Annotated in this window: 36 protein-coding genes and 5 pseudogenes (1 of these 41 only partly in view); 18 read left to right on the forward strand and 23 right to left on the reverse strand. The window is 71.3% G+C overall.

Annotation, left to right across the window (positions count from 1 at the left end; all coding sequences use genetic code 11):
• From ACFWUZ_RS18260 to ACFWUZ_RS18270, 3 genes are all read right to left on the reverse strand, one after another.
• A protein-coding gene (locus tag ACFWUZ_RS18260; RefSeq protein ID WP_384373274.1) for an SDR family NAD(P)-dependent oxidoreductase crosses the window boundary here: on the reverse strand, positions 1–160 show its 5' portion. It extends 620 nt beyond the left edge of the window; the window shows 160 of its 780 coding nt (coding positions 1–160); it begins with the start codon at positions 158–160; its stop codon lies off the left edge, out of view.
• A 147-nt stretch (positions 161–307) separates the two neighbouring features.
• Entirely contained in the window at positions 308–1,531 is a 1,224-nt protein-coding gene (locus ACFWUZ_RS18265) for a phosphatidylserine/phosphatidylglycerophosphate/cardiolipin synthase family protein (RefSeq protein ID WP_384373276.1), read from the reverse strand.
• A gap of 154 nt (positions 1,532–1,685) precedes the next feature.
• Positions 1,686–2,570, reverse strand: coding sequence for a SigB/SigF/SigG family RNA polymerase sigma factor (locus ACFWUZ_RS18270; protein WP_384373278.1), 885 nt, complete (start codon positions 2,568–2,570; stop codon positions 1,686–1,688).
• Between the two features lie 1,050 nt (positions 2,571–3,620).
• Here ACFWUZ_RS18270 and ACFWUZ_RS18275 point away from each other — a divergent pair.
• Both ACFWUZ_RS18275 and ACFWUZ_RS18280 read left to right on the forward strand, forming a co-directional pair.
• Positions 3,621–4,859 carry a globin domain-containing protein gene (locus ACFWUZ_RS18275; protein WP_384373280.1) on the forward strand — a complete coding sequence of 413 codons (1,239 nt, stop codon included), beginning with the start codon at positions 3,621–3,623 and terminating at the stop codon, positions 4,857–4,859.
• 33 nt (positions 4,860–4,892) lie between these two features.
• Positions 4,893–5,543, forward strand: a complete 651-nt coding sequence (locus ACFWUZ_RS18280) for a pyridoxamine 5'-phosphate oxidase family protein (protein WP_384373282.1) — start codon at positions 4,893–4,895, stop codon at positions 5,541–5,543.
• A gap of 582 nt (positions 5,544–6,125) precedes the next feature.
• Here the strand turns inward: ACFWUZ_RS18280 and ACFWUZ_RS18285 are convergent.
• The 4 genes from ACFWUZ_RS18285 to ACFWUZ_RS18300 form a co-directional block, all read right to left on the reverse strand.
• Positions 6,126–6,482 carry a hypothetical protein gene (locus ACFWUZ_RS18285; protein WP_384373284.1) on the reverse strand — a complete coding sequence of 119 codons (357 nt, stop codon included), beginning with the start codon at positions 6,480–6,482 and terminating at the stop codon, positions 6,126–6,128.
• Between the two features lie 479 nt (positions 6,483–6,961).
• On the reverse strand, positions 6,962–7,309 hold the full coding sequence (locus tag ACFWUZ_RS18290; protein ID WP_384373286.1) for an STAS domain-containing protein: 348 nt from the start codon (positions 7,307–7,309) through the stop codon (positions 6,962–6,964).
• A gap of 212 nt (positions 7,310–7,521) precedes the next feature.
• Positions 7,522–7,974, reverse strand: a complete 453-nt coding sequence (locus ACFWUZ_RS18295; RefSeq protein ID WP_384373288.1) for a DUF2267 domain-containing protein — start codon at positions 7,972–7,974, stop codon at positions 7,522–7,524.
• Between the two features lie 288 nt (positions 7,975–8,262).
• Positions 8,263–8,697 (reverse strand): Hsp20/alpha crystallin family protein, encoded by a 435-nt coding sequence (locus ACFWUZ_RS18300; RefSeq protein WP_384373290.1) that lies wholly within the window; start codon positions 8,695–8,697, stop codon positions 8,263–8,265.
• A gap of 154 nt (positions 8,698–8,851) precedes the next feature.
• On the opposite strand from ACFWUZ_RS18300, the pseudogene ACFWUZ_RS18305 reads away from it, so the two are divergent.
• Positions 8,852–9,181, forward strand: a pseudogene (locus ACFWUZ_RS18305) (HSP18 transcriptional regulator); the annotation flags it as partial.
• A 170-nt stretch (positions 9,182–9,351) separates the two neighbouring features.
• Here ACFWUZ_RS18305 and ACFWUZ_RS18310 read toward each other — a convergent pair.
• The 3 genes from ACFWUZ_RS18310 to ACFWUZ_RS18320 are packed head-to-tail and all read right to left on the reverse strand — an operon-like array spanning position 9,352 to position 10,302.
• Positions 9,352–9,564, reverse strand: coding sequence for a hypothetical protein (locus tag ACFWUZ_RS18310; protein WP_384373362.1), 213 nt, complete (start codon positions 9,562–9,564; stop codon positions 9,352–9,354).
• Positions 9,565–9,606: 42 nt separating this feature from the next.
• Complete coding sequence (locus tag ACFWUZ_RS18315; RefSeq protein WP_384373292.1) at positions 9,607–9,834, reverse strand: DUF6480 family protein; 228 nt, start codon at positions 9,832–9,834, stop codon at positions 9,607–9,609.
• A 45-nt stretch (positions 9,835–9,879) separates the two neighbouring features.
• The gene (locus ACFWUZ_RS18320) at positions 9,880–10,302 is read right to left on the reverse strand and encodes a CBS domain-containing protein (protein WP_384373294.1); all 423 of its coding nucleotides are present in this window, start codon (positions 10,300–10,302) and stop codon (positions 9,880–9,882) included.
• Positions 10,303–11,208: 906 nt separating this feature from the next.
• Here ACFWUZ_RS18320 and ACFWUZ_RS18325 point away from each other — a divergent pair.
• Positions 11,209–11,589, forward strand: coding sequence for a hypothetical protein (locus ACFWUZ_RS18325; RefSeq protein ID WP_384373296.1), 381 nt, complete (start codon positions 11,209–11,211; stop codon positions 11,587–11,589).
• A 271-nt stretch (positions 11,590–11,860) separates the two neighbouring features.
• Positions 11,861–12,076 carry a DUF6243 family protein gene (locus tag ACFWUZ_RS18330; protein ID WP_384373298.1) on the forward strand — a complete coding sequence of 72 codons (216 nt, stop codon included), beginning with the start codon at positions 11,861–11,863 and terminating at the stop codon, positions 12,074–12,076.
• Between the two features lie 168 nt (positions 12,077–12,244).
• Here the strand turns inward: ACFWUZ_RS18330 and ACFWUZ_RS18335 are convergent, their stop codons facing one another.
• Complete coding sequence (locus ACFWUZ_RS18335; protein ID WP_384373300.1) at positions 12,245–13,222, reverse strand: AraC family transcriptional regulator; 978 nt, start codon at positions 13,220–13,222, stop codon at positions 12,245–12,247.
• 248 nt (positions 13,223–13,470) lie between these two features.
• On the opposite strand from ACFWUZ_RS18335, the gene ACFWUZ_RS18340 reads away from it, so the two are divergent.
• Positions 13,471–13,905 carry an SgcJ/EcaC family oxidoreductase gene (locus ACFWUZ_RS18340; protein ID WP_384373303.1) on the forward strand — a complete coding sequence of 145 codons (435 nt, stop codon included), beginning with the start codon at positions 13,471–13,473 and terminating at the stop codon, positions 13,903–13,905.
• A 311-nt stretch (positions 13,906–14,216) separates the two neighbouring features.
• Here ACFWUZ_RS18340 and ACFWUZ_RS18345 read toward each other — a convergent pair whose 3' ends face one another.
• The gene (locus ACFWUZ_RS18345; RefSeq protein ID WP_384373359.1) at positions 14,217–14,960 is read right to left on the reverse strand and encodes a class I SAM-dependent methyltransferase; all 744 of its coding nucleotides are present in this window, start codon (positions 14,958–14,960) and stop codon (positions 14,217–14,219) included.
• Between the two features lie 300 nt (positions 14,961–15,260).
• On the opposite strand from ACFWUZ_RS18345, the gene ACFWUZ_RS18350 reads away from it, so the two are divergent.
• Positions 15,261–16,742, forward strand: a complete 1,482-nt coding sequence (locus tag ACFWUZ_RS18350; protein ID WP_384373305.1) for a hypothetical protein — start codon at positions 15,261–15,263, stop codon at positions 16,740–16,742.
• A 70-nt stretch (positions 16,743–16,812) separates the two neighbouring features.
• Here the strand turns inward: ACFWUZ_RS18350 and ACFWUZ_RS18355 are convergent.
• Positions 16,813–17,417 (reverse strand): annotated as a pseudogene (locus ACFWUZ_RS18355) (carotenoid oxygenase family protein).
• Positions 17,418–17,538: 121 nt separating this feature from the next.
• Positions 17,539–17,604 (reverse strand): annotated as a pseudogene (locus ACFWUZ_RS18360) (hypothetical protein); the annotation flags it as partial.
• 258 nt (positions 17,605–17,862) lie between these two features.
• Here ACFWUZ_RS18360 and cutA point away from each other — a divergent pair.
• Positions 17,863–18,192 carry a divalent-cation tolerance protein CutA gene (gene cutA / locus ACFWUZ_RS18365; protein WP_384373307.1) on the forward strand — a complete coding sequence of 110 codons (330 nt, stop codon included), beginning with the start codon at positions 17,863–17,865 and terminating at the stop codon, positions 18,190–18,192.
• 81 nt (positions 18,193–18,273) lie between these two features.
• Here cutA and ACFWUZ_RS18370 read toward each other — a convergent pair whose 3' ends face one another.
• Positions 18,274–18,927, reverse strand: a complete 654-nt coding sequence (locus ACFWUZ_RS18370) for a hypothetical protein (RefSeq protein WP_384373309.1) — start codon at positions 18,925–18,927, stop codon at positions 18,274–18,276.
• 371 nt (positions 18,928–19,298) lie between these two features.
• Between ACFWUZ_RS18370 and ACFWUZ_RS18375 the strand changes: the two genes are divergently transcribed.
• Together ACFWUZ_RS18375 and ACFWUZ_RS18380 are read left to right on the forward strand one after the other, a co-directional pair.
• Entirely contained in the window at positions 19,299–19,682 is a 384-nt protein-coding gene (locus ACFWUZ_RS18375; protein WP_384373311.1) for a VOC family protein, read from the forward strand.
• A 242-nt stretch (positions 19,683–19,924) separates the two neighbouring features.
• A complete protein-coding gene (locus tag ACFWUZ_RS18380) occupies positions 19,925–20,989 on the forward strand; it encodes a glycoside hydrolase family 26 protein (RefSeq protein WP_384373313.1) in 1,065 nt (354 codons plus the stop codon).
• A 313-nt stretch (positions 20,990–21,302) separates the two neighbouring features.
• On the opposite strand, the gene ACFWUZ_RS18385 is transcribed toward ACFWUZ_RS18380, so the two are convergent.
• The gene (locus ACFWUZ_RS18385; protein ID WP_384373315.1) at positions 21,303–21,620 is read right to left on the reverse strand and encodes an NHLP-related RiPP peptide; all 318 of its coding nucleotides are present in this window, start codon (positions 21,618–21,620) and stop codon (positions 21,303–21,305) included.
• Positions 21,621–21,666: 46 nt separating this feature from the next.
• Positions 21,667–21,999 carry an NHLP-related RiPP peptide gene (locus tag ACFWUZ_RS18390; protein ID WP_384373317.1) on the reverse strand — a complete coding sequence of 111 codons (333 nt, stop codon included), beginning with the start codon at positions 21,997–21,999 and terminating at the stop codon, positions 21,667–21,669.
• Between the two features lie 103 nt (positions 22,000–22,102).
• Between ACFWUZ_RS18390 and ACFWUZ_RS18395 the strand changes: the two genes are divergently transcribed.
• Positions 22,103–23,293, forward strand: a complete 1,191-nt coding sequence (locus ACFWUZ_RS18395) for a putative peptide maturation dehydrogenase (protein ID WP_384373319.1) — start codon at positions 22,103–22,105, stop codon at positions 23,291–23,293.
• Between the two features lie 102 nt (positions 23,294–23,395).
• Positions 23,396–23,734: pseudogene (locus tag ACFWUZ_RS18400) on the forward strand (methyltransferase domain-containing protein); the annotation flags it as partial.
• Between the two features lie 105 nt (positions 23,735–23,839).
• On the opposite strand, the gene ACFWUZ_RS18405 reads toward ACFWUZ_RS18400, so the two are convergent.
• Positions 23,840–24,232 (reverse strand): YciI family protein, encoded by a 393-nt coding sequence (locus tag ACFWUZ_RS18405; RefSeq protein ID WP_384373321.1) that lies wholly within the window; start codon positions 24,230–24,232, stop codon positions 23,840–23,842.
• Positions 24,233–24,524: 292 nt separating this feature from the next.
• Here ACFWUZ_RS18405 and ACFWUZ_RS18410 point away from each other — a divergent pair, with 292 nt between their 5' ends.
• The 3 genes from ACFWUZ_RS18410 (at position 24,525) to ACFWUZ_RS18420 (ending at position 32,576) form a co-directional block, all read left to right on the forward strand.
• Positions 24,525–24,893, forward strand: coding sequence for a hypothetical protein (locus ACFWUZ_RS18410; RefSeq protein ID WP_384373323.1), 369 nt, complete (start codon positions 24,525–24,527; stop codon positions 24,891–24,893).
• 317 nt (positions 24,894–25,210) lie between these two features.
• On the forward strand, positions 25,211–27,625 hold the full coding sequence (locus ACFWUZ_RS18415; protein ID WP_384373325.1) for an MMPL family transporter: 2,415 nt from the start codon (positions 25,211–25,213) through the stop codon (positions 27,623–27,625).
• 94 nt (positions 27,626–27,719) lie between these two features.
• Positions 27,720–32,576 (forward strand): aminotransferase class I/II-fold pyridoxal phosphate-dependent enzyme, encoded by a 4,857-nt coding sequence (locus ACFWUZ_RS18420; RefSeq protein WP_384373327.1) that lies wholly within the window; start codon positions 27,720–27,722, stop codon positions 32,574–32,576.
• Positions 32,577–32,670: 94 nt separating this feature from the next.
• Here the strand turns inward: ACFWUZ_RS18420 and ACFWUZ_RS18425 are convergent, their stop codons facing one another.
• Entirely contained in the window at positions 32,671–33,219 is a 549-nt protein-coding gene (locus ACFWUZ_RS18425; protein ID WP_384373329.1) for a GNAT family N-acetyltransferase, read from the reverse strand.
• Between the two features lie 115 nt (positions 33,220–33,334).
• On the opposite strand from ACFWUZ_RS18425, the gene ACFWUZ_RS18430 reads away from it, so the two are divergent.
• Positions 33,335–33,982 (forward strand): CatB-related O-acetyltransferase, encoded by a 648-nt coding sequence (locus ACFWUZ_RS18430; protein ID WP_384373331.1) that lies wholly within the window; start codon positions 33,335–33,337, stop codon positions 33,980–33,982.
• A gap of 90 nt (positions 33,983–34,072) precedes the next feature.
• Positions 34,073–34,207: a hypothetical protein gene (locus ACFWUZ_RS18435; RefSeq protein ID WP_384373333.1), complete on the forward strand. Its 135-nt coding sequence runs from the start codon at positions 34,073–34,075 to the stop codon at positions 34,205–34,207.
• Between the two features lie 19 nt (positions 34,208–34,226).
• On the opposite strand, the gene ACFWUZ_RS18440 is transcribed toward ACFWUZ_RS18435, so the two are convergent.
• Complete coding sequence (locus ACFWUZ_RS18440) at positions 34,227–34,916, reverse strand: TetR/AcrR family transcriptional regulator (RefSeq protein ID WP_384373335.1); 690 nt, start codon at positions 34,914–34,916, stop codon at positions 34,227–34,229.
• A gap of 123 nt (positions 34,917–35,039) precedes the next feature.
• Here ACFWUZ_RS18440 and ACFWUZ_RS18445 point away from each other — a divergent pair, with 123 nt between their 5' ends.
• A complete protein-coding gene (locus ACFWUZ_RS18445; RefSeq protein WP_384373337.1) occupies positions 35,040–35,831 on the forward strand; it encodes an alpha/beta fold hydrolase in 792 nt (263 codons plus the stop codon).
• A 69-nt stretch (positions 35,832–35,900) separates the two neighbouring features.
• Here ACFWUZ_RS18445 and ACFWUZ_RS18450 read toward each other — a convergent pair whose 3' ends face one another.
• From ACFWUZ_RS18450 to ACFWUZ_RS18460, 3 genes and pseudogenes are all read right to left on the reverse strand, one after another.
• Positions 35,901–36,776: a hypothetical protein gene (locus ACFWUZ_RS18450; RefSeq protein ID WP_384373339.1), complete on the reverse strand. Its 876-nt coding sequence runs from the start codon at positions 36,774–36,776 to the stop codon at positions 35,901–35,903.
• Positions 36,773–41,968: a caspase family protein gene (locus ACFWUZ_RS18455; RefSeq protein ID WP_384373341.1), complete on the reverse strand. Its 5,196-nt coding sequence runs from the start codon at positions 41,966–41,968 to the stop codon at positions 36,773–36,775. The genes ACFWUZ_RS18450 and ACFWUZ_RS18455 overlap by 4 nt, the downstream gene beginning before the upstream one ends.
• Positions 41,969–42,206: 238 nt before the next feature.
• Positions 42,207–42,298: pseudogene (locus tag ACFWUZ_RS18460) on the reverse strand (lytic transglycosylase domain-containing protein); the annotation flags it as partial.

The following is a 42,298-nucleotide window of genomic DNA, read 5'->3' on the forward strand; positions in this document are numbered from 1 at the left end:
TGGTCAGCGCCGATTCCTTGCGCGCCACGATCACCACGCTCGCCCCCGCTCGTGCAAGAGCCCCGGCGACGGCTCGGCCGATCCCCGAACTGCCGCCCGTCACGATGGCAACCCGGCCGTCCGACGAGAAGAGTTCCGAGAGGTAGTTGTTCGAGATCATGAACGCACCCTAGAGGGCACCTCCTCGGCTACGGTGTCCGGTCTCACGGTCCGGCGAGCCTGCCCGGGGAGGGCTTGTGCATGTGCAGGCGCGAGGCGGAGGAGCCGCAGGCCCGTCGGGCGCGACTGATGCGCAGCACTGCGCCGGTCACAGGAAGCGGCGGATGGGCTGGACGGCCGCTTCGCGGGTCCGCTGCACGAGGGAGCGCCTCTTCCACCGGCCCGCCCGGATCCGTTCACTGGCCGCCATGTCCGCATCGAAGTGCTCGTTCAGCGTGGCCGTGAACTCCTGGTCCAGGACGGCGAGCATGACCTCCTCGTCGTGGTCGAGGGAGCGGCGGTTGAAGTTGGTCGAGCCTATGAGGGCGGCGACGTGGTCGACGGTGATGACCTTGGCGTGCATCATCGTCGTCTGGTACTGGTAGATCTTCACCCCGCAGTCGGTCAGGTCCTGGTAGTAGTGCTGGCCGGCCAACTGGCAGACGCGCTTGTCGGTGTGCGGCCCGGGCAGCACGATCTCCACTTCGACACCGCGCCGCGCGGTGGCGCAGAGCAGGTCGATGAAGTACGCGTCCGGTGAGAAGTAGGCGGTGGCCAGCCGGAAGCGTTCTTCGGCAGACTCCAGCATCACCCGGATCAGGGTCTGCATGTCCTGCCAGCCGAAGCTGGCCGAACCGCGCACCACCTGCACGATGGCGTCGCCCTGCGGACGGTGCTCGATGAAACGGTCGCGCTCGTCGAAGAGCTCGTCGTGGCACTCGGCCCAGTTCTGCGCGAACGCGGCTGCGATCCCGTCCACCGCCGGTCCGCGGACCTCTACGTGGGTGTCGCGCCACTCGTCCGCGTTGCGGGCGTCGCCGCACCACTCCTCGGCGATCCCGACCCCGCCGGTGAAAGCGGTCTCCTCGTCGACGACCAGTACTTTGCGGTGGCAGCGGTGGTTCTGTTTGAGCGGCGACAGATACATGGGCCTGCGGAACCACGCCACCTGCACCCCGGCCCGCTCCATCGCCCGGAGCTGCTCCTTCTCGATCAGGCGGCTGCCGAACCCGTCCAGCAGCAGCCGCACCCGCACTCCGGCGAGGGCCCGGTCCGCGAGCGCCTCGGCGAACTGGCGGGCGATGTCGCCTTTCCAGTACACGAAGGTCATCATGTCCACCGTGTGCTCCGCGCGGCCGATCGCGGCCAGCATCGCGGCGAAGATCTCGTCCCCGTTGCGCAAGGGGACCACCTTGTTCCCCTCGGTTGCCGCGATCCCGATCAGCCTCTCCAGGCGCCGCCGTATCCGCGCGATGCGGACGTCGACGGACGGCGGACCCGACTGTCCGGGGGCATCCGGAGTCAGCTCGAGCGGTTCCTGCGTACTGGTCATGACATCCTTCGGGCGGAACTCGACGAATCGACGGCAACCTGAGGCCACGGTGGCGGCCCCTTCGATGCCCCGTCCGGCACGCCGCAGCGGATCTGTCGGCGGGCAGCGGCAGCCGCAGGGCAACCGTCACCGGACGCGGTCGGCGCGGGCGGCATCAGTTGGCGAGCATGCCCTCACGGAGCCGGGCGAGGGTGCGGGTGAGGATCCGGGAGATCTGCATCTGGGACAGACCCAGACGGGCCCCGATCTGCGCCTGCGTCATCTCTTGGCCGAAGCGCATCTGCAGGATGAGCTTCTCGCGCCCTTCGAGCTGATCGAGCAGGGGGGCGAGGCTGTGGATGTCCTCGAAGAGCTCCATGCTCGGGTCCTCGCTCCCGAGGACGTCGGCCAGGGGACGCGGGGCGCCCTCGGAGGATTCGTCCTGGTCGCTGTCGAGGGACTGGCTGGAGTGGCCGTTGGCGGCGACCAGGCCCTCGATCACCTCTTCGTCACTGAGCCCCATGTGGGCTGCCAGTTCACGGACCGTCGGCGCGCGGTCGAGCACCGCACTGAGCTCGTCCTTGCCCCGAGCCAGCTCGATGCGCAGTTCCTGCAAGCGGCGCGGAACGCGGACGGCCCACGTGGTGTCGCGGAAGTGCCGCTTGATCTCCCCGGTGATGTAGGGGAGGGCCAGGGTCGTGAACTCGTTGCCGAGGGTGGGGTCGAAGCGGTCGATGGCCTTGATGAGGCCGATGGTGCCGACCTGGATGATGTCCTCGATGTCCGTACCGTCGGTGCGGTTGCGGAAGCGGCGCGCCGCGAACTGGACCAGGGACAGGTTCATCTCGATCAGCGTGTTGCGGACGTACTGGCGCTCGCGGGTGCCCTCGTCCAGAGTGCGGAGCCGATCGAAGAAGACCTTGGAAAGCTCCCGGGCGTCAGCGGGGGCGACCTCCCGGGGATCCGCGATGTAGGGAAGCTGCTGCTCGGGGACCTCTGTGGTGGCCTGCGCCACGACCTCGGCCATATCGGTCACGGCCTGCGCGATGTGGGTCTTCATATCCGCTCCCCCAGGTACTTGACTCCGTAGCCGAGGGATCCCCCGGACACAGCCGCCCGTGCGGCTGCCCCATGAGCATGCCGCGTTCGACCCACACCCGTCAAGGAATACGCGAAATGAGTTTCGTGAGTTCTGTTGCTGCAAACCCGGGCCGGGCGGCGAGGGCGATGCGGCGGCCGTCCCGACGGCGACCCGCGCACCGGTGAGCGCGGACATGCGATGACGGGGGACCCGTTCCCCTGGAGGATGGCCACGCCTCTCGCCGCGCGGCCCCCGCGGGTGACCGGCCCGCCGCGGGCGGAGGTGGTGAAGCGCTGCGCGACCACGGCCGGATGAACAACCCCAGGGCCCGGCCCTGGAGGTACTGCTGCGCGCCGGGCCAGGCGTCCTATGTGCCGAGGGTCTCCCGGAACAGGTGTCGGGAGGGGCGCGAGCCGCAGTGGTGGGCGGCCGATGCGTTCGAGACCCTGTGGTCGGGCGCTCGACGGGGTCTTCGACTGCGCGAGACCTGAGGAGACGGGACAGGCCCGCTCCGGGGGTCTACGAAGTGGGGCTCCGGGAGCGCCTTCCGCCTCGGCGGCACATCCCCCTCGCCGCGACCGACCGCCGCCGCGTACCGACCACCGCCGCGTATCGACCCCCGCCGCGCACCGTTCCCGGCCTCCGGCGTCCGCCGCCGTCACGCCGGCGCGGGCGGCAAGGGCGTCCGGCCGGAGACGGCAGACCGCATTCGAACCTCACAAAGCGCCGCCAAGCGGAATTACCGACCTGATTCAGAATGGGTTAATCCCGGGCATTTCTCGTTGTTACTTCTGAGTTACGCGCGCGATCATGTAGCGTCCGGACCCGCCTGATCCGTTTCAGGATCCCCGCCCCGAACTGAGGACTCATGCTCGACACCTCCGGTGCCCCGGTCACCGCGCTCCCGCAGTTCAGTGCAGGCGTCGCCGCTCCCGTCGCGCTTCTGGAGCGTGACCTCGCGAGCTGTGCCGCCTCCCGGTCCGACGTAGGAAAGCCACCGCCATGTGTGGGTGGAGGAGCGCTGGTCCCTTGAAATTCCGTATCAACCGCTCACCCCGTACATCAACACTTCCGGCACCCGATCCCGCGCCCGCCCCTGCTGCCCACCCCGTTGAGCCCGAGGCCGTCGAAGCGCCGCTGTCGGCCCACGAGATCGATCTGATACGCGCCTCCGTCTCGGTGGTCGAGCCGCAAGCCGCCGATATGACGGTCTATTTCTACGCAATCCTCTTCGCCCGCTATCCCGAAGTCCGTCCCCTGTTTCCGCCGGGGATGGACGCCCAGCGCGGTCGCCTGCTGCGCGCGCTGCTCCGTATCGTCGACCTGGTCGACGACCCCGAGAGCCTGGTCCGCTTCTGCGGGCACCTCGGCCGCGATCACCGCAAATTCGGCACCCTCGCCGCGCACTTCCCCGCCGTGGGCGAGTGTCTCCTCGCCTCCCTGGCCCGCTACGCCGGCTCCGCCTGGACCGCGGACATCGCCGCTGCCTGGACCAAGGCGTACGGCGTGGTCGCCGACGTCATGATCAGCGCTGCCGAGGCGGACGAGGCGGTACGGCCCGCCGTGTGGCCCGCCACCATCGTGCACCGGGTGTCGCGCGGCCACGGCATCGCCGAGATCACCGTCCGTCCCCACATGCCCTACGCGTACGCGGCCGGACAGTACGTCAGCATCGAGACCCCGTGGTGGCCGAAGCACTGGCGCTACTACTCCCCCGCCAACGCGCCCCGCGAGGACGGCACTCTCACCCTTCACGTGCGGGCCGTCGCCGGCGGCTCGGTCAGCAGTGCGCTGGTGCACCGGGCGGCCGTGGGTGACGTGGTCCATCTGGGCCCGCCGCTGGGTGACATGGTGCTGGACGCCGCCGTGCACACCGACCTGCTCTGTGTGGCGGGCGGTACCGGGCTCGCCCCGATCCGCGCGCTCGTCGAGGAGGTCGCCCGGCGCGGCGGCCGCCACCAGGTGGACCTGTTCCTCGGCGCCCGCACCGGCGCCGAGCTGTACGGGGTCGACGACATGCTCCGGATGGCGCAGCGCCACCACTGGCTGAGCATCAGGGGGGCGGTCTCCCACGAATACATCCCCGGAATCCGGGGCTCCCTGCCGGAGGTCCTGGCCGAATACGGGCCCTGGTATCAGCACGACGTCTACCTCAGTGGCCCGGCTCCGATGGTCGTCTCCGCCAGCGAGACGCTCACGCTCGGCGGCACCCTGCCCGAACGAATCCATCACGATCCGTTCGAGACCCCCGTCCTTTCCATCCCCTGATCCAAGCGCTTGCCTTCCTGCCAGGAGTACGCCGTGACCTTGTCCCCGCCGCCCTTCGGATCAGCAGGTGAACACCAGCTGCAGCAGCAACTGGGCACCGCCGAGCGCGCTGCCCGGTTCTACGACCAGCAGGTACGGCCCTGCCTCACGCCCGAGATGCGGGAGTTCATCGCACGCCAGGCCATGGTCTTCCTGGCCACGGCGGACTCCCACGGCGAGTGCGACGCCAGCTTCCGCGCCGGGCCGCCGGGGTTCGTCCACGTGATCGACGACCACTCGCTCGCCTATCCCGAGTTCCGGGGGAACGGTGTGCTCGCCAGCGCCGGCAACATGACGGAGAACCCCCACCTCGGCATGCTGTTCGTGGACTTCACCCACCACCACGTGGGCCTTCACGTCAACGGCACGGCCCGGCTCCACACCGACACGAGCCTGCGTTCGCTCCATCCGGGCCTGCCCACCGATGTGGCGCCCGGCCGCAGCCCTGAGATGTGGGTCCACCTGAGCATCGAGGAGGCTTACATCCACTGCTCCAAGTACATACCCCATCTCGAACCGGCCCCTCGCCCCACCAGCCATGACTCCACCCGCCCGAAGGACTCGAACTACTTCACCGGACTCGGTAGGGGTATGGGCAGTCCCGCCTTGCCGGGGGGGCGCGTTGCCCCGACCTCGGTGACGTGACTCACTGCTCAACCGGTTCGCGCCGCGGCCGGTTCGGCCGGCGGCGGCCGCGAAGTCCGGTTCGGACCGAGGGGATCCGCGTTGTCGCGGCAGCCCGACGTCCCGATCCGCGCCGGTCTCCCTGTCGGCGGTGTGCGCCGATGGGGGCACGACGGTTGACGTGCGCCGCAGGGAGCACGAGGTTGCCTTCGCCACGTCGGTGTACTCGTACGACCCCGCGGCGCCCGACCGCGTGACCTCGGTGCGGTCGAGCCACGAGCGCACCGTCCGGAACCTCCACAGGCTCGTCGATCGCGGAGTGGCCGCCCGTACCGCGGTGATCGCCAGCGGCCAGGGCCGCGAGGACATCGACCGCACGAAGGCCTTCCTGCACGCCACGGGCGTCGACTCCGTGCGCGTTGGCGGCATCCGGGACTTCGGTCACGCGCAGGACGTCAGGGCGCCCTCCGCCACGTGTCCGGCACGGCCGAAGCCCCTGCGGCCCCGGTCGGGTCCCGCAGGGGCTGGACACATCGCACCGAAGGGCTACGCGGGCCTCAGTGCCGGGCTCTGCTCCTCGGAACCCGGAGCAGCATGCTCCTCCTACGGGGCCGGGGCGGGCTTCTCCGGGGCCGGCGCGGGCTTGTCGGGCTTGTGCTCGCAGTAGACCTTGCCCTGGTAGAACTTGCAGCCCGGCATGTTCTCCACGTCCCGGACCTTGTTCTTCTTGCCGTGCTTCTTGTCCTTCTTGCCGTGGTGCTTCTTGCCCTTGTCCTTATGGTGGTCCTTCTTGCCCTTGTTCTGGTGCTTGTGCTTGTCGTGACCGCTCTGCGCCTGCTCGACGGTCTGCGGCGCGGACTGGGCGGCAAATGCACTGGTGGGGAGCAGGACACCTCCGCCGACTATCGCGGCCGAAACGGCGACCATCGCGAAACGCTGCTTCCGAGAAGTGCGGACCATGAGAAGGACTCCAGTCAAGAGACAACAGGGGAGGTAATTTCAGAGGGTCTGGGATGTGATGTCCGTTTTGCCCTCTGGTTAAGAGACTGACCTCCGAGCTTCACGAGACCGTCCGTCGACTGTCACAGCCGCGTGACAGGGCCCCGCCACGGGCACGGTCCGATGCCGAGCCGTGGTCCTCGACAAGGTGCTGCCGCAGCCACGAAACGGGGGGGAAGCCCGCGCCCAGCCTTGCGTGTACTGGACGGCTTCGCGCACGGCGGCGTCGCCCGGAGGGCCGGGCCATGAGCGCGCCGAGCGTGAACAGGGACCCCTCGCGGACGTACCCGGGCATCGAAACATCTGCCCAGGGCCTGCTCGTCTCCTGGAGGCACGGCCCGGTCGGCACGGGACTGCGCCTTCGGCGTGCCCATGCCGACGTTCGCGGCCTGCGCCGGCGGCGCGGACGGAACGGGGATCACATGCTCATCAGGACACGATCACGTGAGGCAGGAGCGAGTTCCGGTGAGTTCGAAGAGCCGATCGACGGTGCGGCTGGCGATGGTGACGCGCAGGGACCGGTGGGCGCGGTCGGCGGCGTTGCGTGCCGCCAGAAGAGCGTTGAGCCCCGCGCAGTCACAGAAGGTGACCTGGCACAGGTCAACGGTGAGCGCGCCCCGATAGGTGGTGAGTGCGGTCACCAGGGCTTCGCGCACATCAGCCGCGTTGTGCAGGTCGACCTCACCGCAGAGCGTGACCTCTGCCGAACCGCACGGTCCGGGCATGACACAGACCTCCAGGCCGTCGGTGTCGACGGTGATGCGGCAGCGGTCCATGGCCTGTGCCATCTGCGCCTCCCCTGCTTCGACTACCCGGGGCGTATCCCACTCTTCCGTTGTGCCGGGTCCTACCAGTGATGGTCGGCACCCGGCACGGCATACGTCAACAATTACATGAAAAGCAGGACATGCATGACGGCGGACATGAAGGCCGATACCTACCCCACGCGGGTACGTGGGGGACGGGACCTCTTCGGGATCCTCTTCGTGACCGGGGCGGGTCAGGCGGCCACGGGCTGGGGCCTGGGCCGGGACAGCTGGGCTCGGCCGAAAAGGAGTGCGTAGCCGTCGGGGAGCTGCCCGAGGATGCGGGTGAGGAGGTCGGGACCGGCCAGGGCGGCGACGGCGGCGAGGACGGCGCCCGTGTCCCAGCGGGTGGTGGCCGGTGTGGCCCCGGTCCGTGCCGCGAGGTCCTTGATGAAGCCCCAGCCGGTGAGCTGTCCGGTGGCGGGGGCCGACGCCGTCAGCGTGAGGGCCGCTTCGACGGGCAGACAGCGCGCCAGGTCGACGCGTTCGTCGCCGGTGACCTGGCAGCCCAGTGCGCCCAGGACGGCGCGGACCGCCTGCTCGGCGCGTTCTCGGGTGGGGTAGGCGCCCTCGTACCGGACGCGTTCGAGCATCTGCTCGTACGTCATGGCCGCGAGGGACCGTTCCGGTCGGGTCTGGTCGTACATGACGGTGCGCTGGCCTTTCTCTGCGGGTGTGGCGGGGACTCGGGGTGCGTGGGGTGGTCAGGTGGGCTGCGGGGGCGACAGAACTGCGCCGATCCCCCGGAGGGCCGTCGTCCCGGTGGCTGCCTCCATCCGGGCCGCGGTCGCACGGACGAAGCGCTCGGGTGTGAGGGGGCCCGGGCCGTCGACAGGATCAGGGCATACGTCTCGAGGGCGGCGGCGGGGACCAGGGCGCCGGGGCGGTGCCTCTGGCCCTCCGCCGCGGGTCGGGGCGGGCTCAGCAGGGTCGGCTCAGCCGGAGATCTGCTTGCGGCCGGACTCGCTGCCGATGCTGATCTTGCGGGGCTTGGCGCGTTCGGCGATCGGGATGCGCAGGGTCAGGACACCCGCGTCGTAGTCGGCCTGGATGTGCTCGGTGTCGAGGGTGTCGGCCAGCATGATCTGGCGGGAGAAGACACCCAGGGGCCGCTCGGAGAGCTCCATCTGCACGCCGTCGGACTTCCCCGAGGGCCGGCGCTCGGCCTTCACGGTCAGCATGTTCCGCTCGACGTCGATGTCGATCGCGTCGCTGCTCACTCCGGGGAGGTCGAAGGCGATCACGTACTCGTCGCCCTGACGGTAGGCGTCCATCGGCATCACGGACGGCTTCGACCAGGTACCCGACGCACCCGAGAGCTGCTGGACGATCCGGTCCATCTCACGGAAGGGGTCGGTGCGCATCAACATCGTGAAACACCTCCAGTCGGTTCAGGCAGAAACTGCCAATGCGCTTCAACGTGCTCCCGTTGTAGCATGTCATCGAAACGATGACAAGCAGGACGTCATCTTGAGGATGACGTCCCCATTGTCATTGACTGGACGACGCAACGGAGAGCGCCCTGCGAGCCGGGCTGACCTCGCCGGCCCGCTGGGTGTCGCCAGCCGTCAGGCGGCCGAGCGCCGCTACCTGCGGCTGCGCACAGGAGCGGCCGGAAGCACCGGCGAGCTGGGCGTCGCGGCCACGCGCAACTCCCGGGCGGCGGATCGCACGGTCGCGGCCTGGGCCCGTGACCATGCGGCGGACCTGCGGCGTCTGGCCGGCCAGGTGAGCTTGCTGAGCGATCTGCCGCCCGGTGCCGCGACGTCCAAGTCGCAGCTGGACCAGGCCCTCGCCGGACTACGACGCCGCGACGCCATGACACAGCACACCGACCGACTGCGCCAGGACAGCATCACCAGCGCAATTCCCGAACTGAGCGCTACGGCCCCACCCGCCAGCCTTGCCCGTCCCGGAGACCGGTGGCCTCCCGCAGCCTGGGGGCCAGTCGCACCGGGCCGGCCCCGCGCCGCAGGCCGCAGTCGCAGCGAGCAGTTCGACGACCCCTTCCTTCGTCGCCCCGGTCAGAACTCGTCTTCGCGCATCTCGTCCTCGCCCCGCTCCCGGCGCATCTGCTCCCGACGGCGCTGCGCGAGCTCCTCGGGGTTCACCGACCGCTCCGCGCGCGTACCGGGGTGGACGGGGTCCTGCCCCGCAGGACGCTGGCGCTCCTTCTCCTCGCGGCTCCGCTCCGGCTCGTGGTCCGGCTCCTGGCACTGGTCCTGCGTACGGTCCATGAAAACGACTCCTCCACGAGGTGACGGTAGAGCTCCGGCGGCTCAGAGGTTCAGAGTGACGGCGTAGGCGAGGAAGAACAGGGCGAAGACGAAGGCCAGCAAGCAGATCAGTACGAGAGGCCCCTTGCCCCAGCCCCGCGTCAGGGGCCGGTACGGGCCGGCGCCGGAACCGGTGCTCGACTCCCCCGGCGGTGTCTCCCCCGGTGGGACGCCACCCTCGGGGGGTCCCGTAGGGGTACGCCGATCCGGGTCTGGGATGGGTGCGGACATGGTGCTCTACCTCCTCAGGGCCCCGCCCCTGCTCCTTGGCGGGTCTCAGGTGTCGGGCTCGGCGGCCGCGATGGCGGCCAGAGCCGAGGCCGGGTCCCGTTCGACTGCGAGGTCACCCAGCGTGACGATGCCGACGAGTTCACCGTCCTCGTTCTGCACGGGCAGTCGGCGCAGCGCGTGCCGCCGCATGAGGTCGTTGGCCTGGTCGACGTCGTCATCGGGCCCGACGGTGACCGGATCCGTGCTGCAGATGGCCTGCACCGTGGTGTCGGCGGGATCCCGGTTCTCGGCCATGGCGCGTATGACGAGGTCCCGGTCGGTGAGGATGCCGCGAAGGCGGCCCCCGTCGACGACCAGGACGTCCCCGACGCTGGCGTCCCGCATCACTCGCGCGGCTTCTGCCAGTGAGGTCAGCTTTTCGACGGTCACCGGATTGCCGGCCATCACCTCGTGGACTCGTCGGACCATGGCTGCTCCTCCCGGGCCGAAGCGGTTCCTGCCGGGCACCTGCCCACGGTCGGGCCGGGTAAGCGCCGGTCCGCCTCGCAGAGACGGCCACGGTGCGCTCCCACCTCGGTACGAGGAGCTACGGGGTCCTGGAGCGGGGGCCAGTACCGTTCGAACCCCCGGCGCACAAGGAAGGCGGGAGCCATCCGCAACGAGGCCCGCCGGTACACCCGTGGGGGGTGGATCGAGCCGAGGGCCGCGCCAGGCGGGCCCCGCGCTCCCGTACGCGTACAACGTCCGGCGCAGCACCCTCGATCCGTTGATCAGGTCCCTTGCCGCGCAGACCCCTGGTGTCGATGTGCTCCTCGGTCACCGGGTGACCGGCCTGGTCCGGGCAGCCGGGCGTGCCTGGAGGTGCGTGCGTCGACGCCGCAGGGCGAGCGCGAGATCAGGGCCTGTCTGGTGGTCGGTGCCGAGGGCAAGGGCTCAGCCGTGGCGAAGTTCGCCGGGGTGCCCGCCCGGGCGTACGCGAACGCACAAGAAGCGGCTGCCGGCCTGCGGAGGCGGTCGCCCCGGCCGCAAAGTCGGGGGGACCTCGACAGGGCGCTCATGGCCTACGCCCGCAGACACCGGCGCCGACTGCGCGGTCACCAGTACCCGGCCGCCGACTTCGCGCTGGCGCGGCACGTGCAGCTGTTCGCATCCCGTCTGATCGGGCCGCTGCGCTGGGGCGGCTGCACCCGCTGCGCACCTGTCGCACACCGAGTCCTGACGACCCCTTTCACTCCACGCTCGCTCGCGGAAGCTCCCGCAGAGGCAGAGGGGAACTCCGAGCAGCTGGAAGGCTGTTTCGTTTTCCGGATCGTCGCTGCGGATCTCTTCGCGCAGCGGCTTTCGTCGGCGCTGCCGGGTCGCTGAAGTAGGTACATGGCACCCACACCGGCCGCACCGACCGCCGAGCCTTCCGGGGACGGAACCGGCGACGACTGCGAGCGGGTTCGCTGCGTCCTGACGCGGGCCGGTTTCGACGCGACCTCCGAGGAGGGCGACGGCCTGCGCGTGTGGGCGGACCCGGAGGGGGTCATGGTGGGGTGGGTCGCCCGTGAGGTGCTGCGGCCCACCTTCCAGGTCCACGGGCACAAGGAGGACCTCTCCCGGTTCACGTCCCTGTCCGGCCTGCACAAGGCGTTCCAGACGGCCCTCGCGGTGATCCTGCGCGAGGCGGGCCTGGACGTCGCCACCTGCGGGAGCGATCTGTTGCTCGTCCGGTCCGGGGCGGCGCGGTCGGGCGCCGAGGCGGAGGCCTGAAGGTCGTCCCGTCGCAGCGCACGCCCCTCTGGACCCGCCCGGCAGGAAACTGCTGGCCGCGGGCTCGCTCGCCGGAGGCCCGGCCGACACCGGGGCAGCGAGGAGCTTGGCTCGCGGGGCCCACGGAACCGGGTAACGTCTTTGTCATGTTCTTCCAGCCGCCGATTCACGAGTGAGAGCGTGACGGGCCCCTGCTCACGTCCTTCGACGTCGCCGCCCGTGCCCCACCGATGAATCCGTAGATCAGTTCACATCACCACCGGGAGAACCCGTGACCGACAGCAAGAACATCAACAACCCCGTGGGCCAGGGCGGCGGCCATCGCAAGAAGCTGTCCCGCGCCGAACGGCAGAACAACGGTCCGCACCGCAACCTCGACCGCCAGGGTGCAGCCGACCAGAAGGCGGAGCTGGTGCGCAAGATGCGCGAGAAGGCAGCCGCAGCCGAGGGCTCCGTGCAGGCGGGCGACGACACCGCACAGAGCTGACGCACCGCCGTCGCAGGGCGGCACCGCACAGGCAGGGCCCGGACCGCGACGCGCGGTCCGGGCCCTGCTCGTCTGTGGGACGGGAGCGGGGTGCGGTCCGAGCTGGTGGGGACGGGCCTGAGCACCACCCGGGTAAGGGCGGCTGCTGCCGGGCTTGAGTGGTGCGGGTCAGGACTCGGCCAGGGTGCTTCGGGGAGGAGCACCGTAGGCGGCACGGTAGGCGGCGGAGAAACGTCCCTGATGAGGGAAGCCCCACCGGTTGGCGATGGCCGTCACCGTGTCCCGCGAGGGGTCCGCCGCGACCAGGTCGGCATGGGCCAGAGCCAGCCGTACGCGGCGCAGATAGGCCGTCGGGGTCGTCCCGAGGTGGCGGCGGAAGGCGTACTGGAGGGCCCTCGGCGTGACACCGGCGGCCGCGGCCATCTCGCCCAGGCCGATTTCGGCATCCGGCTCCGACTCGATGAAGGCGACCGCCCGGCGGACGGTCTCCGGCGTCGCGTCCCGGGTGTCCGCGAGCACGGGCTCGGGGCGGGCGTTGCTGGGGAAGGCGGCGAGGACGGTCGCGGCGAGCATCCTGGCGGCGGCGTCGATCACCAGGGGTGCACTCCCGGCCGGCAGGGCCAGCACGCTCTCCTCGACGTAGTCGACGGTCCTCTTCCACTGGGTGGCCAAGGCCGGGGACGCCGGAGTGAAGCGGGTGAAGTGCAGTGGACGGGCGGTCCGCCCGGGCGTGCGGCCCGCCAGCTGTTCCAGCAGGGCGAGGGGTACCGTCACGGCGCGCAGCTCGGCCGCGTACACGCGGCCCGCGTAGGGGAGGTGGGGTTGCGAGATCGCCAGGACGTCGCCCGGCCCGGCTTCGGTGACGTCGTCCGCGCACTCCCGGCCCATGCGGCCGCTGACCACGTGCGTGATGGCCACCGCCCCCAGGGCCTCGGTGGTGTAGGCGTAGTCCGTGGGTAAGGACAGCGTGCTGAGCGACACGGGCCCGGCGGCGGTGCGGGTGTACCGGAAGGAGCTGTGCGGGGCGGGTGTCGTCATGCGCAGGCTCGTGCCGTACGCCGCCTTCAGCCAGTCGCGGGCGGCGTCCACGTCGGTGGTCCGGAAGCTCTCCGCGCCAGGCGGCTTCGCATGCGGCTGCTGGGGCATGGCGGTGGGCGTCCTCTTCGGCGGCGGGCGAGCGCGGCACGGTGAGCAGCGCGGCCCCAGCGTACGTCGGGAAGCGGATGCCGGAGGGTGCGTGCGGCAACTCCGGAGACGGCCGGGAGCCGATCACGGTCCTTGACCTCAACGGGGCTTGAGGACGTTGAGTAGTCGACGACGGCGAAGACGTCGGCCGGAGGGATCCGGTGGGGAACATCCGGTCGGTCCGACCGGGAACGGAAAGAGGTGCGGCCATGACGAACGACATCCTGGTGGTGGGGGCCATCTCGGCGGAAGTCCGGGCGGCGGTGACAGGTGTGGTGAAGGACCTGGAGGAGGCGTTCAACGCGCATGACGCCATCGCCTTGAGTGAACAGTTCGCCCTGGAGGCGTCCTGGACGAACGCCGTGGGCAGGCGTCTGGACAGCCGCGAGGCGATCGCCGAGTTCAGCGGGCCCGCGCTGAAGGGGTTCCTGCGCGATGCGTACGCCCGCTACGACGTCGTCAAGCTCCTGGAAGTGGTGCCCGGAGTCATCGCTGTGAACGTCCGTCAGATACCTACGGACAGCTCGGGCACCCCCGTCGAAGGCCCTCGGGGTGTCACCAGCTATGTGATCGCGCAGCAGCGGGACGGCTGGAAGATCGTGGTCGGCCAGAACTCCGCCGTCGACGCCCTGCCCGCCGACTGATCTATGCGGGCAGCCGCGAGACCGGCGGCTGACGGGGAGGCGGGCTCCCCGTCAGCCGAGCCGGTGAACGAGGCCCCAAGTGGACTTCATCCAGCGGCCCTTGATGATCGGCGGATGCTGAGCACCGGGGCGTCGGCGGCGCCGAGTCGGCCGGGGTCAGCGGCTCGATCCGGGCCGCCCTCGCATCAGGCGCGCCCCGCAGACGACCGAGGTGGCCGGTCGCGCCCTGGGGATGCGGTGGTGACCGGCGACGCCCCGACCCCGTCGGGGCCGCTCGCAGAGGTCGGGGCGCCGGCAGGTCCGGTGGGGCGTCAGGCGCGGCAGCGCAGCATCTCCAGCGGGGGGTTGGCGTGGAAGTCCGCCCAGTGGTCCGTACCGAACGCGCGGATGCCGGCCTCCGACACCGTCACGGGCACCCAGGTCGCGTCGCTGAAGCCGGCTGCACGCAGGCACTTCTCGTAGACCTCGCGGCGCGGCCGGTTGGCGACGAACGAGACCGGCGGGTCGAGCAGAGCCGTGGTCCGCACCTGCGGTCCGGTCTCGACCTCCTCGCCGGTGAGCACGCTGAGGAAGCCGTACTTCTCCGGGGTGGGCCCGTCGAAGCGGAAGTCGGGCGACTGGTTGAGCCCGAAGAACTCGCCGCCGGGCTTCAGGCTCTCGTACGCGTTGCGGCACATGCGCTCCGTGGTGGCGATGTCCTCCGCGTAGTTGAGCAGCTGGACCGCGAGGACGATGTCGAAACGCCGGTCGAGGGGACGCAGGTCGGTCACGTCACCGACCTCGTAGCCCACGCCCAGCGGATCGCGCTCCTCCAGCTGCTGTGCCACCGAGACCATTTCCCCGGAGACGTCGATTCCGCGGACCTCCGCGGCGCCGCGGCGCTTGAACTCCCTGCTGTAGAAGCCGGTCCCGCAGGCCAGGTCGAGTACCGACTTGCCGCGCACGTCCCCGACCATGCCCAGGAAGCTGGGCACCACCGCGTACTGCTCCAGCGGCAGGGCCTTGAACCCCTCGTACGCCTCACCGATTTCGTCGTACTGCTGCTGCGCGCTCATCGTGGTGTTCTCCCCGTTCGGTATGCCGTTGACCACGGACGCCCCGTCCCGGAGCACGCCGCGACCTCTGCCTGGCAGTCTCTACGGGCTTCTCCGGACTGTCGTACTGGCAGAACCCACAAAGATCCGGACCTCATCCCGGCATGGCGTACCGCGGGCGGGGGCATGCGAGCGGCGCGCGGACCCCGCTCGACCAGGTGCTTTGCCCTGCCATTAACCTGACGATGCTCAGAACGACACTGACCTGCCCCGCGGGGGATGCGCGCCGCGCGCCTGGGGCTTCGAGGGGGATCCGCCGAAGTGAAGATCAAGTTCCAGCGCATGGCCGTCGTGGCCGCCGCCGCCGTGGTCGGACCGACCGTCCTCATGGCGACTCCCGCCATGGCCGAAGAGGTGCAGCACCCGGCCGTCACCGTGCCGGACGCCGAGCCGAAGGACGATGCGGCCCCGGGGAGCGGCGAGCCCTCCGGTCAGCAGGCGCCGGAGGCGAAGTCTCAGGACCCGAAGCAGGACCCGAAGGCCCGGGAGGCGAAGGCTCAGGACCCGAAGGGACAGGCCGAGCCGAACGCCGCCGCCAAGGACGAGAAGGCCGCGAAGGCACCGGGGATGACGCTGACCGGGTTCCCCGGTGAGTTCAAGGCGGGCAGCGAGTGGCGGGAGTTCTCCCTCCACGTCGACAACTCGGGCCGGCCGGCGGCCGACGACTACTCGCTCGAGCTGGCCATGATGGCCCGCGACACGACGGCGTGGGAGTCGGGCGACATCCAGCTCGAGGTCCACGCCCCCGGCGCCGCCGGGACCTGGGGCTGGCACAAGATCGAGGCGTACGGCTCGGAGGAGGCGTACAGCTTCAGCCTCGCCGACGTCGACATCGAGGCGAACGAGGTCTTCGACCTCAAGCTCCGCATGAAGTTCGGCAAGGATTCCGCGGCCAGTCGCTTCTCCCTGAGCACGACCGCCCAGGGCGGATCCGTGGACCGGGTCCGGTACGAGTCCAAGGTGACCGCCAAGGACCCGCAGGCGGGCCACCAGGGCCCCAAGGTGGCACTGAAGGGGCTGCCGGACAGCGGCCTCGAGGCCGACGGCGAGTGGAAGCCGCTCACCCTGAGCGTCGACAACACGGGCAAGGGCGCGTTCGAGCGGTACGGCTTCAGGGTCCTCATCGCCAACAACGATCGCACCCTGGCGGCGAAGCACCTGCAGGTCGAGGTCTGGGACGGCAAGAACTGGGTCACGGGCGACGAGGAGCTCGACCCCTGGGCGGCCGGCCTCGTCTTCGACCGCGCCATCGGCAAGGACGCCAGGCTCGACATCCAGCTGCGGGTCAAGGTCGCGCCGGACGCCCCGCTGGGCGACAAGGCCTTCATCGTGGTCGACGCGAGCTACGACGACGACATCATGTCGCCCCTGATCTTCACCTACTTCTCCGTTTCCGCCCCGGGCGGCGACGCCGGCGACGGCGGCCAGACCGGTGGTGACCAGACCGGCGGCAACACCGGCGGCGGTAACACCGGGAACCAGCCCAAGCCCGACGGCGGCGGCGTCACGCCCGTGGTCGACCAGGGCAACGGCTCCACCACCGGCACCACCATCGGCACCGGCACCGGCACCGGCACCGGCACCGGCACTACGACCGGTTCCACCACCGCCACCGGCGGCCAGCTCGCCACCACCGGCTCCGACCCGGCCACGAGCTGGGCCCTCGGCGGCGCCGGTGCGGCCCTCGCCCTGGGCGCCGCGCTCGTCGCCGGCACGGGAAGGCGCCGGCGCACGACCGCGTGAGGCAGGCCCGTCGCGGGGAGGTCCGTACGTCACGTCGTACGGGCCTCCCCGCGCGCAGGGCTCCGGTGGGTCAGGTGCGGCTGCCGTCCAGGGCGGCATCGGGGATCCAGGAGCCGTGGATACCGGCGGTGACGCGGCGGGGCAGGTGGACGGCGGCGATCCGGTCGAGGCCGGAGGCGTCCAGGACCAGGAGCTGCGAAGGTCCTGCTTGAGGTCGGAGACGACGGTGAGCGGGTAGCCGTCGTCCTCGCGGGTGGCGCCGGCGGCGGGGACGAAGACGGCCTCGCTGGGCAGCCGGGCGTCGCCGCCCTCGTGGATGCGGCGGGCGCCCGTCGTGCGGTCGTACTTGACGACGCCGTAGCCTCCGAAGCCGTTCTGGTCGGGGAAGGAGACGGGGCACTGGTAGCGGTGCTCCGCCCCGAGCTGGTCGTCGTTGAATGTCGGGACCTCCACCACGAGGTCGTCGATGATCTGCTCGTCCACGGCGCCGGCCGTCGTGTCGATGACCCAGCGGCGGGTGGTGGAGCGGGTGTTGGGCGCGCTGCCACGGCCGGGTGCGCCGACCCACCGGTTCCAGGCGCGGGGCATCACGCCGATGCGGGCGGGCTGGTCGTCGTTCCAGCCGTAGGGGATGCCGGAGTGCTCGCTCGGGTCGAAGGTGACGGTGCCTTCGATGAGGACGACGTAGCGGCGGGTGACGGCGAAGTCGTGCTTGAGGGAGGCCTGGCCCTGGGGACCTCGCGCTGTGGGTGATCTCGCCCTGGGCGTCGGCGACGTAGTACCTCAGGTGGGGCGGGAAGGGCCAGGAGCCGAAGAAGTGCAGCTCTCCGGTGACCGGGTCGGCTTTGGGGTGGGCGGTCATCGCGCTGCGGAGCTTGCCGCCGAAGTCATGGGCGCCGACGGTGTCGAGATCCGGGGTGAGTACGAAAGGGAAGGCTTCATGTGAGTACGAACCGCTCACACTTTCCCGGGTCAAGCCCCCGCCCTGCCTCCCACTCGGTGTCCCCCGTGCCGGATGCGTCGGGTCGGGGGACGGGGGACGGATCCACTACGCCAAGTCGGCGGGCCGGTCGCCGGTGGTGGGTAGGGTCGTACGGAAACCGGTCAAGGAAGGTGGGGAATGGCGGACAACGGCATCGTGATTGCTCAGACGACGTCGGACGACGAGGACAGGGCGTACGCGCTCGCCCGTGGTGCGGTCGAGGCCCGGCTGGCGGCGGGTGCGCACGTGGATGCGCGGATGACTGCCTTCTACTGGTGGAAGGAGAAGGTGCAGCACGAACGCGAGTACCGGATCTCCTTCAAGACCACCGCGAGCCGGGTGGCGGAGCTGGAGGCGTGGGTGCACGCGAACCACACCTACGAGGTGCCGCAGTGGATCGTGCTGCCGACCGCGGGGACATCGGCGGAGTACCTCGCGTGGGCGGTGAAGGAGACCGGCGGCACGTAGTCGCCGGACACCACCCCCGACGGGACCCGCTGCCCGGGCCCTGCACCCCGGGGCCCGAACTCCCCCTCCGCCGCTCCCCGTTCAGCGCAGCAACGCGCCCCGCAGGGTGATGCCGTGCCGCGTGCGCAGTCGCCGCAACTCCCACATCGCCACGGCTGTCACGGACAGCGGCGCCCCCAGCACGAATGCCAGCTGGACCATGAACGGCACGTCCTCGTAGGCACCCCGGAACAGGTCGAAGAGGGCGACTTCCCAGACGAGGAGCGTCGCGAGCAGAGGCGGAACGGTCTCGTGGAGGTCTGCCGTCCGGAAGACGTGGACGAGTGACTGCCCGATGCCGTAGAAGGCGAAGGGAGTGAGCCACAAGAGGAAGGCGCCCATGGCGAACAGCAGCACCACCCGCCCTGCGGAAGCCGTCCAGTCCGTCTGCTCGTCCACGTAGCCGAGCCCCGTGATCAGTCTCGGCACGGCGAGTGTGACGACCAGTGCGAGCAGCGCCCCGGCGGGCTTGCCCACGCGGTGCAGGAACACGCGCCGGTTGGGCGGGCGAGCCGCAGCGATGAAGACGGCAACCGCGACGGGGAAGGTCACGGCGAGCACGATGAGGGTGGTACGGATCTGGGCGAAGCGGTCGTCCACCACGGCGTCGGCGTCCGCCGCCAGCCCGTAGGACAGCAGCATCCACGTCATGGCGACCAGTCCGATGACGGTCCGGATGACCTGGACCCTCTTCACCGCCGGATCGTGCACACGGTCCGGTCGGGACGGAGTGAACACCGCGCGCCCCACGGCGATCGGGTTGAAGAGACGCTTGAAGGTCAGCCGGCGCGCGGGAGCCGGTGGCCATGGGCCTGGCGGCGGGCCCGGTGGCCAGCCCGGAACGGGCGTCGCTTGTCCTGCTCCGTACGGATTCCACGGCGCTCCGCCACCGCCACCGCCGCCGCCCCCGGTTCCGCTCATCCCCGCGTCCTTCGTGTCGCCCTGCCGATGGTCACGACGAGAATAGGCCGGTCCCGGCGCGCCTGACAGCGTCTCAAGTCCGCGGTAGCCGTGACCGGGCGAGGGGGAAGAGGGGGGAGCAGGCTCCGCGCGCCTATCCTCGCGGTATGGCATGCCGAATCAGCGAAATCGTCATCGACGCGGAAGAACCGGACCGGCTGGCCGCCTTCTGGTGCGATGTTCTGGGCTACGTCGAGCTGGGTCGAGAAGCGGACGGCAGCATCCAGATCGGCCCGCCCGGCGTCGGATCCGGCGGAGCACAACCGACCCTCGTCCTGAACGCGGGCCGCGAACCCCGGCGCGGGAAACTCCCGCTGCACATCGATGTCAACGCAACGGACCGTGACCAGGAGGCCGAGCTGGCGAGGCTGCTCGCACTGGGCGCCGTACGTGCCGATGTCGGCCAGAGCGGCGAGGAAAGCTGGCACGTCCTCGCAGACCCCGAGGGCAACGAGTTCTGCCTCTTGCGCACCCAGCTGAAGCCCGTCTGACGCACCGACTCCCTGCCCGACCTCCACTCCTGGTCGAGGACGATGCTGAACTCCCGCGCCAAAGGCCGATCAGAGGGACGCAGTCGGCATGCGGAGGCAGGCCCCGGCTTTCACCCGGTCGGAGCAAACGGGGACCGTCGGCTGCCGCGAACGGCTCAGCATCGGGACACCGAACAGGCCGCACACCGGAGGAGGTGTCTACCGTCGCTGGACACATCGTTCGCGGAGCATGTGGAGGCGTCATGTCCCATCGAGGCCGCCGGCTGGCGGGCGCCTGCGCAAGCACGCTCGCCCTCGGCCTGCTCGTCGCCGGGTGCGGGCTCGGCCCACCACCGCGCAAAGGTGCCGCCAGTGGCGCCGGCAGCAGCGCCGGGACCGAGGTCGCCGTAGGGGCCTATCTCCACTACGGCTCCCCCGGCGTCGAGAGGATGCAGGATCTCTCGCGCTGGCTCGGAGGTACGGAGCTGCGTGCCGGGCACACCTACCTGCCCGGCGACACCTGGTCGAACATCGAGGGGGCGCCCGATTCCTTGCGTACCTGGGCACGGTGGCGCAAGGCGAAAGCGGATCGGCTGTTCGTCCTGAACGTGCCCATGCTGGAGCGCAACGAGGGCGGTGTCCCCGACGGCCGGGTCGCCGAGCTGATCCGCTCCGGCGCGAAGGGCACGTACGACCACCACTTCCAGCGGCTGGGCAAGCGACTGGTCACCCTCGGAGTGCCGGACACGGTGATCGTGCTCGGCTGGGAGATGAACGGCTTCAACTACACCCACCGATGCCGGCCCGATCCCGAGAACTGGAAGAAGTACTGGCGGCGCATCGTGGCTGCCATGCGTTCCGTGAAGGGGCAGCGGTTCCGCTACGACTTCGCCCCCAACCGCGGCAGCGACGCGATCGCCTGGACCAAGTGCTATCCCGGCGACGACGTGGTCGACGTCATCGGCATGGACAGCTACGACCAGCCACCGGGCGATACCTTCGACGAACAGGTCACCCAGCCGTACGGACTCCAGCAGCAGGTCGACTTCGCGAAGGCGCACGGCAAGCGCATCTCGTATCCCGAGTGGGGACTGTTCCGGAACGGCGACAACCCCGAGTACGTGCGGCGCATGGTGGCGTGGATCGCGAAGAACAAGCCGCTGTACCACAGCATCACCGACTACTGCCCCCACGGTGTGTGGCAGTGCAGCGAGAACCCGCGCTCCACGCGGGTGTTCCGGGAGCTCCTGTCCACCCGACAGGGCCGCGGTCGGCCGTTCGGCTCGGACGGGGCGGCCTCCACGGACCGGCCGCCGGACGCGGGGTGAGGGAGACGTCCGGCGTTCCGGTTGCGCCTGTGCGTCGAGGGGTGCGCGATGGCGTTGCTGCCGGGGTGGCTGCCCGCGAGCGGCTGGAGGTCCCGCGGGAGGAGGCGACCCGTGCGGCCGCGGCCTTGACAACAGGGCCTCCCGGCACTGCTCGGTAGGGATGCTCGTCCCCGAGCTACCAGAAGGCCCTGCCTCCATGCACCGACCGGCCGACCGGCCAACCGGCCGGAGACCACTCGCGCGGGAGACCTCTTCGGCCTGCACGCTCAACTATCGGTTGAGATACGGCTTCTCACGCGAGGTGTGGATCCGGTCAGCTGGTGCGCAGCACCGTGGGGATCGAGTCGGCGGCCAGCATGAATACGATGGTGTGCGCCCCATCGGCCAACAAGTAACCGCGCAGTTGGTCGCGGGCGTCGGCGATGGCCTCCTTGGCGGCCAGTCGATCCACCATCAGGCAGCTGAACGGCGAGCCCGCGCGCAACTCCTCTTCGGACAGCTCGTATCCGGCCTGGACCAGGGCGGCGTGGCGGTTCTGCTGGAACAGCTCGCGGAAGGCGTCGTCGGTGGCGAGCAGATCGAGAAGTCGATCGACGACCTTCGGCGGGATCCGCAACTTGGTGGCGTGCACGGTTGATGGCATGGTGTTCCCCCTCTTCAACAGGTGAGCGTGAGCGTCAGTTGTGGCGCAGCACCGCGTCCGTCACCCCCGCCTCCGGGGCGTGCGGATTGTTGTACGCCGCGTCGGCCAGTAGGTGCGCGCGCAGTTCTTTGCGAGCACCAGCGATGGCTGCCTTTCCGGCCAGCCGTTCCACGGTCAAGCAGCTGAATGGCACGGCCGCGCGCAACTCCTCTTCGGACAGCTCGTATCCGGCCTGGACCAGGGCGGCGTGGCGGTTCTGCGTGACCAGCCGGCGGCAGCGGTCGTCAGTGCACAGCAGATCAAGCAAACGATCGACGACGCCGGCCGTAAGGTGCAGCTTCTCGTTCCCCAGTGCCTGAGCCTGCATGATAAGAACCATAGCTGCCCACCGGGTGACACGGGAGCCTTTCCGTGGCGCCGCCGATACCGGATCCCGCACTCCGGATCCGCCATCCGCCGAACGGATCCCGATGCGTATTCGCCGTTGTGCCGTGCTGTTTCTGGAGCCTCGCGAGGATGTGGACTTCGACTTGGACTCGCTGCTGACCGGCGGTGCCGGCTTGAGTCGCACCCGGCGCTGGCTGGCCTTGGCCGCGCATCTCGACGCGGAGGTCGAGGTCGACGCCCCGCACCGCGAGTTGCTCGGCCGGCTGAGCCCCGGCGAATGGCATGAGACCGATTCACTGGACGCCGAAGAATCAGCGCTGGTGGCCGAGTTGATCGACAGTGGACTGGTGATCGCCGACGACGAACGCCATACCGCTCATCGTGAACGCGACGACGTACTGCGCGCCGGTCATTGGTGGCCGCCCGCAGCGATGATGCACCGGCTCGCGCGGTGGGAGGGTCTGGACAGCGTCAGCAGCATGGCAGCCGGCGAGATGACCACCGCCGCCGATCTGCGGAGCAAGCTCGGCCCGCCGCCCGCGCATGCACTCGAGCGCAGGGACGCACCGGACCGGGTGCCGTTGCCGCGCATCGACGGCAACGAGTTCGATGCGATGCTGGCGCGGCGTGCGACCTGCCGCAACTTCGACGGCGAGCGGGCGTTGCCGCTGGGGTTGTGCGCGCACATGCTGCAACGCGTGTTCGCCGCACAGTCGCAGGTACGAGTCGACGACGACACCGTGTTCCTCAAGAAGCACACGCCTTCCGGAGGCGGTCTGCATCCGACCGAGGCCTACCTGATCGTGCAGAACGTCGATGGTCTCGCGCCCGGGCTGTACCACTACCACGCGGTCGATCACGCCTTGGAGCGCTTGCCCGCCCCGGACGAGCCACTGGAGCAGTTCGCCCGCCGCGCCCTGGCCGGTCAGCACTGGTTCTCCAACGCACCCGTGCTGGCGGTCCTGGCGCCGCGTTACGCGCGCAGCTTCTGGAAGTACCGTCAGCATGCCAAGGCCTACCGTGCCCTGGTGCTCGACAGCGGGCACCTGTCCCAGACCTTGTACCTGAGTGCGACCGAACTCGGTCTCGGCGCCTTCGTGACCTCGGCGATCAACGAGATCGACATCGAGCACGGCTTCGGCCTGGACCCGCTGGCCGAAGGCCCGCTGGCGATCTGCGGCTTCGGCTGGCGCGCACACGAGATGACCACCAGCGAATTCGATCCAGCCGAGGAGGTCTGGCTGCGCACCGCGGACGCAGCCGAAGAGAGCTGAGTCCACCTGACCACAGGCCGGCCCGCCGGCCCGGCCCGGAGTTCGGCCCGGAGTACGAGGCGCTCACGGAGGTAGGCTGCGCCGAGGGACCGAGTAACCGACGTGCCCGAGGGCTTCGCCCCGTCGGCAGGACCGGCGCGGGTGAACGACCACGACAGTTTCGCCGAGGCGTACGCGGCGGAGAACGAGAACAACCTCGTGAACGCGTACTACGAGCGGCCGGCGATGATGGCCCTGGTCGGAGACGTGGCCGACCGTCGGATCCTGGACGCCGGCTGCGGCTCGGACCCCCTGTCCGCTGCGCTGCGCGACCGCGGTGCGGTCGTCACGGGCGTCGACGCGAGCGCCGGGATGCCGGCGTTGGCCAGGCGTCGGCTCGGGGACGACATGGCCCTGCACGGGGTCGACCTGCGCGACCCTCTGCCCTTCGCAGGCCAGGCAGGTGCCTGACGTCGGGGGACGCGCGTCGGCGAGCCACACAGGCCCCTGCCACCTTGCCGGGAGGCCGGGGCCTGCCCGCGTACGCGCGGGCCGTGGGCGGTCGGCTCAGGCAGCCGAGGGGTCCTCGGGGATCGGGTGCACTTCTACCGGGTCATTGCCGGGCGCCCCGCCCGGGCCGGGGCACGCGGACGCCTGTGCGGCGATCTCCAGGGCCCGGTCCTCGCTCTTGACGTCGACCACCCAGTAGCCGGCCAGGATGTGTCCCGACTGTGCGGGCCCGTCCGTCACCTGTGGCCGTCCGTCGGTTCCGGCACGCACCGTCTTGACCAGTGAGGGACCGCCGAGGCCCTGCCCGTCCACCCATTCGCCGGCGGACACGAGCTCTTCGTTGAGGGTGTTCATGTGGGCGAACATGGCCTCCGTGTCGTCCTTGGAGAACGACGACATGATGGCGTCCCACTCATCGGCAGGCACGTTCATCTGGATCATGTACTTCATGTTCCTCACCCTTCCCGGGCAGCTGCTGGGCGTCTCAAGCTTACGAAAAGGTAGACAGCCGGACCCGGGGAAACTCATCGGTGTCCTGCCCGGAAGTCTCATCGCCGCCCTGGTCGCACCGTAGGCATACGCCGGCCGGTCCACGGGAGACTGCCGCGAGGCCGAGTCCGCATCGAATGTCAAGACCCGAATTCCCGTCGCTTGGCCGATTCCCCCCAGAAGGCAGCATGGTCTCAGGAACGGACTACTTCGTTCCGGGTAACCGGGATCATTCCCTGGAGAGGAATTCATCATGGCGAGAACCATCTCGAAGCGCATATCTCGCGTCGCCGGCATTTCTTTCGCCGCCGCGGTACTTACCGGTGCGGTAGGTGCGGCAAGCGCTGAAGCGGCTCCGCAGGCACCGAAGGCTGCGACAGAATCCCTCACAGGCGGAGGGAAGCAATGTTATGCGATCAAGGATCCTGCCACGGGGAAGCTGATCGGTTTTCCGAGTGATTGCACGAGTTCCTCCATCATCGTGCTGGATGAACACGGGTACTACCCCGTCACGCCGAACACGCCAAACACCCCCAACACCCCCAACACCCCCCGCACTCCGAGCACTCCCCTGACCCCCGGTGGCGGCAACACCCCGAACACCCCCAACACACCCAATTGAGCAACCCACGCGCCCTGAAGTGGGCAGGGCAAGGATGACAGCGCCGCACGGTGAAAGCACCGCGTCGGCGCTGTCGCGTGGTGCGGGTGCGGTCCCATGCCCCCGGCTCCGTCTTCCCGAATCCGGTGAGCAGGCGCGGCCGGAGCGCCTCTGCGCGGCCGCGGACCGTACCCTTCCGGCCCTGTCAAGTGACGAATAACCGGGTCTACGGCCTTTCCCCTCCTCCCGGCACGGTGGAAACGAGCGTCCTGCGCAAGAGCAGGACCCGAACGCCATCCGGATCGGAGGCATCCGTGTCTCGTCCCACAGGGGTCTTCGTGACCCGTCGCCCCCGACTCGTCCTGCTCGCCGCGCTCGCGTTCCTGCTGCTGTCCGTCGTGTTCGGCGCGGAGGCGACCGGCCGGCTGAAGACGCAGGGATACGACGATCCGCGATCCGAGTCCAGCCGCGCCGCCGTCATGGCGGCGGCGGGCCCGGGCTCCTCCCCCAACCTGGTCGTCGTCGCACAGGCCCACAGCGGTTCCGTCGACGACCCGGCCGCCCGGGACGCGGGCGAGATCCTGACCCGGCGACTCGCCGTGAATCCACTGCTGCGCGATGTGTCCTCGTACTGGACCGGCGGCGCGGCGGAGCTGCGCAGTCGGGACGGGCACGCCGCCATGATCGTCGCGCACGTGGACGGCGAGGGGGAACGGCTCGCGGCGCGGGTCAAGCAGCTGCGGCAGGAGCTGACCGCCCCGACCGGTTCCCACACGTCGGCCCTGACAGTGCACGTGGGAGGGGCTGCGCTCGTCGACGCCGAGCTCCAGGACATCTCGGAGTCCGATCTGATGCGGGCCGAGTCCGTCGTCCTGCCGGGAACCCTGATCCTGCTGGTCTTCGTGTTCGGCAGTGTCGTGGCCGCTGCCCTGCCCCTGCTGATCGGGGTGCTGGCCATCGCCGGGACGATGCTGGTCCTGAGCGCTCTCGGCGCCGTCACCGACGTGTCCGTGTTCGCGCTGAACCTCACGACGGCGCTCGGCCTGGGGCTGGGCATCGACTACGGGCTGCTGATCGTGCAGCGGTTCCGCGAAGAACTCTCGAAGGGATGCAAGCCGCGCACCGCGGCCATCCGCACCGTGCGCACCGCGGGCCACACGATCGTCTTCAGCGCCGCGACGGTCTCCGCCGCGCTCGCGACACTGCTGGTCTTCCCCCCGTACTTCCTGCGGTCGTTCGCCTACGCGGGCATCGCCGTGGTGGCGATCGCCGCGATCAGCGCCCTGACCGTGCTGCCGGCCCTGCTCACGCTGCTCGGTGAGCGGGTGAACGCCTGGGCCGTGCCGTGGCGCCGCCACGTCCGGGCCGGCTCGCGGTCCCGCTTCTGGGAGCGGCTGGCGAGGGTCGTCGTACGCCGCCCCCTGGTCGCGGCGCTGCCGGTGATCGGCCTGCTGGTGGTACTCGCCGCGCCCTTCGCGAAGGCCGGTTTCGCCACGCCCGACGACCGGGCGCTGCCGGTGAGCACGTCCAGCCGACAGACCGGGGACCTGGTGCGCGGTGCCTTCGACATGAAGGGCTCCGGCGCGCTCACCGTCGTCCTCACGGGGGCGGCGTCCCCGTCGGCGCAGGAGGAGTACGCGCGCCGGCTGTCCGCGCTCCCGCAGGTCGCCCAGGTCACGGGGCCCACCGGCAGCTTCCGGCACGGTGACAAGGCGGCGGAGGCAGCGGAAGCCACAGACGCGGCGGCAGGAACGGGTTCCGGCTCCGCAGGGACCGCCACCGGATACGCCGCCGGAACCACCGCCGGAACGACTGCTGAAGGCGGCGGCGGAATCGCGGCCGGAACCACTGCGGAAGCCGCAGCCGGATCCACTCCCGGATCCACTCCCGGTTCCGCCCCCGACGCGACCGCCGGCACCGGCCCGGTCCGGCTTTCCGTGGTGCCGCTGGTCGACCCTCAGTCGCACGCCGCCCAGCAGCTCGTGCACGACATCCGAGCCCTCACCGCTCCGCGGGGCACGGACGCCCTCGTCGGCGGGCCGAGCGCCGTACTCGTCGACGCGAAGGACACCGTGGCGGACCGGATCCCGCTGGCGCTCGCCGTCATCACCCTCACCACGTTCGTGCTGCTGCTCGGCTTCACGCGCAGCCTGCTCCTGCCGGTCAAGGCGATCGCGTTGAACGCCCTGAGCCTCGCGGCCGTCCTCGGCTCAATGGTGTGGATCTTCCAGATGGGGCATCTGCACGACCTGCTCGACTTCACGCCAGGACCGCTCAGTACGACCATGCCGGTGCTGCTGTTCTGCATCGTCTTCGGGCTCTCGGTGGACTACGAGGTGTTCGTCCTGGCGCGCATCAAGGAGGCGCACGACGCCGGACAGGGCAACGCCGACTCGATCGTGACGGGCATCGCCCACACGGGCGGCATCGTCACGACCGCCGGCGCCCTGCTCGCGTTCACCCTGCTGAGCTTCGGAACCTCCCAGGTCTCCCTGCTGCAGTTCTTCGGGATCGGCGCAGGCTTCGGTGTCCTCCTCGACGCCACGCTCGTCCGGGGCGTCCTCGTACCGGCGCTCATGCGCCTGGCGGGCGGCCTGAACTGGTGGGCCCCGAAGCTGCCGGGGCGCAGGGTGGCGCGCCCGGCGTCGCGCCCGCCCCCGGCCGCCGCCCGGCCGTGCCCGCCGGGCCGGTGCCCCCCGAACCGGCCCGTCGGCCGTACGCCGGTCCGCCACCACGCCCCCGCGCGGCGCTGACACCGACCGCGCACACCCCGCTCCCCACCCTGTACCCCGCCCGTCACCGCCGCCCCGGGACCCGCCCGAGGTGCTACGACAAGGAACGCCTCCCATGACTGACATCGCCATCACCGGACTCGGCTGCCGCTTCCCCGGTGCCCCCGACATCCACGCCTACTGGAAGCTCCTGAGGAGCGGGGAAAGGCAGTTCTCCGCGGTCCCGGCGGAACGCTGGAACCACGGGACCTTCCACGAGCCGGACGACCGGTCCGCGCCCAATGCCACGTACACCGACCAGGTCGCCTTCCTGGAGGACGTGGACCGCTTCGCCCCCCTGCACTACGGGGTGCCGCCCGCGCGAGCCCGGTCCATGGACCCGCAGCACCGGCTGATGCTCGACGTGGCCCGCGAGGCCCTCGACGACGCGGGGCTGGGACGCGGCGACTTCGACCGGGAGAACACCGGGGTGTTCGTCGGAATGTCGGTGTCCGACTACAAGGACCTCATGGCCGCGCCCCTGCGCGCGATCGCCCTGGCGGAGCAGTCGCAGGCGGCGGACCACCCCGGCGACCGCGACGCCGTCAGGGAGCAGGCGCGACAGCTCGGCACCATCCACGCCTTCACCCTCCCGGGGAGCCTCCTCAACATGGCCTCCGGCACGATCAGCCGGCAGTTCGACCTCGGCGGCCCCAGCTTCGTCGTCGACTCCGCCTGTTCCGGATCCCTGGTAGCCCTCGACCAGGCGATCGCCCACCTGCGCCAGGGCACCTGCCGGATCGCGCTCGTCGGCGGCGTCTACCTCAACCTCACCCCCGACAGCCTGGTCGGCTTCTCCCGGCTCCGCGCGCTGTCCGCCACCGGGGTGTGCCGCCCGTTCGACGAGAGGGCTGACGGCTTCGTGCTCGGCGAAGGCGCCGGCACCGTCGTCGTACGGCCGCTCGCCGACGCGCTGGCCGACGGCGACCGCGTGTACGCGGTGATCAGGGGCATCGGCTCGGCCAACGACGGAGCGTCTCCCGGTCCGCTGGTTCCCACCGCCGAAGGCCAGCTGCGCGCCATGCTCCGGGCCTATGAGGACGCGGATGTTCCGCCCTCTTCGGTGGGCTTCATCGAGGCCCACGGGACCGGCACCGCCGCCGGCGACGGTGCCGAACTGGAGGCGCTGCGCCGGCTGCGCACCGAGTACCCCGACGACGACCCCGCCCTGTGCTACCTCGGTTCGGGGAAGGCCATGATCGGGCACTCCCTGTCGGCGGCCGGCATCGCGGGCCTGATCAAGACGGCCCTGGTCCTCCACCACCGCACGATCGTGCCGCAGCCGCAGACCACCCCTCACCCGGAGCGGGACGTCTCCGCCGCCGGCCTGCGCTTCGCCGACACGGCGCGGCCCTGGCCGGGCGGGGGCGCGCCGCGGCGCGCCGCCGTCAGCTCGTTCGGTTTCGGCGGCACGAACGTCCACGTGGTGCTGGAAGAACAGCCCCGGCCGGCCCTCAGCCGCCTGTCGGTGCGTGCCGAGGGTGCCGAACCTCAGCTCGTCCTGCTCTCCGCCGGCAGTCCCGAGCTGCTGGGCCGGCACATCGAGGACGTGCTCGACACCGTGGGCCACGCATCGCACGCGCCGATCGCGGCACTGGCCCACACCCTGGGTGCGCGTGCACCGCTCGGTGCCCGGCTCGCGATCGTCGCCGCGGACACGGAAGAGTTCCTCCAGCGGCTGCGCCGTGCCCGCCGGCAGCTCGCCGACGGCGCCCGGGGCGACCTCGGCGACAGTGCTTTCGCCGCCGACGCCCCTCTGCCGGAGGCCCAGCGCCGCATCGCCTTCCTCTTCCCCGGTCAGGGCAGTCAGCGGCCGGGCATGCTGGAGGACCTCTACGAGCGGTTCACCGCGTTCCGGACGAACATCGACATCCTCAGCGCCGTGGCCCGGCGGGACACCGGATTCGACCTCGCGGACCTGCTGTACGGCGGGACCTCGCACGGTCAGGGGGACGCGGAAGGGCTCCGCCGGCGGCTCACCGGCACCGACGTGTGCCAGCCGCTGCTGGGTGCCGTCCAGATCGCCGCCACACACCTCCTCGCCCAGTGCGGTGTCGCTCCCGACCTGGCCCTCGGCCACAGCGTCGGGGAGTTCGCCGCGGCTGCGGCAGCCGGAGCACTCTCCGACGAGGAGACCGTACGGCTGCTGGTCCACCGGGGCGCGGCGCTCCGGCGTGCCGGGGCCGCCGTCCCGGGCGGGATGCTCGTCGTGCAGACCGACAAGGAGACCTGCCGCCGGCTCGTCGCCGGCATCGACGACGTGTGGCTCGCCTGCTTCAACCAGCCGCGGCAGGTCGTGGTCAGCGGCACGCCGGACGGGCTCGCCGCCACGCGGCAGGCCTGTGCGGAGGCCGGGATCGTCACGGCACCGCTCGAGGTGTCCGACGCCTTCCACTCGCCGCGGTTCGCCTCCGCGGAGGAGACCATGCGCTCGGACCTCGCCCGCCGACGCATCAGGGGGTCCGCCCTGCCGTTCGTCTCGACCGTGAACGGGGCCGTCTGCACCGACCCCGGTGTCCTGCGCGAGCTGTGGGCCCGGCACGCGTCCACGCCGGTCCACTTCGGGGATGCCGTCGGCACCGCCTACGACCAGGGGGCCCGCGTCTTCCTCCAGGTGACGGGCGGCAGCTCGCTCCTCGCTTCGGTCCGCGGCAACCTCGACGGCCGCGGCGACGTTCACGTCGTGCCCGCCGGAGCGCAGTCACCGGACGGCGGGCGCGCCTTCGTACGGGCCCTCGCCCGGCTCGCGGTCCTGGGCGTCCCGGTCGACCCGCGCGCCCTGGTCGCCGAGGAGGACCGCCGGCTGCTGGACCTGCCGGTGGCGAAGCTCGCCACCGAGTCGTACTGGGTGCCGGGACGGCGCCCCGCGGCGCAGGCCGAACCCGCCGCCGTCCCGCCCCGGCCCGCAGCACACGAGGAGATCTCGATGAACGTCCTGACGCATCCCCCGGCGAACGAACCGGCCGGCGACCCGATGGACCGGGTGCTCCAGCTGGTCCGGCTCGTTCAGGAGCAGGTGGCACTGGTCGTTCGCCTCACGGAGACGCTCCCCGGGCAGAACTCCGCCGCGCCGGAGGCCACCACGCCGTCGACGGCCGGGCCCGCGCCGGAGGCCGCCATCCCGGCCGTCCCGGTCGCCCCCGTCACCCCTGATGCACCCCCTGCCCCGGCCGATCCGCCCGAGTCCAGGGCAGTGGCCGACGTGGAGCCCGCGCCCGCCGGGGACCTCGACGCGGCCACCGAGGCCGTGCTCGCGCACGTGGCCCGGATCAGCGCGTTCCCCGTAGGTCATCTGCGGAGCGATCAGGCGCTGATCGACGACCTGGGATTCGACTCGCTGATGCTGACGGACCTGTTCGCCTCCCTGTCGCGGCAGTGCCCGCAGTGGACGTTCGACGAGGGAGCCGCTCTCCGGCCGACTGTGGGGAGCATCGCGGCGATGATCGCGAGCAGCGGCGGGGAGGCCGCGCCCGCTGGAGCTGCGCCCGACCGTGCCCGCCGGGTTGGCGCCGCCGTACCCGGACAGCGCGCCGAGCGGGGTGACGCGGACCGCGGGAATGCCGACCGGGGTGACGCGGCCCCGCCGTCGCCGCCCGCGGTCCTGACCACGGTTCCCGCATCCGTCGATCCGTCCCCTGAGCGGCCCGAGCCGGCGGCGCCGGCCGCCTCCGTCGCCCCTCCGGTCGTGCCTCCGGTCGCCGCTGCGCTGCCCGAGGAGCACACGCGGATCGAATGCTTCCCGGAGGTGGCCGCCCACGGCGAACGCCTTGCCACGCTCGCCGGGATGGGCCTGCCCAACCCGTACTTCCTCGTCCACGAGGGCGGCATGACGGACACGACCGTCATCGACGGCCGTGAACTCCTCTCCTTCTCCAGCTACAACTACCTCGGCATGGCGACGCACCCCCAGGTCACGGACGCGGCCAAGCAGGCCGTCGAACGCTGTGGCACATCGGTGTCCGCCAGCCGACTGCTGTCCGGCAGCCGCCCGCTGCACCTGGAACTCGAGGCGGAACTCGCCGACCTGCTCGGCTGTGAAGCCGCGATGACTCTGACCAACGGGCACGCCACCAACGTCACCGTGATCGGTCACCTCGTCGGACCGGGAGACCTGGTCGTCCACGATTCCCTCGCCCACGACAGCATCCTGCAGGGATGCCGGCTCTCCGGGGCGACCCGGCGCCCGTTCCCGCACAACGACGCTGCTGCCCTCGACACCGTCCTCGGGCAGATCCGCCACCAGTACCGGCGGGTGCTCATCGTCATCGAGGGCGTGTACAGCATGGACGGCGACATCGCCGACCTGCCGGCCCTCGTCGAGGTCAAGCGACGCCACGGCGCGCTGATGATGATCGACGAGGCGCACAGCATCGGGACGATCGGTGCGACGGGGCGCGGCATCGGCGAGTACCACGGCATCGACCGCTCGGAGGTCGAGCTGTGGTCGGGCACGCTGTCCAAGGCCCTGGCAAGCTGCGGTGGTTACGTCGCCGGGAGCCGTTCGGTCGTCGAGTACCTGCGCTACACCGTTCCCGGCTTCGTCTACAGCGCCGGCATGACCCCGGCCGACACCGCCGCGTCGCTGGCCGCCGTACGGCTGCTGCGTGCCGAGCCGCAGCGCGTGGAACTCCTTTCGGAGAACGCCGCGTTGTTCGCCCGGCTCGCACGGGAGGCGGGCCTCGACATCGGGGACAGTCACGACACGGCGATCGTCCCGTGCATCGTCGGCGACTCCCTCAAGACCCTGCGGCTGGCGGAGGCCCTGTTCTCCCAGGGCATCAGCGTGAACCCGATCCTCCACCCGGCGGTACCGGAGGAACTGGCCCGGCTGCGCTTCTTCATCACCTGCAGCCACACGCCCGACCAGCTCCGGCGGGCCGTGAGCGCACTGGCGCACCAGTTGCTCCGGCCCGACCTGGCGCACGCCGCCTGAGCCCGGCCATGGACACCGCGCCCCGCCCCAGGTGGCCGCGGTGTCCCTGACCGCCGGCCAGGGACACCGTCGGACACCGGCGCAGGCCGTGGCTCTACTCGGTCCGGATGGCGTCTGCCGGGAGCTCGAAGACGAGGTCGAGTCCGTCTCGCTCCTCCCCCTGCTCGCCGACGCGCGTGAATCCGAAGCCCGCGATGGTCGCCAGGGAGGCCGTGTTGTCGGATCTGATGGTGGCCCGCACGGTCCTGACACCGGGTTCGGCGGCGGCCCGCGCGAGCAGCGCCCTCAGCATGGCGCGACCGTAGCCCTGGCGGCGCCGTCCGGGCACGACGGTGTAGCCGATCTCGACCGTGCCGGCCGCGTCCGGCGGTCCGTGGAACCCGGCGTCGCCGACGACGGCTCCGTCCGGCTCGGACACCGCGGCCCGCGTGATCCAGGGGGCGGCGGACGGGTCCTTGGCGAGCTGGTCCGCGCGGTAGCCGAAGATCCAGCGCGCCCGGTCTCCGACGAAGTGCTCGTCGAGGGCGACCCCGGCCTCGGCGCTGCCGCCGGCGAGGTCACCGTCGGCAAGTGCCCGCAGGGCCCGGGCGTTGAGCTGGACGAAGCGGACGCGTTGGGGGGTGGGGAGGGTTTCGTTGTTCATCGCGGAGATGTTCTCGCGGCACGGGAGGGCTGTCCATCGCATTACGGCCCCCGCGGGCGCTCCGCTGCGATCATGGGATGAACCAGCCTGTTGCGTGTGAGGAAGCCGAGTCACGATGCCCGCTGTTCCTGCCGATCCGACCGTGCTTCACCCGGTGCCCGGGCAGCCGCGCGTCGTGCTGTTGAAGCCGCTGGTCACCTCGCCACTGATCGAGGTCGGCGAGTTCTCGTACTACGACGACCCGGACGATCCGACCGCGTTCGAGACCCGCAACGTTCTGTACCACTACGGGCCGGAGAAGCTGGTCATCGGCAAGTTCTGCGCGCTGGGCGCAGGGGTGCGGTTCATCATGAACGGCGCCAACCACCGTATGGACGGCGCCTCGACCTTCCCCTTCCCGATCATGGGCGGCTCGTGGGCCGAGCACTTCGACCTCCTCACCGGCCTGCCGGGACGGGGTGACACCGTGGTCGGCAACGACGTCTGGTTCGGCTACCGGACCACGATCATGCCGGGCGTCCGTATCGGCCACGGAGCGGTCGTCGCGTCGGGTTCCGTCGTCGTCGACGACGTCCCCGACTACGGCGTCGTCGGCGGCAACCCTGCCGGACTGATCCGCCGCCGCTTCAGTGACGAGGACATCGGCCGTCTCCTGGCCCTTGCCTGGTGGGACTGGCCGGTCCGGCACATCACCGAGCACGTGCGCACGATCATGTCCGGCAGCATCGACGGTCTCGAAGCCGCTGCCCCCGGCAAGGTCTAGGTGGTGCCGGCCCGGTAGGCGGGGGCGGTGCCTCCTTGTCGGGCCCCGTGACGGGTGGTGCCGTACGGGGGTCGGAGGGGTGCCGCGAAGGTGCGCAGAGCAGCGAAGGGGCTCGGCCAGTTCCTGTGGGAGACCGTCGGGGAAGCGGTCGCCGAGGTGATCCTCACCGCGCTCGCCCGGGCCTGGCCGCCGTGGCCGCGGCCGGCTTCTTCCCGGCGTCGGTGACGGCCGTCTTCCTGCGGCTCTACGCCCCGGTCTGAAACTCCTGCCTGTGACCCTCCCCGTCTGAGCCGTGTGGCGGGGGCCCCGGTGCGCCGGTTGCCTGCGGCCATGCCGCCATGGCCGCGTCGACCACGCGGTCGAGGGTTTCCCGCCCCGCCCCGTCGCAGGCCTGCTGGTGCATCCCCTGGATGACCGCCGCGTAGAAGGCGGCCAGTCCGTCGGCGTCCACGTGCGCGGGCAGCAGTCCGGCGTCGATGTCGGCGCGGATGCGGGTGGCGAACGACGCCTTGGTCGCCACCCGCATGTCGCGCAGTTCGGCCTTCACGTCCTGCGATCCGGGGCCGCAGTTGGTCGCCGCCGAGATGATGAGGCAGCCCGGTGGATGGCTCGGGTCGGTGTAGTCGGCGGCCAGGTGCCGCAGCACGGCGGCGATGGCCGAACGGGCTTCCGGGCCCGGAGCCGGCGTGACCCCGTACGTGCGTACGTAGAGCTGCACGGCCTCGTCGAACAGCCGTCGTTTGTCTCCGAAGGCGGCGTACAGGCTGGGCGGGTTGATCCCCATCGCCGCGGTGAGCGAGGCCACCGACGTCGTCTCGTATCCGTGGATCCAGAACTCCCGCAGGGCGGCGGCCAGGGCCTGGTCGCGGTCGAAGGCGCGTCGGCTCTTCCTGGGGGCGGGGGCGGCCTTGGCCGGGGTGTCTCGGCTGCTCATGACAGCAGCTTAGCGCCATTCATAGCGATCGCTAAAGAAGTTCTGCTAGGGTCGGCCCCTCGTTCAGCTTTAGTGACCACTAAAGCCCATCGACACCGGCCGACCACACGAGAGGGAACTCCGATGACCACGACCACCCCCGCCGCCTTCGCCCGCACCGTCCGCGGTTCCGGCCCCGGCCTGCTCCTCGCCCACGGCGCAGGCGGCGGCATCGAGGCCAACTACGGACCGGTCATGGAGGCGCTGGCCGCACGGCACACCGTCGTCGGGGTCGACTACCCCGGCACCGGCGCCACCCCGAAGGCCCAGGGGCCTCTGGAGATCGACGGGCTCGTGGACCAGCTGGTAGCGGCGGCCGACTCCGAAGGGCTCGACACGTTCGCGGTCAGCGGGTACTCGCTGGGCGGACCCGTCGCGATCCGGCTCGCCGCGCGCCACCCCGAACGGGTCAGCTCGCTGGTGCTGAGCGCGACGTTCGCGCACGCCGACACCCGCACCTCCCTCGCCGCCTCCATCTGGCAGCAGTTGTTCGAAGCCGGCCGGCACACCCTGCTCGCCCAGTACCTGAACCTGATGGCGCTGAGCGAACCGCTCCTGAACTCCCTCACCCCGGCCGAGATCCACGCCGCGGCCGAGCAGCTCGCACCCGCCCTCCCCGCCGGCACCGGAGACCAGGTCGACCTCGTCCGCAGGGTCGACGTCCGCAGCGACCTCGCGGGCATCGCCGTACCGGCACTCGTCGTCGTCACCACCGCCGACCCGCTCATCTCCCCGACCCTCCAGCGGGAGCTCGCCGCCGCCCTCCCGACGGCCGAGGTCGCCGAACTCCCGACCGGGCACCTGCCGTTCGCCGAGCGCCCGCAGGAGTGGGCGGAACTCATCGGCGACTTCCTCGCACGGAACCGAGCACGCTGACGGGACCGGCCGGACGGACGAGTGGCGCGGCGACACCGCCCGGACCCGTCCCGGCCGGTGCTGCCGGCGTCAGGACGTGCCACCACCCGGCCCCCGGCGGGACAGGCCGTCGCCGATCGCCCGCCCGGTGGGGGCCGCCGTCAGGTAGGGCCGTACGTCGTGAGCCCGGGCCCCGTTGTGGATCGGGAGGTCGCACACCCGCTCGCCGAAGCGCGGGCCGAGCTCCTTGGCCAGCGCCACGACGTCACCCCGGTCGGCGACATTGACCCATTGGCGTACGGGTTCTGGCCAGCGGCCGCGGCCCTCGGTCGGCTCGGGCCTGAGCCGGTCGAAGACCAGGTTGCGCACCCCGAGCGGCGACCCGAGGGTCACCAGCGACACCCCGGGCCCCTGGGGCCGCGCGCACAGGGCTTCGTACGCGACGACCGAGCCGAGCGAGTGCGCGACGATGACCTCGGTCCGGTCGGTGACGGCGGCGGCGAGCCGGTCCTGGATCCGGTCGCGCAGGGCGGGCTCCGTGAAGTACCGCCTCACCTGCCGGGCAGCGCCGATCATGAGGCGGTCACCGAGCCCGGCGAAGAAGGCGGAGTGGCTGAGGGCGTCCAGGGCCCGCTGCACGAGGTGCGGGGTCCGCAGCCGGGTCCGGTCGCCGGGCCCGGACACCGCCGACTCCAGCCGGGCGGCCTGCTCCCACCACTGGAGCAGGAGGTCCCGCTCGATGCCCTCCTCCACATCGTCGGCGTCCAGCTCGGGCGTGCCGAGGCCGCGGTGGCCCCGGGGGCGGAAGAGGTCCCCGTAGAAGGCCATGGAAACCTCCTCGCGCCCAATGCCCGGGTGGCCGGAGAGCTTCAGGCCGTCGCTGAGCGCCGGGTACCACTCGGAGAGCAGGGACTCCGGGCCCAGCACCTCCTGGGCGATGCCGTGGACGAGGACGATGCGGGTCACGGGCAGACCTCCGTCAGGCTCAGGGCGACGACGCCCATGTCGGTGGCGACGCAGATGCGACCGGCGGGATCGACGGCGAAACCGTTGATCCCGCTGCCGATGTGGATCTCGGTCTTCCAGAGGGCGCTGTTCATGTCCCAGACCCGCATCAGACCGTGCTGATCGGCGGCGATCAGGGTGGGTACGCCTTGCACGTCCAGGGCGCGGATGGCGCTGACCCCGGACGAGAACGGCGGCAGCTCGGCACGCAGGTGCCACCCGCCGTCGCAGGTGTGGAGGCGCAGGACGCCGTCGCCCGCCCCGGTGACGACGAGGTCCTGGCCGTCGAACCGGGCCAGTTCCAGGCCGGTGGCTCCGAGTTCGTGGCCGCCCAGCGGTTCGGCGAGCGGGCGCCCCGTCTCCAGGTCCCAGAGGCGGACGGTGCCGTCGTAGGAGGCGCTGGCGACGGTACGGACGCCGGCGCGCAGCCCGGACCGCAGGGCGGTCACCGGGGCCGTGTGACCGGTCATGGGGGCGCCGTGCGGCGACTGGGTGCGCAGGTCCCACGCGTGGAGGGTGTAGTCCCGGGAGACCGAGACCACGATCTGCCGGTCTTCGAACACGTCGGTGACGGCCCGCCACGCGGTTCCGGTCCGCTTGGTCAGGCGGCGGCGCGGCTCCAGGCCCCATACGTCGGTGTGCATCCAGCTGCTGCGTACCACCACGGTGTCCTCGCCGAGACGGGCCGTGGTGACATGGCTGACGGCCAGGTCCTCGAAGGTGAGCTGCGGGGCGACCTGGCGGCCGTCGGCCAGGTCGTGCACGCGGACGACGCCGTCGCGTCCTCCGGTGACGACGAGGTCGCGGCCGTCCTCGCCGGGGACGATGTCGGCGGACAGCAGGGTCCGTTCCGCCCCGCAGAGCGGTTCTCCGATCGGCCGCAGGGTGGCGAGGTCCCAGATCCGCACGTCCAGGGAGCCGGCGCCGACGACGACGGGCACCCCGTCGGCGTGCCCGAACAGCGGGGGTGTGTCGGCGCCGACGGGTGCCTTCGAACAGAACACCTCCAAGGGTGGCCCGAGGGGTTCCCCCGTCTCCGCGTTCCACGTCCGCACGGCGTTGTCGAGGCCGATCGTGGCCAGCACGGTCCCGTCGCCGGTCCGGCCGAGGGCACCCGCCAGCACGAGGCTGGTGTGGCCGAGGAACGGTCCCGCGACCTGCTTCCCGTCGACGACGTCATGGACCTGCACGTTGTTCCCCGTGAGCGAGGCGAGGACGACGGCGCGCGTGCGGTGGAAGGCCACGCCCACGATCCGTGCGGACAGCGTCAGGTCCATGACCTCGAAGTGGGCCGACCTGCGGGCGGACGGACCGGTGCCGTCCGAGGTGAGGTGCCAGAGGTAGGCGCGGCCCAGGGCGGTGGCGAGGACGATCTCCATCCCGCGCCCCGCGCGGCGTACGGCCAGGTGCCGGACTCCGCCCACGTGGCCGGTCAGCGGGGAGCCGACGGGCGAGCCGGAGACGGCGTCCCAGATCCTGGCCGTGCCGTCCTCGCTGCCGCTGACGACGACGGGCCTGCCGTCCAGCAGGCCGAACGCCAGGCACCGCACCGCGTTGGTGTGTCCCTCCAGCACCACTCCGGTGGCGGGCTCCCGCAGGGGGTCCCACAGGCGGACCGTGGTGTCGGAGCCGCCGGTCGCCACGCGCAGCCGGGCGTCGACCGTCGCGCACGCCACCGCCGACACCTGTCCGGTGTGGCCGCCCATCGAGGCGCCCACCTGCTCCCGTGTGCGCAGGTCCCAGGCTCTGGAGGTGCCGTCCTCGCTCCCGGTGACGACCACCGTCCGTACGGGGCCCGCGCAGAAGGCCAGCGCGCGGACCGGCTGGGTGTGTCCCTCCAGCGGTTGGTCCGCCGTCAGGTCCCAGATCCTGGCTGTACGGTCCTCGCCCACCGTGACGGCCAAGGCCGCCTCCCCGTGGTTCGCCAGCGCCGCCGCCCGGATGTCCTCGACGTGGCCGCGCAGTTGGTGGGCGAGCGGGCGCAGCGTCCGCAGGTCCCAGAGCCGGGCGCTGCGGCTCCCGCTGGTCAGTGCCACCGGGCTGCCGGCGAACACACCGACCGAGGCGGAGAAGACGCCGCTGCGGGTGACGTGGACATGGGCCATGACGGGTTCGCCGATCTGGCGGCGCTCGGCCAGGTCCCAGCGGCTCAGCATGCCGGCCTCGTCGCCGACCAGGACCATGGCGCGGCCGTCCGACTCCGCGGCGCACACCGCCGTGACGCCCATCGCGGGGCCGATCAGCGGGCTTCCGTCGAGCCGGGCGTCGCCGCCGTCCAGGACGTCGGAGAGGTCCCACACGTAGACGGCCTTGTCCTCGCCTCCCGTGACGGCGATGGGCCGCCCGTCGAGTTCGCCCAGGTCCGCCGCCCGGACGGACCTCCGGTGGGCGCTGAGGTTGCGCCCGAGCTGGCGGCGTGCGACCAGGTCCCAGATGCGGGCCGTCCCGTCGGCGCTCGCGGTCAGCACCACCGGGTGTCCTCGCACCGCGCCGACCACGATGGACTCCACGCGGTTGGAGTGCCCCTCGAGCGGCGCACCGTACTCCTGGCCGGCGGAAAGGTCCCAGATCCGGACGGTGCCGTCGTCGCCTCCGGTCAACGCCACCGTGTAGTCGCCGACTTCGCCGATGGCCAGGGCGCTCACGCCGATGCCCACCGGAAGCGGATCGCCGATCTGCCGCTGTGCCTGGAGGTCCCAGACCAGGGCGGTGCGGTCCCAGCTGCCGGTCACCGCGATGGGGCGTCCGTCGAGCAGGCCCACCGCCACGCACGACACCGTGCGGGTGTGCCCGGCCAGCAGCCGGTGCACGCCGCTCGCGGACCACCAGGCCCAGCGCGCCGACCAGGGGCGGATGACGGCGAGCTTCTCCACCCGGTCGGCGAGCCGGTGCGCCCCGCAGCGCCGCGCAGAGAGCTGGAGGTCGGCGGCGCGTTCACCGAGCGGCCGCTCGGTGGTGAGCCGGTGGGCGACCTGCTCGTAGGCGCTCCGGATCCGGCGGGCCTGCTCGCCCTCGATGGTGGCGAACGCGCGGAGCAGCGAGAGGGGTTCACCGGCCAGCAGGAATCCGGGGTCCTCGATCAGTTCGGCGAGCCGGCCCGCTTCTGCGGCGTGCGTGGCGAGGTGCTGGCGTACGTAGGCCACCGCGGCGAACCAGTCCGGATGTCCGTCGGCCGCCCCGGGGACCAGCGACCGCAGCGCCTCGACCACGGACTGCTGGATCTCCGCGGGCGGCCGGTCCGCGGTCGCGCGCAGGTGCTCGGCCAGGGCCTTGTGGTAGAGCCGGTACACCGAGCGCCGGTCGTCGTCCACGACCTCGGCGATGTAGGCCTCGGCGACGTCGAGCAGCCAGCTGACGTCGTGTTCCGCGCAGGGGACCCCGGAGATCACCGAGCTCAGTGCGGTCCACACCCGGCCGCGCGGCAGCCCCTTGCCCTCGGAGAAGGCGAGGGCCAGCAGCATCCGCCGCACCCTCGGCTCGTCGGGCCCGAAGCGGGCCAGGTAGTCGTCGAAGGCTTCGCCGACCTCGCTGGGCAGGGCCTCGGCCCAGCCGGGCTTCGATGTGTCCACGGCCGCCTCGTCGGAGCGCAGCGTACGGGCCGTGGTGCGGGCGTAGAGGTAGACCCCGGCGGCCTTGTCGGCGACGCCGCGCGCGACCGCCCGTGCCAGTTCGGGCCGGCCGCGGTAGGGGGTGCGTACGTCGGCCTCCTCGGCGGCGAGCAGGACCCGGGCCACGTATCCGGTGACGTCCTCGTACCCGGCGCGGTACTCCTCCCGGTCCAGGTCGACGCAGACGAAGGTGGGGCCGAGCGGGGTCACGAGTTCGTGGCGGGTGCCGACGAGGAGGCGGATCCCCTGGATCTCGGACATGGGGCGCAGCAGTTCGCGGGTGATGCGGCGGGGCTCGCCGTGGCCCCCGGCGTCCGCGGCGGTGTCGGAGCCCGCCTCGTCCACGGCGTCGACGACGATGATCAGCGGCGGACCCTGACGGCCGCGCCGGGTCAGTTCCTGGAGCAGGGCGGCGGACCCGTCGGCCTCGGTGCCGAGGGCGGCGGCGATCCGGTCGACGATCTCTTCCAGGCGCTTGTGGCGGGCGTGGACGGCTGCGGTGACGCAGCCCTCGGGAACGACGGTGCGGGGATCCCCTCCGCTCAGGTCCAGACGGGCCCGGTAGGCAGGGTCGGAGAGGGCGACGATCCGGCCGAGGACCGCGGACTTGCCGCATCCGGGGCTGCCGGTGACGACCCGGCCCCGTCCGTCGCCGTCGGCAGCGGTCAACCAGCTGACGAGCTCCGACAGCGCCGTCACCCGGCCGCTGAAGTACAGGCCCTGCTCCGACTCGAACTCGACGCCGCGCGAGCGGGGGCCGAAGTGCTCGGTGAGGTCGCGGGCGACGACGCGGCGCTGGACCTCCAGGTCGGTGCCGAGCGGGGGTAACTCCTCGCGGTAGCCGGAGTTCGCCAGGAACGGCGCGAGCCCGGTGACCAGGCCGCTGGCGAGTTCCGCCCGCTGGCCGCGGCCCTCCGCTTCGAAGCGTTCGTTGACGGCCTTCACGAGCTCGGTGAGGTCGAGGTACTGCTGGCGCTGCCCGGTGCGTTCGGTCGTGGTGCCGATCGCCTCGCCCAGCGCCGTGGCGAAGGCGCCGTCGTCGGCCACGTCCTTGCGCCGCGCCGAGGCCAGGAACCAGAGCCCGGCGGAGGCGTCGACCGCTGCGCCCCGGTACACGATGGTCTGCAGCGCGACGGCGGAGGCGTCCGCGCTGCCCGCGCCCGCCGCGCAGGTGTCGAGGATCAGCAGGAGGTGGCGCAGGCCGCCCTTGCAGAGGATGCGGACGAGGTCCTCGGTGGCCAGGGCCGTGGCGGCGAGGTCGGTGTCCCGGGAGTCCCAGCACAGCAGGTAGTGCCGGTCGCGGTCCTCGACGGCGCCGTGGCCCGCGAAGTAGACGACCACGACGTCGTCACCCGTGAGCGCGGTGTCGGCCGACCAGTGGCGGAGCTTCTGGCGGAGCTGTTCCGCTCCGTCGTACTCGCCCAGTCCTGAGAGGACCGGCTCGTATCCGAAGGACCCGAAGAGTGCCGACATCGTGCGGATGTCCGAGGGCACGGAGCCGAGCTGCTCGTCCGCGGGAAGGTGGCAGTACCTGGCGCTGCCCATGCCGATGAAGAACCGTCGCCCCACCCAGCCGCCCCCGCCGCTCGCCCGCGATCGCCCCTGCTGCACTCCGACCATAGCGAGCGCCCCGGGCTCGCGCAGCGGCATCGACCGACCGGTGCGGGGTGAGCCGGAGCGGGGCGCTCGGGGGGGGACCGGGTGGCGGGATACGCAGGGACGCCCGGCGGGAGGTCCCGGCCGGGCGTGTGTGTGTGCGGGTGTGGCTGGTACCGCTGGTGGTTTAGTACCAGTGGTTGTTCTGCCAGAAGTTCCAGGCGCCGACGGGGCTGCCGTAGCGCTCGTTCATGTAGTCCAGGCCCCACTTGATCTGGG

The sequence above is a fragment of the Streptomyces sp. NPDC058646 genome (assembly GCF_042716875.1).
Classification (GTDB): domain Bacteria; phylum Actinomycetota; class Actinomycetes; order Streptomycetales; family Streptomycetaceae; genus Streptomyces.

Excerpts from the sequence above, each read along its gene's own strand:
- ACFWUZ_RS18265 (WP_384373276.1), bottom strand. The coding sequence starts at position 1,531 with ATGACCAGTACGCAGGAACCGCTCGAGCTGACTCCGGATGCCCCCGGA.
- ACFWUZ_RS18270 (WP_384373278.1), bottom strand. The coding sequence starts at position 2,570 with ATGAAGACCCACATCGCGCAGGCCGTGACCGATATGGCCGAGGTCGTG.
- ACFWUZ_RS18285 (WP_384373284.1), bottom strand. The coding sequence starts at position 6,482 with ATGGTCCGCACTTCTCGGAAGCAGCGTTTCGCGATGGTCGCCGTTTCG.
- ACFWUZ_RS18290 (WP_384373286.1), bottom strand. The coding sequence starts at position 7,309 with ATGGCACAGGCCATGGACCGCTGCCGCATCACCGTCGACACCGACGGC.
- ACFWUZ_RS18295 (WP_384373288.1), bottom strand. The coding sequence starts at position 7,974 with ATGTACGACCAGACCCGACCGGAACGGTCCCTCGCGGCCATGACGTAC.
- ACFWUZ_RS18300 (WP_384373290.1), bottom strand. The coding sequence starts at position 8,697 with ATGTTGATGCGCACCGACCCCTTCCGTGAGATGGACCGGATCGTCCAG.
- ACFWUZ_RS18310 (WP_384373362.1), bottom strand. The coding sequence starts at position 9,564 with ATGGACCGTACGCAGGACCAGTGCCAGGAGCCGGACCACGAGCCGGAG.
- ACFWUZ_RS18315 (WP_384373292.1), bottom strand. The coding sequence starts at position 9,834 with ATGTCCGCACCCATCCCAGACCCGGATCGGCGTACCCCTACGGGACCC.
- ACFWUZ_RS18320 (WP_384373294.1), bottom strand. The coding sequence starts at position 10,302 with ATGGTCCGACGAGTCCACGAGGTGATGGCCGGCAATCCGGTGACCGTC.
- ACFWUZ_RS18325 (WP_384373296.1), top strand. The coding sequence starts at position 11,209 with ATGGCACCCACACCGGCCGCACCGACCGCCGAGCCTTCCGGGGACGGA.
- ACFWUZ_RS18335 (WP_384373300.1), bottom strand. The coding sequence starts at position 13,222 with ATGCCCCAGCAGCCGCATGCGAAGCCGCCTGGCGCGGAGAGCTTCCGG.
- ACFWUZ_RS18340 (WP_384373303.1), top strand. The coding sequence starts at position 13,471 with ATGACGAACGACATCCTGGTGGTGGGGGCCATCTCGGCGGAAGTCCGG.
- ACFWUZ_RS18345 (WP_384373359.1), bottom strand. The coding sequence starts at position 14,960 with ATGAGCGCGCAGCAGCAGTACGACGAAATCGGTGAGGCGTACGAGGGG.
- cutA (WP_384373307.1), top strand. The coding sequence starts at position 17,863 with ATGGCGGACAACGGCATCGTGATTGCTCAGACGACGTCGGACGACGAG.
- ACFWUZ_RS18375 (WP_384373311.1), top strand. The coding sequence starts at position 19,299 with ATGGCATGCCGAATCAGCGAAATCGTCATCGACGCGGAAGAACCGGAC.
- ACFWUZ_RS18380 (WP_384373313.1), top strand. The coding sequence starts at position 19,925 with ATGTCCCATCGAGGCCGCCGGCTGGCGGGCGCCTGCGCAAGCACGCTC.
- ACFWUZ_RS18390 (WP_384373317.1), bottom strand. The coding sequence starts at position 21,999 with ATGCAGGCTCAGGCACTGGGGAACGAGAAGCTGCACCTTACGGCCGGC.
- ACFWUZ_RS18395 (WP_384373319.1), top strand. The coding sequence starts at position 22,103 with ATGCGTATTCGCCGTTGTGCCGTGCTGTTTCTGGAGCCTCGCGAGGAT.
- ACFWUZ_RS18405 (WP_384373321.1), bottom strand. The coding sequence starts at position 24,232 with ATGAAGTACATGATCCAGATGAACGTGCCTGCCGATGAGTGGGACGCC.
- ACFWUZ_RS18410 (WP_384373323.1), top strand. The coding sequence starts at position 24,525 with ATGGCGAGAACCATCTCGAAGCGCATATCTCGCGTCGCCGGCATTTCT.
- ACFWUZ_RS18420 (WP_384373327.1), top strand. The coding sequence starts at position 27,720 with ATGACTGACATCGCCATCACCGGACTCGGCTGCCGCTTCCCCGGTGCC.
- ACFWUZ_RS18425 (WP_384373329.1), bottom strand. The coding sequence starts at position 33,219 with ATGAACAACGAAACCCTCCCCACCCCCCAACGCGTCCGCTTCGTCCAG.
- ACFWUZ_RS18430 (WP_384373331.1), top strand. The coding sequence starts at position 33,335 with ATGCCCGCTGTTCCTGCCGATCCGACCGTGCTTCACCCGGTGCCCGGG.
- ACFWUZ_RS18440 (WP_384373335.1), bottom strand. The coding sequence starts at position 34,916 with ATGAGCAGCCGAGACACCCCGGCCAAGGCCGCCCCCGCCCCCAGGAAG.
- ACFWUZ_RS18445 (WP_384373337.1), top strand. The coding sequence starts at position 35,040 with ATGACCACGACCACCCCCGCCGCCTTCGCCCGCACCGTCCGCGGTTCC.
- ACFWUZ_RS18455 (WP_384373341.1), bottom strand. The coding sequence starts at position 41,968 with ATGGGCAGCGCCAGGTACTGCCACCTTCCCGCGGACGAGCAGCTCGGC.